Below are 43,224 nucleotides of genomic sequence, written 5' to 3' on the forward strand. Positions count from 1 at the left end.
ATGTTTCAATTTTTTAGCATATTCTTCAAGTCATCCATAGTGATACCTTTATTTCTAAGTACCTCTACAAGTTCTTGAGTATCAGCTGAATGAAGACTACTAGAATGCTTACTGTTTAATGACTTCTCAATCTGCTGACGAGCTGTCTGAAAGTCTACGACTTCGCCTTTATCTCTGAGCAAGTCTAGAAAATCTGCCCAGACTTGCATGATTTTACGGCGCTCTTCTAAATGCTGCGCGTGGTTATAAACTGCGCGAATGCTGCTTTTCTTATCATGTGCCATCTGCTTTTCGATGGCATCTCCCATATAGCCAAGCTCGTTTAGGTTAGTTGAGGCAATATGTCGGAATCCATGACCAGTTTGCTTTCCAGCGTAGCCAAGGATGTCTAAAGCATTATTAATGAACTCTTCGCTATAAGGCTGGTGCATACCAGTATGGTAGAACACGTATTCGTATTGTCCTGTAATGGATTTCATTTCTTTCAAAACTGCTAGCATTTGATCTGATAGAGGAACAACATGCTTACGCGCTATCTTAAGGTTATCGATATCGACACGCCATAGACGGTTAGGGAAGTCGATATGTTCCCACTTCATCATTCTAAGCTCAATAGTACGACAAAAAGAATATGCTAAAAACTTCATACCCAAGCGAGTTTGGTCATGACCATGATAGCCCTCAATGTCTTGCAAGAGCTTAGGTAGCTCACTAAGCTCAACATGTTTCATGTGCTTAGTTTTTGCTTTTGGATATAGCTCTTTTAACCCTTCTGTATGATTTATCTCAATTAGGCGCTCTCTCTTGGCTCTTCTAAGAATATTGCCAACGAGGTCAATAGTGCGTCTGGTTACTTCTCGTGGTGATGATCCTTCATTGTTAGTTCTGCTTTCAATCTGATCAGCCATAAATTTACAATCTTCAAATTTCACATCTTTCAAAGTAATACCTTCAAATCTTGGTAGCACGTCTTTATGCATACGGTTGTAGTCTTGTTGGTAGGTGCGAGGCTTTACGTTGCGCTCACGCTCATCTAGCCATTCAAGCGCATAATCATTGAACATTTTAGCCTGTTCATTTGCAAGCTTATCTTGACGTTTTTTATTCTTTGGATTGATCCCACTAGTTACTAAAGCTTTGATATCAGAGTTCGCTATTCTTGCTTCTGCTAAGCTTATCTGTGGGTATGCACCTAAAGTAGTTTTCTGCTGCTTACCATCAAAGCGATATGCACTTATCCAAGTCTTCGTTCCTGAGCTACGTACTAATAGCTGTAGCCCATGCTGATCACTATATTTATCTGGACGGGCAGGGGTACAATTATCAGTTGGTTTGAGCTTACGAATTTTGGCATCACTTAACATGTTGGTCTATTCCTATACCTACGAGCTATATGTTTAAAGCTTTAAGACGATTATGTTGGTCTAAGGCATATAAACCTAGATAGAATGTTGGTCTAATTGAGGTGTATATGAATAATAGACCAACGAATAGACCAACACAAGCCATGGGATAGGTGGGTAGTATTGGGTAGAGTTGGGAAACCAGCAGGCATAAAAAAAACGCTAGACGCGTTATTTATAAAGGGATGCAAAGGTATATAGGAGTGTTTGGGATAAGATAGGAAAACTAGGATTATATAAGATTGGCGGTGAAGGAGGGATTCGAACCCTCGATACGCTATTAACGCATACACACTTTCCAGGCGTGCGGTTTCAGCCACTCACCCACTTCACCGTTTTTAGACGGCTCAGTATAGCGGATACTGTCTAGAATGTCACGACTTGCACCTTATCTTTCTTTATTTACAAACGCCTGCTAGGATAGCGTATACGTAATGACAAGCATAGATGGTTGAAAGTTGAATGATAAGTTTCGGTAGGCTCAATGCCCGTTTGAAAAACAGTATTACAATGACCGTGATGGCGGTAGTCGTAAGTATAACTTTAGCGCATGCTGATGACTTTACTCAGTGTAGCGAGTCCTTTTATGGCGGTGTCTATCCTGAGTTCATTAATACCAAGCTAAGCAACAAAACCCAAGCTTTATGCATGGATGGTTTTGCCGTTATGTATTCTGGCGTATCGCGTACACCGCTTTGGTCGGCAGAATATTTGGATCGCAAGCGTTTACAACAAGCCAAAGAAATCGATCGTGAAGACAGCTTTCATGAAGAAAGTAGGTTACCAAAATCCGCACGCGCCTCATTGTCCGACTATTCAGGCTCTGGCTATGATCGCGGGCATTTAGCGCCCAATGCCGATATGGCGAATCGCAGTCAACAATATGATAGCTTTAGCCTTGCCAATATCGCCCCGCAGTCACCGCGCAACAATCGCTATATCTGGCGTAATATTGAATCAGCCACTCGCTATTTGACCCAGCAATATGTAGAAGTTTATAGCATTACAGGAGTAGCCTTTACTGGCAAAACAACCAAGCAACTGGCAGATCGTGTACTGGTGCCCAGTCATTTTTTTAAAGCCGTCTATATACCAGCGATTAATCAAGCAGGGGTCTATTATGCACCCAATGATGAGTCGGAGCGCATAGAGGTTATTAGTGTTGATGAACTCTCGACTAGAATTGGTATCGATGTGCTGCCCGTCTTGGATGCCAAAACCAAAACACAGGCATTTGATCTGCCATTAAAGGCGGGTGAAAGCTCCGAGTTGCCCGATGAGCCAACAGAAGAGCCGGCTTGGATGCTGTTTGTTTGGGCGATTCTTGAGTGGGTAATCGCCCAATTGCAAGCATAATGCCTTTGTGACACGAGTCTATATATAATAAAAGGCACAAAAAATCCAAAAATTACGCAAGATATTGTTAATAAAAAGGAGAATCAAATGATTGATCCATTTGCCAATGACCACCAAAGTATGCAAATCGGTGAGCTTATCATCGAAAACCAAACAGATAAAATTATTATATATGGCGATATTGATTTGACTCTTGATGCTACTGGATATGAGCAAGCGCAACAGTTACATGAACTAACAAGCAAGATTCTTCAGGCGTTTGAAAATAATTCCATTTACAATAATAGTCAGCATAAGTCAAAAGAAAAAGATGACCGGTTGGATAAAAATATCGACAATCCTTTTTTATAACTATTTGATATAGTTCAATTTTTATAGAAATAATAAACTATAAAAAAATTACTAGGCAAAAGCTTAAAATTGCTTATAATGAGTCAAGACATCGCTTATGTCGTATAAAATTTTGATGAGCAGTTTTTTTAGATGCGATAACCACTCCCAAAGAGTAGAAAGTCGCATAGCTGTTAATAGGAATTTTAGCGAAGGATAAGCCTAGGAGATCAGAAACATAACGTTTCGAGTAATCATTGTATGAAGGGAATCAGTCTATGAAATTATTTACCAAAACCACTCTAGCTGTTGCAGGTATCAGTTTAGCAAGCATGGCATTCGCCGCTGATCCTTTGGCCAATACCACGTGGCAGACATTTGATGAAGGTAAGCCAAAAGGTACCGTAAAGATTACTGAGTCAAACGGTGTACTAACAGGTACGCTTATCGCTACCAACTCAGCCAAAGGCAAAAAGCACGTTGGTACGACCATTATTAAAGGTTTAAAGTCTGATGGTGGTGGCAAATATAGTGGTGGTACGATTACTGATCCTGAAAAGGGCAAAGACTATCGTATGACCGCAAACTTGAGTGGCAACACCTTAAATCTAAAAGGTTATATCGGTCCATTCTCACGCAGTCAAACGTGGAAAAAGAAATAAACCTATCGTTTATTTTTAGTATTAGACCTAATATTGATAAATAAAAATCCCGCAATACCTTTTGGTAATGCGGGATTTTTAGTACATATATTTTAATATTGGCTTCAGAGCTTATCTCACAAACTCAGGATATGCTTCCATACCACACTCTGCTATATCCGCACCTTCATACTCATCTTCTTCAGATATACGCAGACCAATCACTAATTTGATAACCGCCCAAGTGATTAAGCTGGCGATGAATACCCAAGTAAAGATAGTGGCTGCACCAGCAATCTGACCTACGAACGATGCTGCTGGGTTGGTAATTGGTACGATAAGCAGACCGAACAGACCGACTACACCATGAACTGAGATAGCACCCACTGGATCATCTATTTTTATTTTATCCAATGCTAAGATAGATAGCACAACGATAACGCCAGCGATCAAACCAAACAGTGTTGCTTGTAATGCAGATGGGGTTGAGGGTTCTGCCGTGATAGCGACTAATCCTGCGAGTGCACCATTTAAGAGCATGGTTAAGTCAGCTTTGCCAAAGATGATGCGTGCTATTATTAAAGCACCAATTGCACCGCCGGCCGCTGCTGCATTGGTATTCAAAAAGACCATAGCAACCGAGTTGGCGCTGGCAATATCACCCAGTTTTAGCACCGAGCCGCCATTGAAACCGAACCAACCCATCCAGAGAATAAGTGTTCCAAGCGCTGCCAGTGGTAAGTTAGCACCTGGAATGGCGCGTATTTCACCATTAGGGCCATACTTGCCTTTACGTGCACCTAATAATAATACCCCTGCTAATGCAGCCGCAGCACCCGCCATATGGACGATACCAGAACCTGCAAAATCAGAAAAACCCATGTCGCCTAAATTGAACATACCAAATACATCATTGCCACCCCACGTCCAGCTACCCTCTAATGGATAAATGACACCAGTCATCACCACAGCAAATAATAAGAACGACCACAGCTTCATGCGCTCAGCCACCGCTCCTGAAACGATCGACATACAGGTTGCAACAAACACCACTTGGAAGAAAAAATCAGACGCAGCGGAGTAAACAGAATCACCATCAAAGCCGTTTTCAGCGGAGGCTGCTAGGGCATCTGCTACCAGCGTTTCATTACCCGCGATACCGCTCAAGAATAGGTTGCCACCATACATAATGGCATAGCCGCATATCATGTACATGGTACAAGCGGTGGCAAAAAGTGCGATATTTTTGGTTAAAATCTCAACGGTGTTTTTTGAGCGGACAAGTCCAGCTTCTAACATAGTGAAGCCTGCTGCCATCCACATGACGAGCGCCCCGCACATTAAAAAGTAAAACGTGTCAAGTGCGTACTGGAGCTCGAAGATTTGATTTTGCATGTTAATTCCCCCTTGAATTGATGCAATACAGCTATCGGTATGATCTATAAATCTGTGTCTATATGGCCTTGAGCGTTAGATAGCGTCAGGGCCTGTCTCGCCCGTACGAATACGAATGACTTGCTCGAGTGCAGTGACGAAGATTTTTCCATCACCAATCTTGCCCGTGCTAGCGATGCGAGTGATGGCTTCGATAGCAGGTTCGACCATCTCATCAATAACAGCCACTTCGACTTTTACTTTAGGTAAGAAGTCCACCACGTATTCTGCGCCGCGATAGAGTTCTGTGTGACCTTTTTGGCGACCGAAACCTTTGACTTCAGTAACAGTGACACCTTTAACACCGATGTCAGAAAGCGCTTCACGTACATCATCGAGCTTAAACGGTTTTAAGATCGCAGTGATTAGCTTCATAAAATATTCCTTATTTGTGTGATGCCGCAGGTTGATAGAAGCATTGTGGTGCATTGTATCGCTGCCATGCTTACTATTAGTCATTCAAGAACTGTGCCAATTTACTCAAGGGGGATAGGTAAGATTGGATTTGTTTGTTCAAAAACAGCCATAGTTATGGCAAAAAATACTGGTTATGCTGCAATGGTATAAACCACCGTTATGAGCATAGAGAATGCGAATTAACCTTTAGCGTTGAACTGACGAAAACTTTATTATAACCAACTTTTTAGGTGCTTGGGGAGACCATCCATCTATTTCCTGTGATGATTTGCTAACCTAGTTTGGTATATGAAACGAATCACTTGAGGAGAAAGTAGGGAAAATTGTGTGATACGGTAAGCGGCAGAGCTTAACATGGATGTATAGGCTCTGCGCTCAAAGAGAGAGGAGTGGCTGTGTAGATCGGCTAAAGCCTATACCTTTGGGAAGAGTAGGTAGGGGGTTTTGGTGCTACCGAGCAGCTTTTTTGTGTCGCTACCTTTTAGAAGTTCACGCAGACGAGATTGGCCAAAGGCACCGGTCATTAGCATACCGATATTATTTTCATTTTGATAATAATTCAAAGCCGAAGTGACATCGCGGCAGTCCAGCAAGGCTTTTTTAGACTTGATGCCTGCTTGTTTGAGCCGCGCATAAGCTTCGCGTAGCGCATCGCAATTTTCAGAATTTTCTTTACCGACCATCACGATATGAACGGTTAATGCGCGCACCAGTGAGGTTTTGCAGAGCCAATTGAGCAATTTATGTGAAGTAGGACTGTTGTCAAAAGCAAATAAAGCGGTCGTAGGGTGCAAAAATGGTGCATGAGTCACCAAAATGGGGCAGTGACTGACTCTAATTAACTGGCTCAATGTCGATTTGCAGGTGACATTGTGACCTATAACGATCAATTGTGCTTTGTCATCGACGTAATCGATACTTTCATTGAGGTGTTCATGGCGATGCAGGGTATATGTTTTTAGTTTTTGTCGCTGCTGTTCGCAATAGGTGGTAGCTTGATGAAGCAAAAGCTTGCCTTGGGCTTTTAGCTCACAATTACTCAAGTGCTCCTTGGTGGTGAATTGCTCAAGCAGCATGTTTTCATCATCGATATTTAGGCAGCCTGAATAATTCACAGCCGCTTTTTGTTGTAAGCTCGGTACAGAATGCAACAGTCCAACAGGTGCTTGTAGACGAGTCGCGGCCCACATGCTGGCTTCTAACACTGCTTGCACGTGGTCTGGGCAGTCCAAGCAGGCAATCACACTATCTGGTTTCAAATTACTCATAAGACCACCACATTATTCCAATATTAAAAAGACAGAATAAAAAGACAGCTGCTTAGCTCAAGGGTGGGGCGATAATGCTTATGCCCAACCCTTTGCACCAATGCAGCTGTTTATTCAACTGTTTATTTATGAGCGGTTAATCAATATTAGCTCAATAAATAGACGTGGCTTTGTTTAATCCAATAAGCCAATATCTCGGCGATCGTGGATAGAGAAGCGATCAATCAGTGTTCGGCTCGCATTATTGAGTCCCACCACTTTGACATCAATGCCCTCACGTTGCAAGCGCATGACCAGTTTGTCCAAGGTGTCTACGGCACTGACATCCCAAAAATGCGCTTGGCTGACATCAATTTGAATACTGTCCAAAGCTTCTTTGGTATCGAAGCTGTTTAAGAACTGAGTCGTAGAAGCAAAGAATACTTGTCCTTGCACATAATAATAACGGGTATTAGTACTCTCATCATACTCACTAAATACCGTTAAGAATTGACCAATTTTATTGGCAAACGCCAGCGCCGATAGCAGCACGCCCACGCCCACGCCATAAGCTAGGTTGTGCGTAAATACTGTGGTCAAAACAGTCGCTAGCATGACAATGTTAAATGACATCGGATGCGTTTTAAATTCGCGAATAGACTGCCAGTTAAAAGTACCAATAGAGACCATAATCATCACAGCGACCAGTGCCGCCATTGGAATTTGACTGACCCATTCACTTAAGAACACTACCATAATGAGCAGTACGATACCTGCCATCAAAGTGGACAGACGCGTACGTCCGCCAGATTTGACGTTGATCATAGATTGACCAATCATGGCACAGCCTGCCATACCACCGAAGAAACCTGATACGACGTTGGCAATCCCTTGACCACGACACTCGCGGTTTTTATCGCTTGGCGTATCTGTCAAATCATCGACGATAGTCGCTGTCATCATCGATTCTAATAAACCAACGATGGCAAGTGCGATAGAGTAAGGCGCGATGATCAGTAAAGTATTTAGGTTCAAGGGAATGTCAGGTAATAAGAACATCGGTAATGAGTCAGGCAAATCGCCCATACTGCCGACATTACGAATATCAAGATTCATATACATGGCAACAGCAGTCAAACCAACGATACAGATCAGCGGTGACGGAATCACGCGACCGATTTTAGGAATCAGCGGAAACAAGTAGATAATCGCTAAGCCCGCCGCTGTCATGATATAAACCGTCATGCCAACGCGTTCAGTCATTGGGTTAAGCTCAGGCAGCTGGGCGGCAAAGATCAATATCGCGAGCGCATTGACGAAGCCAATGACTACCGAGCGCGACACAAAGCGCATCAAATTGCCAAGCTTTAGGATACCCATTACAATCTGAATCCCACCGCACAATAAGGTGGCAGCTAGCAAATACTGCAAACCATGCTCGGCGACTAAGTCAACCATCACCAGTGCCATCGCCCCAGTTGCTGCCGAAATCATGCCTGGACGACCACCGACGAAACTGATCACGACCGCGATACAAAATGAGGCATACAAGCCGACTTTTGGATCAACACCCGCGATAATAGAAAAGGCAATGGCTTCAGGAATCAGCGCTAAGGCAACAACCAAACCGGATAAAACGTCGCCGCGAACATTGGAAAACCACTCGTCACGTAAGTTATCAATAAAAGATGTCATAAGTAAACTGCATAGGGTTAGAGGCAAAAAAAGTAATCATTACTCATTCATAAAATGATCGCATCGCTATAAAAGTAGCTATTCATCTTTCTTTTACGGCAACATGTGCTGTGTCATATTGCGGTATTGAGTTATTAAAGGTCAGTAATAAGTAGGTCTACTGATTTACTTACTGGTATCGCTAATACGCTCACCAATAATTGATATGATGATAAATTCAGTGAGATCACCTAAAAAATAGTTAAAATAAGGTGCTTAAAGTAGGGCGTTTATAAGAGCACCTACAATAACGAATAGCGTCAGCAATGATATGCTGCGGTAGAGGGTAATAAATAATCTATCAAATAAAAATAGCCGCTCGACATGATCAGTCTATAGTAGTAACTTTGCCAAACAGAAGTGACAATAGCGTGCTAACTGTGACAACATGCTAAACTAAAATGCTTGGGTAAATACCCAGTCACTTACAGATTAAGGCAACTATTATAGCATTAGCCACTTAATATAAAAACAGGCGCATAATAGCACATCGTCATAAAAAACCAGTACCGAAATCTGAACGATACCGTTATGATGCGTCTCATCTTGACGGCATCATTTTGCTTCTTTATAGACTAGGTTTGTTTGATGCCATTTTGCTCGTCCAACAGAAGGAATAAATATGACCACCAACGCTGCAACAGACGCCTTACTTCACAAAGGCAGTGGTCTACAAGTCGTGGTCGGTTTGGGACAATCTGGGTTATCAGTTGCGCGCTATTTGGCCAATCAAGGCTATCAGGTTGCTGTTACTGATGCTCAGGTGACACCTAGCTTAGCAGATCAACTACCCGCGGAGATTAGTATTCGCCAATTTGGTGCGATTGACGCCGAGCTCTTGCAGCAAGCGGCACGTATTGTTATAAGCCCCGGTATCTCTCTTGCTACCGAAGCTGTCGCCGCTGCCCGCCAAGCGAATATTCCCGTGGTTAGTGACATTCAGCTATTTTGTGAGGCTTGTACCGTACCGATAGTGGCGATTACTGGCTCTAATGCTAAGAGCACCGTGACCACCTTGGTCGGGCAAATGGCCGCGGATGCTGGTGTCAATGTTGGTGTCGGCGGTAATATTGGCGTGCCAGCGCTGACCTTGCTTGATAATACTGATATGGAACTGGCGGTACTTGAGCTGTCGAGCTTTCAGTTAGAGACAGTGACCAATTTGGGCGCGCAAGTGGCGACGGTTCTAAATATGTCGCCTGACCATTTAGATCGCCACGGCGATATGCTGGGCTACCATCAAGCCAAACATCGTATCTTTCAGGGTGCTAAGTCCGTGGTTATCAATCGCGAAGACGCATTGACGCGTCCGCTAGTGGCTGATAATTTGCCCAGAGTGAGTACCGGTATACATGCTCCTGATAAAGGTCAATATGGTCTTATTACTACTCCTGAAGGCCAGATTTATCTTGCCCACGGTACAGAAAAACTACTGTCGGCAGATAAACTGTTGATTAAAGGTCGTCATAATCTGCTTAATGCACAGGCAGCCTTAGCGTTAGGCGAACTTGCTGGTTTGCCATTGGGCAGTATGTTGAATACCTTACAGCAGTTTACTGGACTTGAGCATCGTTGCCAGTATGTGGCAAATGCTGCAGACATTGATTATTTTAATGATTCAAAAGGCACCAACATCGGCTCAACGATGGCAGCTATCGAAGGACTGGGCGCAGTCTATGCGCCAAAAGATGGCAAGCTACTATTGATTTTGGGTGGACAAGGTAAAGGTCAACAGTTTGGTGAATTGACGCCGTTTATCAATCAGTATGTTAGCCAAGTACTGTTTATTGGTGAAGATGCGCCGCTGATTGAACAGCATCTGCGCGCAGCTAAGATAAGCGCCGATGTGGCGTTACATCAATGCCAAACTTTAGAAAATGCCTTTACAACCATTCAACAAGTCACGACAAGCAGCCTATCGCAAGTGCAAGCGGTGCTATTGTCACCTGCTTGTGCCAGCTTTGATCAATATAGTGGCTACGCAGCTCGCGGTGAGCATTTCAGTCAGTTGGTTGGTCAATTAGCAACTGAGTCGTCAGATATGATGGCGGCCGATTAAAAGGTTTGATGATTTAAGCATTTGCATGATAAGTGCTTAGCGAATATCAGCATTTAATAAAGAACTCAGTATTTAATAAAGAATAAGGGCAATGCAATAGGATTGCCCTGAATTGACTTTTACGACGCGCGCGCATTTTCTGTATAAATGATTGTTTTGCTTATAGATTGCTGCTACTGTCAATCATAGCCAGTCAGCAACATGAATGGTCAGCTTATTTGCTTAGTAATCTGTCTGGTACTGTCTATTTTCTATTTTTTAAACGGTGGCGTTTAATAGACGCCGTGTTTTTTCGTTTGTTAGTGTATATAAAATTATGGCGCTCTCTTCTCTTTTTCGTTCCTCGTCCCAACCGAAGCAAGTATCTGGCTCAGATGGTATTCTTTCTATGCCGTCAGCACGCGCCATTCTCCTATCGAGTGTTGGCTGTATGTTGGTGCTCAGCTTATTGATGGTGGCTTCTGCTTCTATTCCTTTTGCGCTCAGTCGCGGCATGACAGAGCTGCACTTTTTCAAAAACCAGCTGCTGTATATGATGATCGGTTTGACGGTCGCTACGGTTTCTTATTACAGCGTGTCTTTGCGAACACTATATAAGACTGAAACCCAATTTATCCTATTGGGTATCACTGGCATGCTGCTAGTGGCAACCTTGTTTAGTACGCCTATTAACGGCTCCAAGCGTTGGCTGAACCTAGGGGTATTTAATTTTCAGGTGGCAGAGTTGGCCAAGTTGGTGATGATTGTCTTTGTCTCTGATTTTGTGGTGCGTCGCTCTTTTGAAGTTCGTAACGGCTTAGACGGTTTTTTGCGGATTATGTTAGTGGTGGCACTCATCACCATGCTGCTATTGTCACAGCCAGATTTTGGTTCTTTTGTCGTTATTTTAGGTACCATCTTTGCGATTTTTTATATTGCTGGTGCGCCTTACAAGCACTTTTTAGCACTGGGCGCGGCTGCCATTGGTGGTGCGGTCTTGATGGTGACGACAGCGCAGTACCGATTGGTACGTGTGATGTCATTTATGGATCCGTTTGATGATGTGCAAGACACGGATTATCAGTTGGCACGCAGTTTGATTGCCTTTGGTCGTGGACAATTTACAGGCGTTGGTTATGGTGAGAGCGTACAGAAACTGTCGCATTTGCCTGAGGCACATACTGATTTTCTACTAGCCATTACAGGGGAAGAGTTAGGCTTTGTTGGGGTTACTATGGTACTGGTGCTCGAAGCGCTGATTATCGGTAGCGCGATGCGTATCAGTTATAACGCGCTCAAGCGTCGGCAGATGCGTATGAGTTATACCGCCTTTGGTATCGGTGTGGTGTTCATAGCGCAGACAATTATCAATGCGGCGATGAATATGGGCGCGATTCCAACCAAAGGATTGACCATGCCATTCTTCAGTTATGGCGGCTCTTCGATGTTGATTAGTTTGGTGATGGTTGCGTTATTGCTAAAAATTTATAAAGAAAGCCCTGAAATCGAAAAAAGCCAATGCCGTTATTATTGATAGGTTGAGCATTAGTGATAGGCTCGATGCATCATGACTGGCATTATCCAAAGAAGCGTCGCTAAATAGTGGCGCTTTTTGCTAGCTGGCTTTTATCCACTGTGCATATTTAACTGTTGCTTGCCTTGTAGCGGCGTACTGTCCCATTGAGCAATGGCTTGCTTTAACATACGAGTAGGTGTGTCTCTATCAACGGCTGGTTGCTGTAATAGTTGTAAAGCATCGGCGATAAGTTTACTTGGATCTCGTGTATCAATTGGTTGTGCTAGGTTTTGCTTGGAGAGTTTTTGTCCATCAGCATGACATATCAGTGGCAAGTGATACCAGTGATTGATGGCAGGCAAGCGTGCGGCATCCATGATGCTGATTTGCGCTGTCGTCATGGTTAGGATATCTAGACCGCGCATAATATGTGTCACCTGTTGCAGTCCATCATCAAGGCTGGCAGCCAAAATATAATTGATCATACCATCTTGGCGACGCACCACCATATCACCCAATGTCTGCTGAGGATTATCCCACTGCAATCCTTGAATACCGTCGTTAAAACCAATCTTATAATTCGGTAGCTGTATGCGTAGCTTATGTTGCTCTCTATCAAGGTCAGCGCTGACGCAGCAGCGTGGATAGCGCTTCCTGTTTGGTTGCAATGGCTTAGCATCATAAGCTGGGCTCAGCTCTTCTTGCGCCCAGTATTGCTCTAAATCTTTACGCGAGCACTGACAACCATAAGTGAGCGGATGCAGGGCTGAGTGTAGATAATCATTATAAATATCAATACGCTCAGATTGATAAATGATATCACCGTCCCAGTACAATCCAAGCGCTTCCAAATCAATCAAGATTTGCTCAGTAAATTGCTGATCACAGCGTTCGGTATCAGTGTCTTCAATACGCAGTAGCCATTTACCACCAATGGATTTTATATGGCAAAAGCTGGCAAGCGCGGTCGTCAATGAGCCAAGATGCAGTTCACCAGTCGGTGAGGGAGCAAAACGACCAATTGGCTGTACTGGTATGATTGGAGTGGGCATAGGAATAAGGTTAGTTTTCAAAGTAGGAAATTATCGGTAAAAAAGGTAGAAGATAGAATAATAAATATATCCGTAAAAAGATATTTGTGAAATGAGTCTGTTTTGTTAGCAAATCAATATAAGCAAGCTTAAAGCTCTGTATCAGCCATGATTCATTGACTAAAAACCAGCCAGCTAAAACGCAATAAGCGACCATATTTTGGTCGCTTATGCTTGCATTCTACTATTGAGATGAGTTGTAACTCGTTTAAGCGCCTTGATTTTGGCGTTCTTTAATCTCAGACAGTGTTTTACAATCGATACATTGGGTAGCTGTTGGGCGTGCTTCGAGACGACGCAAACCAATCTCTACGCCACAAGTTTCACAAAATCCATAATCATCATTTTCAATTTCTGACATAGATTTATCAATTTTGCGAATGAGCTTACGTTCACGGTCACGCGTACGCAATGCGAGGGCAAACTCTTCTTCTTGGGTGGCGCGATCATTAATATCTGGCATAGCACTGGACTCGTCTTGGATATAAGTCTTGGTGCGATCCGCTTCGCCAATCAGTTGGCTCTTCCAATCCAATAATATAGCCTTAAAGTGCTCTAACTGCGCATCAGACATGTACTCTTCGTCTTTGGCAGGCACATAAGGAGTAAACTTAGCTTCACTTGGATTCGTGGTCAGGGTGCTCATATGGGTATCCTACTTTTTTCAAATTAATTCAATAAAACGACGTATCAAAAGACAAGACGCTATCAATGTCATAAACGCTATAATTTGTCCCTTTATAAAACGTTTTACCACTTGGTAACACAAGTAACACAGCGGATCTAATAGTACAGTTATCTGATATGCTCAAAGCAATCTATCAATGGTCAGGTATATGGTTATGCATATTTTTATTTAAATAGCGTTGTCTTAATAATGCGACAAATCACTGACTGTGAAGACTTAGCTGTGATCGATTTAGCCATCCTAGCTATTATAATTCTACCTAATACCAGATACTAGGCAGTCCTCATTTCGTTTTATACGTTGTATCATTGTTTCTGACAATAATGAAGTAATTTTTCATCATCATGTCGTTTTTACCGTGCCAGTCATTGTATTCTGAACTCAGAAATATCAGTCAATAGCTTGCGATATAAGGGCTCACATCAGTATGGCTGCCAATAAATCTGGGCGTCAAGTATCCAGTCTTTCTACCCAGCTTGCAACCTTTCCATTGTTGGCTAATTGCAACCAACGGTAACCGGGCGGGACGCTTTTATCATAGGAGAAATCATTCTCATAAGGCTTGAACTGGTAGCAAGTAGATGGCGTGCTATAGACCGTGACTCCTTGACGATGGCGAACCTGCTCTTGGTGCGTATGACCACTGATAATGACCTTGAGATGGTCAAATCCTAACAGGCGCTGCCAAAAGGCCTCACTATTCTCTGCCATATGCGTGTCAATCCAGTCAGAGTCTACGGGAATGACATGATGATGTAGAGCAATCAGCGCAGGCTTATCACAGGCTCCGAGTCTTTCGTATAACCAGTCAATATCGGTAGGCGTTATCTCGCCCGCGACTTTACCCGTGATGGATGAGTCTAATAACAACAGCTGCCAACGATCAGTCTCAATGACATGCCGGCTTAGCAAGCGCGGGTCGGCAGGTTGAGCAATCAGTTCGCGCTCAAAGAAGGGCAAGTCACTGCCTATCTCATCCGTCACATCATGATTGCCTGCGATGCAAGCAAAAGGAATATGGGTCGCTTGCAATACCTCAAAAATATGATCGTAAATAGCGGGTTTGACTTCATTGACTAAGTCGCCAGTCACGATAATCAAATCGCAGCGAATGTCGCTACTCAATGCTTGCTGTAGTACTGTTTCAAAGCACTGCTGACAGACAGTGGCTTCGCTATTGTTAGTATCGCCATCAACACTAGAAGAAACGGGCGTTGATAAATGCAAATCTGTGATTTGTAGTATGTTTACCTGTTCATCTGGTGTGCTAATTTTATTAACAGGGTAGCTTAGCATTGGGTCAGTCCCTCATCGAATCGAAACAAGTGATGCTGTTAAAACGAATGATAGATAAATAGATGTCATGCATCGAGTAGACTAATGAATTTTGGTCTGACCAATATGTTTTTTGGCTTGACGCCGCTAGTATGTCGATGGTATTAGGGCAAGTTTATAACATAAAGTCAATGAAAGCTCTATCATATTGATGAAATAAAGTTGGATAAGAGGATAAAAAACCAGCGGCTTTATGTGAACCATAATGTGTCTAACGGCGCGCTGACCAAATTTTTGCAGTGCTGAGCTTTGAGAAAATCAGCGCGATAAAAAATAAAATGGCTAATATTAATACGATAGCAAGTCCTGTCTGAATATCTAGCCAGATGCTTCCCCAAACGCCTAGTGTCACGCCAAGCTGTGCGATCAGTAGCGATATAACAACCATTTGTTTTGGCGATGATGACCACAAACGTGCCGTTAATGCTGGTAATACCAATAAACCGCTGATTAGTAAACTACCAACCGCTTGCAGGGCAATCGCACAAAATCCCGCCAATACGCCCATGAAGAACAGCCGCTGGCGTGTCGGATTAACACCTTGAATACGCGCCAGTGCTTCATGAGTGGCAAGCTTAATTTGTGCAGGCCATATATACATGAGTACACCGAGCCCTACCAGCACGCTACCAGCAAGTAAGGGCAAATCTGCCCAATCAAGCTCTAGCAAATTACCAAACAAAAACCCCAGTACGTTTGCTTGTTGGTCAGTCAACTGGGTCAAAGCCAATAAGCCTAAGCATAACAATGACACCGCCACGACGGCCAAAACCGCATCGACAGGCAGGCGCTCATCATCGATTAACACCAGCCCTAGCACCACCATGACGCTGACCAAGGCAATGCCAATGCCCATAGGTAATTGCCACCATACTGCTAAAGCCACGCCAAGCAAGGTACCATGTGCTAAAGCATCAGCAAAAAAGGCCATGCGTCGCCACAAGACTAAGCAACCTAAAGGCGCTGATAGTAGCGCTAAAATACTGCCAGCGATCCAAGCGGGGGCAATGATGGCTAACCAAGCAGTCATAATAAATATCCGTAAAAGTTTTTATAAAGCTCAACGCTCGATATGTGTTTGATGTATTAAGCTTCGATATATTTTATATTTGTGAATGTGCAACGCGCCTTAATGATTATAGTTCGCTTGGGGCGTGATGCTCACAGGCATGCGGTTGATGTACATAAGGCTGCTCGTAATGATGCCCAAATAGCTTTTGAAACTCACTACTAATGGCAAGCTCGCTTGGTTGTCCCTCACAGCAAATATGCTTATTAAGACAAATCACGCGTCGACTGCCTTTCATGACCCAATGCAGATCATGCGATACCACCAGCATGGCACAACGCAAAAACTCCGGCAGCTCATCAATAAACTGATAGAGCCAAACCTCAGTATCAGGGTCCAGTCCTTGCATCGGCTCATCTAAAATCAATAAGTTGGGTTTGTCTAACAGTGCTCGCGCGAGCAAGACCCTTTGTGTCTCACCACCCGACAGGTGCAGCATTTGTCGCGATAGTAAGTGTGTCAATGACAAGTTATCAAAGATAAATTGACGCTGCTCAGACGTTAAGCGCCTTTTATCCGCTTGTGCCAATAAATCGCAGACTCGTAATGGCAATATCGGCGGTACAGCAAAGCGCTGCGGCACATAGCCAAGCTGTAACTTTTGATGAGAGTTAATGTGCCCTTTAGTTGGCTCAATCAATCCCAAAATAAGTTTGACCAACGTTGACTTACCAGCGCCATTGGGTCCAATAAGACTGACTGTTTCATTAACCGCAATGTCAATATCAATATGTGAGAGTAAGCGTTGATGCCCAATGTCGTAGCTGATATTGCTTAGGCTCAGCAGTTTATTCGCAGTATTAATGGTGTTGCCATCAACAGCGGAAAAGTTCGGTTGATTAGACGGTGAGGTAGACAGGCTCATAGTATGACAACCAATAAGTGAATGAGTAATACAAATAAAAAACGGATGACAAAGACTTACGCTTCAGTGGTTAGGGTGTGTTACTGGCACGCTTGGCAACGACCACTCAGCTCAATCACACTGCGTTCCACAATAAAGCCAACATCTTGCTCAGCAAAACTCATCATTTCCTGTACGGGCACACTGCTACATTCTTGTACACGCTGACATTGACCGCAGATTAAAAATGCTGCGGTATGCTGGGCGCGTGGGTGACAGCAGGGCACATAAGCATTGATAGAGGTCAATTGATGTATCAAGCCTTCACTCAATAGAAACTCCAGACTGCGATAGACAGTGGGTGGCGCGACATTTTTTGGCGCTTGTTTTTTAGAGCTAATTTCTTTAGATGCCGCTTTCGTTGGGGGCTGTTGCGAGCTAAGCGCTTCGATGCTGTCATCATTGTTATTGGGCTCTGATAAGCGCATTTGCTGCAATTGCGTGATCAAATCATATGCACCGATGGGTTTATTGGCTGCCAATACCAATTGATATATTTGCTGGCGCAATGGCGTAAAGCGTGCACCGTTCAGGCGGCATTGTTCTTTTGCTGCCATTAAGCGCTCGGTCACGTCATGCGGCGTAAAGTCCTGCACATCATGTAAATGTTCGCAGACTGATAAACTGGTGGACATGGTGCAAGCTCCTACGAAAAAAATGGCACTGTTATTATAGTAATTTATAATGTTATAGTATAACATACTAAAAATAAGAGCAGATAAGTGATCTTGGCTTATTTATTGATACCTTGGTGATCACTCAGATACAACAATGATAACGTCTAAATGTTTCCACTTATCTTTTATCTTTTATCTTTTATCTTTCATACATTAAAGAATCTATTATGAACTCAGTTTTCAAATATTTTTTAAGCTCAACCATTATACTACAGCGATGGCTCATTACGGGCATAGTTGCATTAGGCGTCTTTACTGTGAGTGCACAAGCGGCAACAGTCAGCGTGAGTAACTACCCACTGTTTTTATTGAGTCAAGCAGTGACTGAAGGTTCACCGCCCGCCAAGCAGTTATTGCAGGCCGGGGAGGTAGGTCATCATGGCAGTATCAGCCCAGGCGATATTAAAGCCATTCAGGACAGTAAATTTGTCGTGTGGTTTGGTGAGCCATTAGAAAATAACTTGGCGGCAAGCCTTAATACCGCCCCCAATGCGATTGCCTTATTTGAATTTGATGCCTTTAATCGTCATCCGCTACGTGACGTTCAAGGCAAGCCTGTTGCTGGCACCTTGGATCCACATATATGGCTTGATCCCGATAATGCCAAAGCCATGACTCGTGCCCTTGCCGTGATTCATAGCCATGCCAATCCGCAATATAAAGCACTTTATCAGGCCAATGCGCAAAAATTTGCTCAGCGAATGGATAGGGGAGTGGCATCTTTCGTAAAACAAGCTAAAGGCAAGCAGCAAACCCAGCCTTATTGGGCCTATCATGATGCTTATCAATACATCGAATCCAGCACAAACCTAAAGCTTGTTGGCAGTTTAAGCACTGACCACCATTTGGCACCACGAGCCAGCCAAATACGCTGGCTAAATGAGAAGCGTCCAGCCAAGCAAATGTGTCTGGTTAGCCCAAGTCAACCAGCCAAAGGTCTACTCGCTAAGTTACAGCCTGTAAAAACCACTGTGCAACCTGAAGATATGAGCAATAGTAAAGACTTTGTGAGTGGTTGGCAGACGATGGCACAGCAAATCTATCAATGTATATCGTAGAATAACTGATTAACCATAGTGGCTTGCAACGCTTTGGCAGCCATTATGTAGTCATACTTGGGTGTTATCCATTGGTCAGTAACTATGATGTCTATGAGTGATTCAGCTAGGTCACTGATAAAAGGTATATTTTTCTTGCTTAACGGTGGTATGCCCCTTATAATAAGTGGCGTTTTATTTTGGTTAAAAGGTAACACCTGTAGAGTGAGCCGTTCACGGATAAAAGTGTCGCGACGATGTTATATTGCCACCTTATCCCAATGCTGTAAGGCTATAGGATTGCATTACCGATGACCAAGCCTGCCAAACGCACACAAAAAGATAAAATTGGCATCTATATCAAACGCCAAGCGTGGATATTATTTATCCTTATTATTATTGCTTGGGCTTTAGATATCAGTTGGCTACATAGTGAGCTTACTGTCGCAAAAAGCGCCGCTATTGGTGCGCTACTCAGTTTCGCTACCCAAGCTGTATTTGCTTTTTTTATCTTTTGGTACACTGGATATCGCGCGCGCCAACATATCGTTAGCCAGCTATATCGAGGTCAAATGGCCAAATGGCTATTGACTGTGTTTGGTTTTGCACTAATTTTTATTACCGTACAACCCCTATCTGCGCCTGCGCTGTTTATTGGTTTTATGGTAATGCAAATTAGTCACAGTTGGATGTTGTGGCATATACGCTAGCATTAATAGACGATGACTATATCAATAGTTGAGTGCTTAATAGTGCTAGGCAAGTCACCCTGCCGTCCAGCTTCTCTATGACTGATTTCATAAGAAAGTCAAAACATACAAAACTGTCTAAAGACAGCGCCAATGATTATAAAGACTGTGATATGAGCGTTTAAATGAGTATAGCGTGTGATAATGGAGTCGATAGCCAATTATTAGCTATCAGTATTGCCTCTAATTAAATTCTTACAATTTAATTAATCACGCAAAGCTATGTTAGTAAACGTTAATAGTAGCTAACTTATTCATACAGTGCATAAAAAAGTCATAATTGACTTTACACGAATACAACGCTGCATTAATATAGGCAGCTAAATATTTTGCTTATGAACGCTGTATTAAGCGTCTATCGTGGAAACGCGGCAGTAAGTAAACACAGATATAATAATTTCGCGTACATATACAAGGGCTATTACTGAATCATCATAAGCCCTTTTTTGATAGCTAAAATTTATCTTAAGTTATCAAATTGCGCACTAGTAATAGAACTATGGGTTGGATGTTATTGATTACATGAGCGCTTTAGCATGGTTCCATCGGCTTGCTAGCAGGTCAAATAGGATCGTTAATACCTCATCAGATGACAACCATATTTTTGGTAGTTGATTAAATCGTTGATTAATAAGAAGCTGACATTATGGCAGGCGAGCAAACAACAACAGACTATATCTCTCACCACTTAACGAACTGGACGTACGGCTATCTGCCGGGCGAAGGCTGGAAAGTTGCCTATACTGCTGAAGAAGCTAGTGCAATGGGCTTTAAAGCCATCCACCTTGATTCTATGCTTTGGTCAATTGGTCTAGGCATTGTTTTCTGCGCCATCTTCTGGATGGTCGCTAGAAAAGTCACTTCAGGCGTGCCGGGTAAAACTCAGGCTGCGGTTGAGATGATCGTTGAGTTCGTTGATAACAACGTTCGTGATTCGTATAGTGGTACCTCAAAGCTGATTGCGCCTTTGGCGCTGACTATCTTTGTATGGATATTCTTAATGAACTTGATGGATTTACTACCCGTCGATTTTATTCCTATGATTGCTGGCCAAATCGGCGCAATGATGGGACATGATCCACATCATGTGTTCTTTAAGATCGTTCCAACGACGGATCCTAATATTACGCTTGGCATGTCTTTTTCTGTCTTTATACTTATTCTGTTCTATAGTATCAAAGAAAAAGGTTTGGGCGGCTTTGTTGGCGAGCTAACACTGCATCCATTTAGTGCCAAAAACCCTATCGTACAAATTATTTTAATACCCATCAACTTTATCTTAGAGTTTGTTACTTTGATAGCGAAACCTATCTCTTTAGGTCTGCGTCTATTCGGTAACATGTATGCTGGTGAGTTGATTTTCATACTGATTGCTCTAATGCCGTTTTGGATTCAATGGGCGTTATCAGTACCGTGGGCTATTTTCCACATCTTAATTATTACACTTCAAGCGTTCGTATTTATGATGCTGACGATAGTTTATATGTCACTTGCATCATCAACTGAACATTAATTAGACATTCAATAGGTAAATGAGGATACATCCATGGATCCAGTATTAGGTGGTTACACAGTTATCGCAGTAGCACTACTTATCGGTTTAGGTGCACTAGGTACAGGTATTGGTTTTGCTATTCTAGGTGGTAAATTTCTAGAAGGCGTTGCGCGTCAGCCAGAACTTGGTTCACAGCTGCAAACTCGTATGTTCATCGTAGCAGGTCTTCTTGATGCTATTCCGATGATCGGTGTTGGTATTGCTATGCTATTGTTGTTCGCTAACCCTCTAGCAGGTTAATCAGAAAGCTCAGTTGTAAATGTTTGGTAGTCAAAGTTTGTATCTTAACCATAGCCAAAGTTTGGCTATCAAATATGATCAATGAAACTGATTTTTCATTAACAAAGAGGTGATCACGTGAATATCAATTCTACCCTCATCGGTCAAGCCATTGCTTTTGCAATCTTTGTGATGTTCTGCATGAAATTCGTGTGGCCACCACTTATTGGTGCCATCAATGAGCGTCAGCGTAAAATTGCTGAAGGCCTGAATGCCGCAGAAAAAGCAAAAGCAGATCTGGCGACCGCTGAGCAAGACGTCCAGCAGGAGCTTGATCTTGCAAAGACCAAAGCTGCTGCTTTAATCGAGCAAGCGAACAAGAGTGCCAACCAGCTTGTCGAAGATGCAAAAATGCAGGCCCAAGTGGAAGGCGAGCGCATTCGTCAACAAGCGCAAGCGTCTATCGACCAAGAAATCAATCAAGCGCGTGAATCATTACGTGCCCAAGTTGCTGAACTGGCTGTACTTGGTGCAGAAAAGATTTTGCAAGACAAAGTCGATGTGCAAAAACATGCCAGTATGTTAGACCAACTGGCGGCAAAGCTGTAACTGTGAGGATATAATGGCTGACTTATCAACCTTAGCACGACCCTACGCTAAAGCCGCGTTTGACTATGCCAACGAAAACGGGGCCGTAAACGAGTGGGAAAATTTCTTGTTTGTCGCCAGTGCAATTGTCAATGACAAAGCGTTCCGTACATGGCTAGAAAATCCAGCCGTTACGGCTGAGCATAAGTCAGCTGCTTTGGTTGATCTTTATGACTCACAAGTGGCTGGTGATAGCGACTCTGCTTTTAAACAGCTACTAGGCGAGAGCAAAGGCTCTCGTTATGGTAATAGTATTAGCTATCCTAAAGTGTCACCAGCGCTCAATAATTTTATTAAGCAGTTGGCGCAGCAAGAGCGTCTGGCGCTGCTTCCTGAAGTTTATGAGCATTATCGCCGCCACAAGGCAATAAGCTTAAAGCAGCTTGATGCTTACGTGACCTCTGCCTATCCATTGACTGACGCTCAGCGTGAAATGCTTCAAACGCGCCTTGCTGCATCGTTAAATGCTAGTGTGGTGATTCATGAGTCGGTCGATCCAAGTCTATTGGCAGGCGCTACCATCAAAGTCGGTGACAAAATCATTGATGATTCGATGCGCGGCAAGTTACAACAGTTAAAAACACAGCTAACTGCCTAATGCCATTTACCAGCGCAGTCATCTATAATCTGCGTGAAAGTAAGAGCATTTAAGTCAGTGGGCGGGTTATCATAAATTAAAGGAAACAAGGCAATGCAACAATTGAATCCAGCGGAAATCAGTAACCTGATTAAGCAGCGTATTCAAGACCTTGATGCGGGTGCAACTGCAAAGAATGAAGGCACGATTGTCAAAGTATCTGACGGTATCGTGCAGATTCATGGTCTTGAAGATGCCATGTACGGCGAAATGATTGAGTTTGAAGGCGAAATCTATGGAATGGCGCTTAACTTAGAGCGTGATTCTGTCGGCGCGGTAGTACTTGGTGATTACCTAAAGCTGCAAGAAGGTCAAAAAGCCTATTGTACTGGTCGTATTCTTGAAGTACCAGTAGGTCCTGAGCTGCTAGGCCGTGTTGTTGACGCCTTGGGAAATCCTATTGATGGCAAAGGTCCTATCGATGCCAAAATGACTGATAAAGTCGAAAAAATCGCCCCAGGCGTTATTGATCGTCAGTCAGTAGATCAACCAGTAATGACGGGTTATAAAGCCGTTGATACTATGATTCCAATTGGTCGTGGTCAGCGTGAGCTTATCATTGGTGACCGTCAGACGGGTAAAACCGCGATGGCTATCGATGCGATCATCGCGCAGAAATCATCTGGTATCAAGTGTGTATACGTCGCAATCGGTCAGAAACGTTCTACCATTGCAAACGTCGTACGCAAGCTTGAGCAAACTGGTGCCCTTGAATATACGACTGTCGTCGTCGCTTCAGCGTCAGAACCAGCAGCACTACAGTATATCGCACCGTATTCAGGTTGTACGATGGGCGAATACTTCCGTGACCGCGGTGAAGACGCACTGATTGTATTTGATGACTTATCAAAACAAGCCGTTGCTTATCGTCAAATTTCACTATTGCTACGTCGTCCGCCAGGTCGTGAAGCGTATCCTGGTGATGTATTCTATTTACATTCACGTTTACTTGAGCGTGCATCACGCGTAAACGCGGCGTACGTAGAAAAGTTCACTAACGGTGAAGTGGTTGGTAAAACTGGTTCTTTAACCGCACTGCCAATTATTGAAACCCAAGCTGGTGACGTATCTGCATTCGTACCGACTAACGTGATTTCAATCACCGATGGTCAGATTTTCTTAGAATCAAGCCTATTCAACTCAGGTATCCGTCCAGCAGTTAACGCTGGTATCTCGGTATCTCGTGTTGGTGGTGCAGCTCAGACTAAGATCATCAAGAAGCTATCTGGTGGTATCCGTACTGCACTGGCTCAGTATCGTGAACTGGCTGCCTTTGCTCAGTTTGCATCAGATCTTGATGATGCGACTCGCGAACAGCTTGATCATGGTGAGCGTGTAACTGAATTGATGAAGCAGAAGCAGTATCAGCCGATGTCTATCTCTGAGCAAGCCGCAGTTATCTATGCATCGAATGAAGGCTTTTTAGCGGACGTTCCTGTCGAAAAAATCGGTTCTTTTGAAGAAGCTTACTTACGCTATATGCATGATGAGCAAAGTGAATTGATGCGTGAGATTGATGATACTGCGAATTATAATGATGATATCGCAGGTCGTTTGAAGTCATCTTTAGAGACCTTTAAACAAAATCACAGTTATTAATTTAACGGGTTAAGCCGAATTGGTTATGGCTGTCTTTGATGGCTAATAAAGTGGCGCATTGTCTTGTATTTTTTTATTAAGACAGTAGCGCCACTGTTCTAACCATTGACGGTATTAGATCGCGTCATGCACAAAATATATAACATTAATCTGTTAGATTGATGTTATATACTAAATAATTGTCGCATGCGCCAATGCTTTTTAACCCTCTTATATTGGAATCATTATGGCAAGCTTAAAAGAGATACGTGCCAAAGTCACCAGTATTAAAAGCACCCAAAAAATTACTCGTGCTATGCAAATGGTTGCGGCAAGTAAAATGCGCCGTGCCCAAGAGCGCATGGAAGTGGGTCGCCCGTATGCTGATAGTATGCGCCGGGTTATTTCACATTTGGTGCATGCCTCATCAGACTATAAACATCCGTATATGGTCTCGCGTCCAGTCAATAAGGTTGGCTATATTGTCATTACCTCTGATCGCGGTCTGGCGGGTGGTTTGAATATTAACTTATTCAAAGCTTTATCTAAGAGTATCCAGCAGTATCAAGATCAATCTGTACAAACTGAGTTTGCAGTCATTGGCGCTAAAGGTGTGAGTTTTTTCAAAAACTTTGGTGGTAAAGTGACCTCGGCAGTAACCGATTATGGTGATAAGCCAACGTTTGAGCAGATAAACGCACCGGTTCAAGCGATGCTTGACGATTATACTAACGGTAAAATAGACCGCATCTATGTGGTTCATAATAAGTTTGTTAATGCGATGACCCAAAAGCCGACTGTCAATCAGTTGGTACCTTTACCAGACAGCGCGTTTGGTGAAGAAGAGAGCGGCATTCAAACAGAACTGAGCTGGGATTATATCTACGAGCCTGATATCAAAACATTGATTGATGAGCTGCTTGGCCGCTATATTGAGTCGATTGTGTATCAAGCGGTAATGGAAAACATTGCCTCTGAGCAGTCCTCACGTATGGTTGCGATGAAAGCGGCGACAGATAATGCTGGTGACCTAATTAACGATTTACAGTTGGTTTATAACAAGCTGCGTCAAGCGGCGATTACCCGAGAAATCTCGGAAATCGTTGGCGGTGCTGCTGCTGTTTCATAATTGAAACCCCTTATGAAACCCACTATATACAGAAGTTCAAGGAGAACGCAATGAGTAGCGGTCGTATTGTACAGATTATTGGCGCGGTTCTTGACGTTGAGTTCAACCGTAGTGAAGTTCCTCAGATTTATGATGCCTTGCAAGTAGATGGTACCGAAACCACCCTAGAAGTACAGCAACAACTAGGTGATGGCATCGTTCGTACTATCGCAATGGGTTCAACTGAAGGCCTAAAGCGTAACTTAACAGTCACTAACACTGGTGCGCCTATTGCTGTGCCTGTTGGTATTGGTACGCTTGGCCGTATCATGGATGTTCTTGGTCGTCCTATCGATGAAGAAGGTCCTGTAGAAGCTGATGAAAAATGGTCTATCCACCGTGAAGCGCCAAGCTACGCGGATCAGTCAAACAGCACTGAGCTGTTAGAAACTGGTATTAAAGTTATCGATCTACTTTGCCCGTTTGCTAAAGGTGGTAAAGTTGGTCTGTTTGGTGGTGCTGGTGTTGGTAAAACCGTTAACATGATGGAGCTGATCAATAACATCGCTCTAAAACATGAAGGTTTGTCAGTATTTGCTGGTGTTGGTGAGCGTACTCGTGAAGGTAACGATTTCTATCACGAAATGCAAGAAGCCGGCGTTGTAAACACTGAAGACTTTAGCAAATCTAAAGTTGCGATGGTATACGGCCAGATGAATGAGCCACCGGGTAACCGCTTGCGTGTTGCGTTGTCTGGTTTGACCATGGCTGAATACTTCCGTGATACCAAAGATCCTGCCACTGGCAAAGGTCGTGACGTATTGCTGTTCGTTGATAACATCTACCGTTATACACTAGCCGGTACTGAAGTATCAGCACTACTTGGTCGTATGCCATCTGCGGTTGGTTATCAGCCAACACTTGCTGAAGAGATGGGTATGCTGCAAGAGCGTATTACCTCAACTCAGTCTGGCTCTATCACCTCAGTTCAAGCAGTATATGTTCCTGCGGATGATTTGACGGATCCATCACCAGCAACGACGTTTGCGCATTTGGATGCAACGGTTGTATTGAGTCGTGATATTGCTTCACAAGGTATCTATCCTGCGGTTGATCCGCTAGATTCAACCTCACGTCAGCTAGATCCATTAGTCATTGGCGAAGAGCATTATAACGTTGCTCGTGGCGTGCAAGAGATTTTGCAGCGCTATCGTGAGCTAAAAGACATCATCGCTATCTTGGGTATGGATGAGTTATCAGAAGAAGATAAACTAGTCGTTTATCGTTCGCGTAAGATTCAGCGCTTCTTATCACAGCCATTCCACGTTGCTGAAGTTTTCACTGGCGCACCTGGTAAATATGTACCACTACGCGATACCATTGCTAGCTTTAAAGCAATCATCGCTGGTGAATACGATGACCTACCAGAGCAAGCGTTCTATATGGCTGGTGGCATCGACGAAGTTGTTGCTAAAGCAGAAAAAATGAAATCTACTGCAGCGTAAGTTGTGTTAGCATTTGCTAAAGGGCAGATAGGCCATAAAAAGTCTATTTGCCAGTTAGTAACGCCTCGCAGTTTTGATTGTGTTTTGATCGTAAGGAGTTAAGTATGGCAACGTTACAATGTCGCGTCGTAAGTGCTCGTGAAGAGTTGTATTCAGGCGAAATTAGCATGTTAATAGCTACTGGTACCGAAGGCGAGATTGGTGTATTGCCAGGTCACACACCGCTTATTACTTTGTTAAAACCGGGTGCGATGCGAGTGCAAACACCAAACGGTGAAGAAGAAGTGATTTATGTATCAGGCGGTGTTTTAGAAGTACAGCCGAAGATGGTTACCGTATTGGCTGATACAGCGATGCGTGCACATAACCTTGATGAAAGCAAAATTGTCGAAGCACGTAAAAAGGCTGAGCAGATGCTGGTTAATCAATCGGATACTGTACAAACTAATGCAGCTTTAGCATCATTAGCAGAGTCTGTGGCACAGCTACAGACTATCCGTAAGTACAAAAACCGCGCTTAATTTTTTGTGGAAAATTTTAGAGTTTCTTTTTGACTCTTACCACAGATATAAAAAAACAGTCCATCATGGGCTGTTTTTTTATGTTTATTGTTTAATATTCTATGCTTGTTGATCGAGGATAAATACACGATTTATGATGCAATTTCGATCTCGACAGTCAGTTTTTTAAATATGAGTGTTAACTAACTATGCACACATGAACTATGCATTTCCTAATTATGTATCGAATATTAATAGGTAGTACGGGAATAGTAGATGAAAAAGTCACTGGCAGCAAAGGCGATATGTCGCTATATTAGACGTAACAGGAATACAAGTATCGGTATCAATCAAGTATCCTATCACTGTGCGCTGCATTAAGATTGACTACTTATAGAAATTCAGGTGAGGAAAGGGTCGTAAAAAAACATTTCACTTGCTATTATTTGTATAAAGCTCATAATTTTTGGACGTAAACTAAAGTTTTAATGGGTGTAGTTTATAGGTTTTGTTAACGACTATAAGCTATAGTATAGGAAGCTGTATGTTTAATAGTATACTGTGCTACCAAGTTTGTAACAGCTATACCAACATCAATTGTGCCACTTAATGGTGCTATTAATTTTACCGCTCTTACTTTTACTGCTTTTAAATGAGATGTATTAGAGGATATAACAATGACAACGAATGAAGAAGACAACACCCCCCGAATTTTGATTGTTGAGGATGATGAGCGTCTGGCCATGTTGACTCAAGATTACTTGGTCAAAAATGGTTTAGAAGTCGCTATCGAAACCGATGGTAATCGTGCTATTCGTCGCATCGTCAGTGAACAACCAGATTTGGTCGTACTTGATGTCATGCTTCCTGGTAGCGATGGACTGACGGTATGTCGTGAAGTACGCCCGCACTATCAGAATCCTATTTTGATGCTGACTGCGCGTACTGAAGATATGGATCAGGTACTGGGTCTTGAGATGGGTGCGGATGATTATGTCGCTAAACCTGCTCAGCCACGTGTCTTGCTAGCACGTATTCGTGCGTTATTACGTCGCTCAGAAAATGCCCCATCAGAAGATGTACCACAGCGTCTAGAATTTGGTGAACTGGTTATCGACAATGGCGGTCGTTCAGTAAATTTAGGTGATGAGTTGGTTGATTTCACCAGCGCTGAATATGACTTATTATGGTTGCTTGCTTCTAATGCGGGTCGAATTCTTTCGCGTGAAGATATCTTTGAGCGTCTACGTGGTATCGAATATGACGGTCAAGATCGTTCAATTGACGTTCGTATCTCACGCATTCGTCCAAAAATCGGTGATGATCCAGAAAATCCAAAACGTATCAAAACCGTTCGTAGTAAAGGGTATTTGTTCGTTAAAGAAGGCAACTAAGTCAATTTTGCTCCGGCAACGGCTTATTGCTCATTAGCGTGACCAAAGAAACCAGCAACTAGGCTGGTTTTTTTGTGGCTAAATTTTAATTTTTGAACTTAAATACAGCGTTATGTGGTTTAATTAAGCAATTATTATGGGTGCTGCCTAAATGTACATGAGGTAAATAGATTTTAGGTGATGCTCAGTTATAAATTAAAATACAGCAGCCAGAATGGTTTTTTATTCAACAGTGTCTGATATCATTTATCACGCAGCGCTTGTTTGCTGAATGATGTCGGCAGTTTTTATTCATTAAGTTGGTTACGGCACGTATGTCATTAGTCTCTTCTTTAAAACACAGTATCTTTGTTCGTATTTATGCTGGGCTACTCATAGTCTGTTTGTGTGTGGCATTGTTTGCTCAACTGTTGATGGATACCATCAACAAAGAGCGCGTCCAATCCTACCGTGAAAACATGGCAACAGGGGCTTTTCATCTGGTGAGTGAAGGTATCGCTCATCAAGAAAGTGAAGAGCAGCGTGAATATTGGTTGTCTGATGCCAGTAGTTTATTTGGCTCAGAATTCAAAGTTTTGCCTATTGATGAAGTGGACTTTAATGCCAGTGAACTGCGGCGTTTTGAAAATGGCAATACGGTCGTTCGTTATACCGAGCAACCTGTCTATGCCGATGTGTATTATCGTCTACCAGACAATCAAAGTGTTTTGACCGCCAGAATATCGCAAGTGACTGAGCAGCAAGTACGGGCAATCGCTGTGTTTTTATTGGATGATTTGTCTTACTATGTGACGTTATCTGACAAGCGTGCCCGTTTGGCTGAACTGGAAAAAAAGTTTTCCTTTCCTTTAGAGTTTAAAGCCGTCAATACACTGGATTTAGATACCGATCAGCTTGCACGATTACGCCGAGATGAAGTGGTTATTTCCTTACAAGATACCAATAGCAGTAAAAGTAATTCGGCTATTAGAGTAGTGGTACCTTCTGAAATCAATGACATGGCGATATTGATTGGTCCGGTGCCATTATTCAACTGGTTCCCACTTAATCTGATTATTAGTATGATTCTTATCAGCATGTTTTTGATCAGCTTAGGCGTGTATGCGTTGATTTTTCCACTTGAGCGTAAGTTGCAGTTGATTCAGGTTGGCGTCAATGAAGTGAGTAAAGGTAATCTTGAAAGTCAAGTTCAAGTCATTGGGCAGGATGAAATTGCCCGTTTAGCCGCGACTTTTAATGCCATGACCTCGCATATCAAGCGCCTTATTGAGTCGCAGCGAGAATTAACGCGAGCGGTATCACATGAGCTTCGTACACCGGTGGCTCGTATCCGTTTTGCCGTTGATATGCTGGCTGATACGGATGACGAAGACTCGCGTTTTATGCAGCGTGATTTTATTGATGAAGATATCGAAGCGCTTAATGGCTTGATTGATGAGATTTTGACTTACGCCAAGCTCGAAGAAGGCTCACCAAAGCTGGATTTAGAACCAGTCAATCTTAGAGAGTTATTGGAGCAGATTGAGCGTGAAACCAATGCCTTGGGTAAGCCTATCAAAATAGTGACCAAGCTGCCGAATGCTAAAGTAACCGCTGTCGCAGATAGGCGTTATTTACACCGTGTGATTCAAAATTTGGCGGGCAATGCCTTACGTTATGCAGAGACCACGATTATCATTAGTGCTGGCGTCAGAAAGGGCAATGCTTTTGTTAGTGTTGAGGACGATGGTCATGGTATTCCAGAAGCAGATCGCGAAAAGGTCTTTATTCCATTTTCACGCTTAGATGACAGTCGCACACGCGCTTCAGGCGGCTATGGCTTAGGCTTGTCTATCGTATCGCGCATTGCCTTTTGGTTTAATGGTAGTATGAAAGTCGATGAGAGCCGAGAGCTTGGCGGTGCACGATTTGTCATGACGTGGCCTATCAAACCACTGACACAAATTTTGGCTGCTGATGAACTGACGCAAGAAAAAAGCGAGCGTGGTTTTGAAGATAAATAATGCCACTGCAAAGAATTGTCGTTATTTTCTAGTATGAAAATAGCGGCATCAATTAAGCAGTGTGTGACAAATAAACTTGCTCAATTTCTAAGGAGTGTTCTCAATTTCATGTTTAGAATGGATATACACCTTAGATAGAATTGTCGGTTAATTTTTATTATTAACGGTTTGAAGATAGCTTTAAATCAGAGGAGGGCAAAGGATGCCATATTTATTTGGTGGTTTGGTGGTACTAAATGCAATAACGTTGGGCTACTACTTATTCTTGCAGCAGCCATCGACGACGCAAACGTTGACAGCAGCGCAAGAAAATATTACTCAGCCATTAGCGTTTACCAATAGCGCCAAATATATTCCACCTATCATTGGAAACAAAGACTAGGTGTTATAAAACTAAATAGTCGCAGCGAATTGTTTTGAGCATTTATTAGCTTTAGTGATGAACAGTTCAGCAGCTATCAGTCTTCTTTGTTCCATGTCTTGTGATTAGAGACAGGCGTTTTTTCTGTATCGGCTGCCATGGTCGTATCTCCAGCAACCTTGGAAAGTAGGGGAATACGCACACACACTTGTAAACCTCCGTCGGGATGGTTAATGGCTTCTACCGTCCCATGATGCAATCTGGCGATACGATCGACAATCGCTAGACCTAAACCACTGCCTTGTGTGGTACGTGCTGTCTCTCCGCGTTCAAAAGGCTGCATAATACGTTCTAATTGATCTTCTGCAACGCCATCACCACAGTCACGCACACATATCAGCAATTGTTCTTGCGCTTCTCTATTGACGACATTTTCACTGACGACATCGCTATCTTCTTCTTCAATGGTTTCTATAAAAGTTGGCACAACAGTCGCTGATAGGTAAATGGGCGGTTTGCCATAACGCTTGGCATTATTGACCAGATTGATCACAAGGCGTTTGATAGACATGGGGCGCACAGGAACCACTTTGTGACACTCTGATTGATAGATGAACTCCATTGGTGCAAATTGCACCATGATCTCATTAAAGATGGTATCCAAATTGGTTAGGCTGACTGGCTCATCGGAGCCATCTTTCATAAACGAGATAAACTGCTCTAAAATGGCATCCATGTCTTCAATATCATAAATTAATCCCTCTCGGAAAAAGTCATCAGGTAGCATCTCAGCAGTCAAACGCATACGAGTTAAAGGTGTTCGCAGATCATGCGAGATACCAGCAAGCATAATTGTACGCTCTTTTTGTGCTTGATTTAACGTCGTGAATAGACGATTGAATGCCATGTTGACCTGACGTATCTCCGTAGGTCCTTTTTGTGTTGGCAACGTAGTGGCATGACCGAGCCGAATATAGTTGGTCGCAGCACGCTGTAAATATCGTAGCGGACGATTTAATTGCCGCGCCAGTAGAATAATGGTCAGCAGCGATAAAATAGGCAATCCAATGAGGAATAGCACCAATAATGCTGGACTATATTGCGAATAATAAACCACGGGTTCACGAATCCAAAAGCTGTCATCACGGCTGTCTTGCACCCAAAGCTGCGGTGTCGGTTTGAATTTAAAATAAACCTCGACAGGTCGACCCAATTGCGCACCGATTTCGCGTTGTAAGACATCAGTGAAGACGCCGACAAAGGCCTTATCAGACACTGCTGGGAAATCATTAGGATTATTCACTACCACGACATGCGAGTGTTGATAAATCCATTGGCGTACTTCAGGACGATTTTTCCAGTCTTTGTTGACACTATTCATCAACTGCAGCTCGCTCGTTAAGTAACGTGCATGGTTTTTAAGCTCGGGTAAATATAGACTGCGCCAAAAAAACAGAATCGACAAGCTGACACTGATAAGAACAATGAAAGAGACCATCAAGGTTGTCAGCCAAGTGTTGGAGTAAGAGCGAGTAAACCGCCCTTTGCGACGTGGTTGCGATTTTGGTGTGGTCATATGGATCCAACATATTAAAAGATGCTTTATTGAGTTTAGTGTAAAAATGGTGCTTTTTTATGTCGTTCAAAACAACGTGCCATACTTATGAGTAGCGTAATAGCTAATACTCTTGAACGATGACACAATTCAGTAGGCGATAGCATCATTCACTCGCTGACTATGTTATAGAGTAGCATAATCAATGAATGACACGGATGGCTTTAAAACAGTAGGCAACAATTGAATACTCAAATTTGTACTAATATAGTACTGAGTAATATAGCGCTGAATAATACAGCAACGAGCCACTTGGACATGATGTAGAGGCAGTATCTTCAGTTAAAAATTAGTGGTGATGATCAATTGTATTTTACATCGACGGGCATTTAAGCTATTGTTAATAAATAATTAAATAAGCGCAGTTTATGTTTTCAATAAATCAAGACTGTGATATAATTATGCCCTTTTTGGTATACCTGCGAAAGAGAGAATTCACATGGTTGTTATTCGTTTAGCACGGGGCGGTGCCAAGAAACGCCCATTTTATCAAGTAGTTGTTGCTGATCAACGCCGCGCGCGTGACGGTCGCTATATTGAAAACATCGGCTTTTTTAACCCACTCGCTAAAGAGTCTGAAGAAGCAGTACGCCTAAATATGGAAGCGTACAATGCGTGGATCGCAAAAGGTGCACAACCTTCAGATCGCGTTGCTTCATTAGCAAAAGCTTTCAACAAGTCTGTCGCGCAAACTGAAGCAACTGCTTAAGTTTTGTGGTCACTGAGACGCTGATAGCTCGTCTATAAGCAGTCTCGATAGACTTTAGTAAAAAACATAGCGTAACTGGTCTAACTAGGTACGCCATTAATTGTTTATCGCTTTTAACTGCGTTTATCGTTTTTAATTGCTTTTTATTTATCTTCGCTGTGTTCATCATTGTTAGGTTAGCCGTTATGTCTTCTGCTCCAAACGCTAGTGCCCTTATGAAAATTGGTCAGCTCAAAAAGCCTTATGGCATCAAAGGTTGGCTTTGGGTATTTAGTGAGACAGATGATCGTACGGCGATATTTGACATTAAACCTTGGTGGATGAAAACCGCTACCGGCATGAAGCCTTTAACCGTTAAGGCTTGGCGTGAGCAAGGCACAGGAATTGTGGCTCAGTTTGAGCAGATTCCTGATCGCAATGTTGCTGAGACTATGAACGGGGTAACTCTTTGGGTCGAGCAAGACATCTTGCCAGAACCCGCTGAAGATGAATATTACTGGTCGGATTTGGTCAGCCTGCGCGTTGTAAATGAGCAGGATGAGTATCTAGGCGACATTACTGAGATGTTTGAGACTGGCGCTCACGCTATTATGCGGGTTGCGGCAAACTCAGACAGCTTAGATGCCGATGAGCGCCTGATTCCATGGCACAAGCAAACTGTAGTACAGGTCAGTCTGACTGAAAAAACAGTGCTAGTGGCATGGCCGAGTGATTATTGATAATAGTTTTAACTTTGCGGTTAAGCTTTATCAGTAATAACACCGATTTATTTAGCCAATATTAGCCACTGCGCAAGTAGACACCTAATGTATTTTGCCGTTATTAGTATTTTTCCTGAGATGTTTGCCACGATTCGTGAGTTTGGAATCACGGGTCGAGCAGTCACTCAGAAACAAGTGACGATTGAATGCATTAATCCGCGTGATTTTACCAGTGATAATTATCGCCGTATTGATGAACGTCCGTATGGTGGCGGTCCTGGCATGGTGATGATGGCTGAGCCATTATCTCAAGCGATTGAGGATGCGCGCCTGCGAGCAAGTCAGCATGGCTGCCGTGTCGACAAAGCGCACTGTCCGGTGATTTATATGTCGCCACAAGGACAGACGCTGAGTGAGAGTAGTGTGGTCGATATGACTGAGTATGACGGCATGATTATATTATGTGGTCGTTACGAAGGTATTGATGAGCGCCTACTATCGCAATATGTTGACATGGAAATATCGCTTGGTGATTACGTACTTACCGGTGGTGAGCTGCCAGCAATGGTGCTAATGGATAGTGTGATACGTCGTCTGCCTGATATTATGGGTGATGATAAGTCAGCTGAGCAAGACTCGTTCGTCGATGGCTTGCTTGATTGTCCACATTATACTAAGCCGCATGAGTTTGCGGGTATGGCAGTGCCTGAAGTGTTACTTTCAGGTCACCATGCCAATATTGCGAAGTGGCGCTTTAGTCAGCAAGTCGAACGTACGCAAGCGCGTCGTCCAGACTTATGGCAAGCGTTTACGCCAACGGTAGAGCAAGCAAAGTGGCTAAAAGCATTGGCGAAAGCAGATAAAAAACAGCGTTGATAGCGGCTAAAAAGATAAACAGTTAAGCAACAGAATTTTGAGCAACAACAAAACGAGTCATAGCATAATGGCCGTTTGTCATAACCCACTTACGTTGTGTCTCATTAAAAAGATACGATCCATTATTACAAACAGGTGATATGCGTCAAGCCTCTATTATCTAATGTGAGGAGATAACTCTCATGAGCAACAAGCATCCATTGGTTCAGGTCATCGAAAATGCTCAATTGATTGAGCGCCCAAGCTTTGCACCCGGCGATACCGTTGTGGTTCAAGTAAAAGTACGTGAAGGTGAGCGTGAGCGTTTACAGGCTTTTGAAGGCGTTGTAATTGCTAAACGTAACCGCGGTTTAAACTCAGCGTTTACCGTACGTAAAATCTCAAGCGGTGTTGGCGTTGAGCGTGCATTCCAATTGCATTCACCAATCATCGATAGCATCGAAGTGAAACGCCGTGGTGCTGTTCGCCGTGCGAAACTATACTACTTACGTGAGCGCTCTGGTAAATCAGCACGTATCCGCGAGAAGCTTGCTCCGCGTGCACCTAAAGCTGTTAAGCCAAAAGCTAACGCTTAGATTATATCCAGTATCTGCTTTTAAGCATTGTGCTTAATATCGCTTTATTGCTGAACCGTCTATTATGCGATTCGGCAATAGTGAAAAGCCAGATACAAGCCCTTATTCATAGGTTTATCATATAAATAAGCGGGTAGTACCAAAAAAGACAAAACCCCAATCTGTGCGTATGCCAGATTGGGGTTTTTGTTTCTGTCGTTTTAATTAATGCGCTTTAAATCACAAATCTAGAGAACTGTTTTAAAAATTGCCCTTAAGCCTCTAACCATCGAGATTTTCGATACGGCTATTTTGGTCTTTAGATTTGCTGTACTTACGCAAGCGTATATAGAGCGTTTTAGTGACGGTAGCGATAACTTTTTGTTGATCATCGACGATATCTGCTTGGTATTCCCGAAATACCGGCTCGCCTTCTTTTGCTAATTCCTGAATCGTGGTGATTTCATTGCTAGGAATTTTTAGGCGTGCAGTGACTTTGCTATTACCAGGCGCAATAAACTCAATATATGAGCTTTTGTCCCAAACGACATAGCTGCTGCCCAATTGGTGCATCAGCATTATCATATAGAATGGGTCCACCATCGAATACAGGCTGCCGCCAAACTGAGTGCCTACGATGTTTTTGTTCAGCGTATTTAGCCCCATACTTACCACACACAAACCTTGATCTAGATTGAGGTGATCGATTCTGATACCAGCGCCTACGTATGGTGCATAAGTGTTGATACGCAACTTCAGTAGGTGGGGTGTCAATAACGGCATGATACTTTGTTTGGCTCTGCGTTTTAGCGTCTCAAAATTGGTGGGTAGCAAACTCATAAATTCGTCCTATTGCTTCTTTTATATTTTTTAGTGATACCGTTTGAATCAAATTTTTTAGTGTACTTCTATCAAAGAGCAGTCACGAAAGGGCATTTATCATAAGTAAAAAATATCAAAACCGCTAGGCTTAAAGCGTAACTGACATGGATTTTCTATAGTTACTTAAAAGTTATAATAAACTATTTATTATAGCTATCTTTAATATTTAGTTATGTGATAACAAATATCTAGATACAGATAATTATTAAGAAAAAGGTCATTTATTCTAATTTAAAGCCTATATTAAGTGTGTTTTTTCCTCATGGTTTTCTATTAAGTTCAATTTTGTATTAAATGGAAACTTTAATTTATATATTATAATAGTGTATGGACTTTTTTAGTGATTCTAAGTTCGCATTTCGAGTTCTCATGTCATACAATGGCTTGCAATTTTTAATGGACGCTTTAGTCACATTAAATTTCACTATCAAATTATCAGTTAAATAAAGCCTCAGTCGACATAAGGAAATGTGATGAGTAACACTCAGATCCCTTCTTCAGGGTCTAATCAGCAGTCATCAAATCCATCTAATTACGACAGCGAGCCATCAGGTAGCTACCTTGATTTACACAAACCAAGCGCAAGCTTTGACAGTCGTGACGCTTATCTAAATCATGAATTACAAATCATGCAGCCAAAACGCTGGCGTCCCAATTTGCCGTTTCGTGATTATCGCTTTGAGTATGAAGATACTATTCCTGCAATGGCGGCAACGATTGGTAAAGTGGTTATGGTGGGTGCGATTGCTGCAACATTTGCAGGTCCACTTGGTTTGGGCGATGCGTTTGTTTTAGAAAACGTTCGTTATGAGCTATTAATCGTTTCATTCTTTATCATCTTATTTTCAGGATTTCTACTCCCGACAGCCAACCTTGCAGGTACTCACGGCCCCCTTATTCCGCTTATTCCTATCGTTGTTGCTGCTGGTGGTCACCCGATGGCCTTTGGTCTGCTCATCGGTGCCTTCGGCTTGCTATTGGCAATCAGTAAAGGGGGCAGTCTGCTGGCAAACTTGACCAGTAAAGGGGTGTGCGGTGGCCTCTTGATTTACTTAGGGTTTATCGGTACCACCTCACAGGTCAAAAACCTCTTTGCATGGGCAGAAGGTATTGGCATGTCGCATATTGCCTTTTTCATTATTTTGGCCACTATCCTGCTATATGCATTACTTGAGCATTGGCAAAAACGCTGGCTTGCGGTTCCGCTAAGCTGTGTACTAGGTGGCGGACTTGCATTTGCATTGGGTGCACCCTTTGAGTTCAAAACTGCACCAGGCTTACCAAACATGAACCCGATGTATTGGTGGGGTGAAAATACTGGTTGGATGCTAGGATTACCGACGGTTGAAAGCTTCATTGTCGTACTGCCGTTTGCTATTTTGGCCGTTGCTATGTGGTCACCAGATTTTTTAGGCCATCAGGTCTTTCAAAAAATCAGCTATCCTAAACGTACTGAAAAGGTACTCATGGATATCGATGACACAATGACCAGCGCTTCGTTTCGTCAGGTCGTCGGCTCTGTATTGGGCGGTGCTAACTTTGCGTCATCGTGGGGCACCTATATTGTCCCAGCAGCGATTGCCAAACGTCCGATTCCTGCTGGTGCCTTATTGACGGCATTGTTTTGTATTATCGCAGGGGTTTGGGGCTATCCAATGGATTTGGCTATTTGGCAGCCAGTGATGTGTGTGGCCTTAATCGTTGGTGTGTTTATTCCACTGCTTGAAGCTGGTATGGAAATGACTCGTGAAGGTAAAACCACGCAGTCTGCTGCGATTGTGGTGTTTGCTTCAGCGCTTGTAAATCCTGCCTTTGGTTGGTCACTCACGTTGTTGCTTGATAACTTAGGCTTGATTGGCTCGAAAGAACGCAGTGCTAATTTAACTAAAATGAGCCGCTGGATCATACCGGGTATTATGTTTGTGGTATTGACTGGCGTGATGGCTATCGTTGGTATGCTACCGGGTATTCCGGCATTGATGGCTAACTTCCGCCATTAATGGCATCTTGCTTACCTATAAAAAGTCAGCATCGGTGCTGGCTTTTTTATGGGTGATGCTATGATAATAATTGGCTTGTAAAACAATGACTCCCGCCCCATAACTAGCAGTATTACAAGACTTTTAAGAGCAAAAAATTCTATGGTCAATGTCTCAGAATCGAGTCCTGTCGATGACAAGAAAGCCCGTCTTAAGCATTTAATCCAGCGCCTACCAAATTTGCCAGGCGTGTATAAGATGCTGGGAAAAAACGGTGATATCTTATATGTCGGTAAAGCCAAGTCACTCAAGAGCCGTGTGAACAGCTACTTTGCTAAAACCATTGACCATCCAAAAACACGGGCGCTAGTGGCACGGATACATAATATTGAAACCATTATTACCCGTAGTGAGACTGAAGCGTTATTGCTCGAGCAAAACTTGATTAAAGAGTATCGTCCGCCTTATAACGTGCTATTGCGTGATGACAAATCTTATCTTTATGTATTTATTTCAGCGGATAAGCCTTACCCGCGATTGGCTTATGGTCGCGGTAAAGGCAATCACCAGAAAGGGCGCTTTTTCGGTCCTTTCCCCTCTGCTCATGCCGCCAAAGAGACACTGGTGCTGATGCAGAAAATGTTTCAAATGCGCCAATGTACCAATACCTTTTTTAAGCAACGTAAGCGTCCGTGCCTTGAATATCAGATTAAACGCTGCCGTGCACCCTGCGTGGGCTTGGTATCGCCTGAAGAATATATGGAAGATGTCAATAATACTATTCGTTTCCTAAAAGGCGACTCTAGCGATATTCATAGCGCTTTGATTGAAAAAATGGAAGCTTCTGCTGAAGAATTAGATTTTGAAAAGGCAGTGTTTTATCGCGATCAGCTGTCTATGCTGCGTGAAGTACAAGCTAAGCAAGCTGTTTATACTGTACAAGGTGAGGCGGATGTAATTGCTATCGCTAGTCAGGCAGGCATGACATGCGTCAACGTACTGACCGTACGTGGTGGTCGTGTACTGGGTGGTAAAAACTACTTCCCTGATGTCGATAGCAGCGAGCCACTTGCTGATAATTTATCTGCCTTTATTACTTCATTTTATTTTCAAGTAACGGATGACTTACCATCCGAAATCATGTTGAGTCATGAATTACCGGATCAGGTGGCGGTCAGTGAAGCACTGGCGAGCCATTTTGGCAGTAAAGTCGTGATCAAAACTAATGTACGTGAACACCGTGCCGAATGGTTAGATTTAGCCAAACTCAATACCAATAACGCCCTAAAAACCAAGCTGGGCGACTATTTGGAGTTGCATGCGCGCTTTGGTGCCTTAAAAGATGTCTTAGCGGACGTCACTGATAGAACCATTGATCGCATAGAGTGTTTTGATATCTCCCATACCATGGGCGAGGCGACCATTGGTAGCTGCGTAGTCTTTGACCAAGGTGGCTCGCGTCGCCGTGATTATCGTCAATATGCCATTCATGACATTGTCGGTGGTGATGATTATGCCGCAATGAAACAAGTGCTGACACGGCGCTATAAAAAGCAACCATTGCCTGATTTGTTGCTGATTGATGGGGGTAAAGGTCAGCTTGGCATCGCTAAAGAAGTGCTAACCGAGCTGGGTATTCTTGGTGATACTTTGCTGATTAGCGTGGCAAAAGGCGAAGGACGTAAGGCTGGGCTTGAAGTGCTACATTTTATCGATCATGAGCCACTTGATTTGCCGATGGATAGCAAGGCGCTGCATTTATTGATGCATATTCGCGATGAGGCGCATCGTTTTGCGATTACGGCGCATCGTAAGAAGCGTGATAAGCGCCGTTCATCGTCAGTGTTAGAAGTCATACCGGGGCTGGGTGAAAAGCGCCGCCGTGACCTGCTTAATCACTTTGGCGGACTGCAGCAATTGCTCGGTGCATCGCAGCAGGAATTGGCAGGCGTGCAAGGGATTGGGCCAGTACTTGCAAAAACAGTTTATAAAGTATTGCACGAGTAGGCGTTTACATTCTACCTACCTATCTATCTATCTATCTATCTATCTATCTAAATTTTTAGTAGTAGGGTAAACAGTTTCTAAGGTATTACATAGGTAATGGGTACAGTAACTTTTGTTGTAATAAACTCATTATCCTTAGTACCGGCTTTGAATATCATTTTTCTAGCATCACGTAGAGCACTTCGGTCTAATGACACGACGCCTGATGACTCAGTAACAGAAATGGAACTAATTTGACCAGATTTATCAATCAACATACTCAGGACAACTTCATATTCCTCACCAGCTTTCAAACGTCTAGCTGCTCTGTGTGGAACTGTGAACTGAGGTTGACGCAATATTTCAGCAGGCTTAATAACAGTCTCTCTTATCGCTAGACTCTGACAGCCCGATAGTAATATGCCAGTAAAGATAAAGGGTAGTAGTTTCATAACCAGCTGACCTAGTCTGCTTTTATTTTATAAGTCACAAATTTAAAATCTAGCGTACTTTTTTCATCATGCATTTGCTCAGACTCTTCTGCCACTTCAAATTCACTTGGCAACTCAGGATAAAAAGCGTCGCCATCCGTAATCTCAGTATCGACGTGGGTCAGCTCAATGCGATCGGTATACATCAACGCATCGCTAAACACGCGCTCGCCGCCAATCACCCAAATGGTATCCAGATGCGCACCATGTGCCAGACTTGCTGCTTGCGTTAATGCATCATCTAAATTATGCACCACGTAAGCATTGCTTTTATCGACCAAACCTTTTTGTTCGGCATAATCTAGCTGGGTGCTGATGATGAAGCTCACGCGTTTTGGCAAAGGCTTGCTGCCCATTGATTCAAACGTCTTACGACCCATAATGACGATACCTTGAATCGCACCGTCATTTTGTTTGGTCGTCATGCTTTTAAAATGCTGTAAATCTGCTGAGATATGCCACGGTAGCTCATTATCTTTGCCGATACAGCGGTTGCTACTGATAGCTGCGATTTGGGCAACTTCGGTGTGGGCATAACTCATAACGTATCCTTTTTATTGTCTTTAACATGCTACTTGCATTTGCTGCATTTATTTAAAACTTTCAATCAGACAAAGGCTAGACTGCAACCTTTGCCTTAATCGCAGGATGCGACTCGTAACCATCAACGCTAATGTCTTCGTATTTGAAAGCAAAAATATCTTTCACATCAGGATTAAGCGTCAGCGTTGGTAGCTTATAAAGCTCACGCGTCAACTGTAATTCAACTTGCTCGCGGTGGTTTTGATAAATATGACAATCGCCACCCGTCCAGATAAATTCGCCCACTTCTAATCCGCATACTTGCGCGACCATATGGGTCAGCAAGGCATAACTGGCAATATTAAATGGCACACCTAGGAATATTATAACCCCTAATTTATGCACAAGACGCCTAATAACATAGCCTTAACAGCTGTAATAGCATTGTGCACTTTTAATTCTGCACAATATGGATTATACATACAAGGTTATTATACCTGATTTTAAAATATCACTGCTAATAGAAGGTCTTGTTTATTTCTTTTGGTTGTACTAGAGCATATAAAACGTGATTGTTCCAATACTAAAACTCACCCTAAGGCCTTATCAACTAACGCATCAGTAAGCTGAACTTGCGTTTCTTGAGACTGTTGTAATTTAGCTTTTAGCTGATCGCAAATAGCCATTAGCTCGTCAACTTTAGCAACGATGCGATGTTGTTCAGCTAGAGGAGGTAAAGCTATCTTTAAAGCTCTGACCTGACTTCTAGATACATTTTTCATAGAGCTGCTAGTACCTCCTGCTACCTCTGCATAATATTCGCGAGAATAACTACTATTATTCACTAAATTTATATAATAGCTAAATACATCTTTAGTAAAACTAAAACGAATGATTTTGTCACTCATCATTAGTTTCTCGGGTGTGTTCTTTGGAACAACAACAGAACGTGCTACTAAATCGGCCGTATTAGCTCTGGAAATAAGGAAGTCATTAGCTTTTACTTCATACTGAGGTTTTGGCTCTAAATAGTTTGGCAAGGCTTTATTCTCATCAGGCTGATATTTACCCCAAGTTACAGCACTTACTTTAAGTACACCCCAATTATCTCCTTCTTTTGGCGTAGGATCACATTTGGGACTCCAACCAGCCTCCGAGCTTAAAGATAAACTATCTATTTGACACCATTCCCATCCTTTTGGTAGCTCAAAGAATTTTTCTCCGTCACTAATCGGTGGTAATGGTTTTTCTTTCTTAATCTTCTTTTCTTCAATCAACCGCTCTTTTTCTTTAGCTATCTTTTCTAATAACACTGAAGCAGGCTCATCGTCTGGATTTTGTGGCATCAACTTACCCATTACCGCCAATTGCAGTACAGTTTGCTTTAGGGCTTCGATGCTTTGCTCAGTGGTGAAAAAGCTGTCAAAATGCTCAGCAATTCTTGCCCAGTTTTGTGCCAGTTCATCCGCGTCAGCACTATCTGTCAACGTGGATAATAGTACCTTTACAAGTGTCGCATGAGCTTCGATACTGACTTCGGTTTGCTGCTCTAGTTGATCACATAGAAGCATCAATTCATCGACTTTGGCGACGATACGGTGTTGCTCTGCGAGTGGAGGTAAAGGTACAGGAAATTTAGCTAAATCTGCACCTGATAGATTAGGTTGAGCTGTTCCATTATTATATTTAAATATAGTTCTCTTTGTTAGAGTGCTATTTAGTACTAGCATAATAA

Annotated in this window: 40 protein-coding genes, 1 tRNA gene and 1 pseudogene; 24 read left to right on the forward strand and 18 right to left on the reverse strand. The window is 42.9% G+C overall.

Annotated elements, in window-relative coordinates; genetic code table 11:
* Positions 1 to 5: 5 nt before the first annotated feature.
* Both ACT3S4_RS12570 and ACT3S4_RS12575 read right to left on the reverse strand, forming a co-directional pair.
* Positions 6 to 1,364 carry a tyrosine-type recombinase/integrase gene (locus tag ACT3S4_RS12570; protein WP_444761172.1) on the reverse strand — a complete coding sequence of 453 codons (1,359 nt, stop codon included), beginning with the start codon at positions 1,362 to 1,364 and terminating at the stop codon, positions 6 to 8.
* A gap of 282 nt (positions 1,365 to 1,646) precedes the next feature.
* Positions 1,647 to 1,737 (reverse strand) — tRNA-Ser (locus ACT3S4_RS12575).
* Between the two features lie 128 nt (positions 1,738 to 1,865).
* On the opposite strand from ACT3S4_RS12575, the gene ACT3S4_RS12580 reads away from it, so the two are divergent.
* The 3 genes from ACT3S4_RS12580 (at position 1,866) to ACT3S4_RS12590 (ending at position 3,751) form a co-directional block, all read left to right on the forward strand.
* Positions 1,866 to 2,759, forward strand: coding sequence for a DNA/RNA non-specific endonuclease (locus ACT3S4_RS12580; protein ID WP_444761173.1), 894 nt, complete (start codon positions 1,866 to 1,868; stop codon positions 2,757 to 2,759).
* An 87-nt stretch (positions 2,760 to 2,846) separates the two neighbouring features.
* Positions 2,847 to 3,110 carry a hypothetical protein gene (locus ACT3S4_RS12585; RefSeq protein ID WP_201502855.1) on the forward strand — a complete coding sequence of 88 codons (264 nt, stop codon included), beginning with the start codon at positions 2,847 to 2,849 and terminating at the stop codon, positions 3,108 to 3,110.
* 257 nt (positions 3,111 to 3,367) lie between these two features.
* Positions 3,368 to 3,751, forward strand: coding sequence for a DUF2147 domain-containing protein (locus ACT3S4_RS12590; RefSeq protein WP_045445845.1), 384 nt, complete (start codon positions 3,368 to 3,370; stop codon positions 3,749 to 3,751).
* 111 nt (positions 3,752 to 3,862) lie between these two features.
* On the opposite strand, the gene ACT3S4_RS12595 is transcribed toward ACT3S4_RS12590, so the two are convergent.
* The 4 genes from ACT3S4_RS12595 to ACT3S4_RS12610 form a co-directional block, all read right to left on the reverse strand.
* A complete protein-coding gene (locus ACT3S4_RS12595; protein WP_045452414.1) occupies positions 3,863 to 5,125 on the reverse strand; it encodes an ammonium transporter in 1,263 nt (420 codons plus the stop codon).
* A 75-nt stretch (positions 5,126 to 5,200) separates the two neighbouring features.
* Positions 5,201 to 5,539, reverse strand: coding sequence for a P-II family nitrogen regulator (locus ACT3S4_RS12600; protein WP_010197981.1), 339 nt, complete (start codon positions 5,537 to 5,539; stop codon positions 5,201 to 5,203).
* 455 nt (positions 5,540 to 5,994) lie between these two features.
* Complete coding sequence (locus tag ACT3S4_RS12605) at positions 5,995 to 6,849, reverse strand: universal stress protein (RefSeq protein WP_201560613.1); 855 nt, start codon at positions 6,847 to 6,849, stop codon at positions 5,995 to 5,997.
* 174 nt (positions 6,850 to 7,023) lie between these two features.
* Positions 7,024 to 8,523 carry a SulP family inorganic anion transporter gene (locus ACT3S4_RS12610; protein WP_087813692.1) on the reverse strand — a complete coding sequence of 500 codons (1,500 nt, stop codon included), beginning with the start codon at positions 8,521 to 8,523 and terminating at the stop codon, positions 7,024 to 7,026.
* Between the two features lie 661 nt (positions 8,524 to 9,184).
* On the opposite strand from ACT3S4_RS12610, the gene murD reads away from it, so the two are divergent.
* Together murD and ftsW are read left to right on the forward strand one after the other, a co-directional pair.
* The gene (murD, locus tag ACT3S4_RS12615; protein WP_444761174.1) at positions 9,185 to 10,621 is read left to right on the forward strand and encodes a UDP-N-acetylmuramoyl-L-alanine--D-glutamate ligase; all 1,437 of its coding nucleotides are present in this window, start codon (positions 9,185 to 9,187) and stop codon (positions 10,619 to 10,621) included.
* A 316-nt stretch (positions 10,622 to 10,937) separates the two neighbouring features.
* Positions 10,938 to 12,134 carry a putative lipid II flippase FtsW gene (ftsW, locus tag ACT3S4_RS12620; RefSeq protein WP_227697660.1) on the forward strand — a complete coding sequence of 399 codons (1,197 nt, stop codon included), beginning with the start codon at positions 10,938 to 10,940 and terminating at the stop codon, positions 12,132 to 12,134.
* 92 nt (positions 12,135 to 12,226) lie between these two features.
* On the opposite strand, the gene gluQRS is transcribed toward ftsW, so the two are convergent.
* The 6 genes from gluQRS to ACT3S4_RS12650 form a co-directional block, all read right to left on the reverse strand.
* A complete protein-coding gene (gene gluQRS / locus ACT3S4_RS12625) occupies positions 12,227 to 13,168 on the reverse strand; it encodes a tRNA glutamyl-Q(34) synthetase GluQRS (RefSeq protein ID WP_109591960.1) in 942 nt (313 codons plus the stop codon).
* Between the two features lie 247 nt (positions 13,169 to 13,415).
* A complete protein-coding gene (gene dksA / locus ACT3S4_RS12630; RefSeq protein ID WP_045445865.1) occupies positions 13,416 to 13,853 on the reverse strand; it encodes an RNA polymerase-binding protein DksA in 438 nt (145 codons plus the stop codon).
* 492 nt (positions 13,854 to 14,345) lie between these two features.
* A complete protein-coding gene (locus ACT3S4_RS12635) occupies positions 14,346 to 15,191 on the reverse strand; it encodes a metallophosphoesterase (protein WP_444761175.1) in 846 nt (281 codons plus the stop codon).
* A gap of 250 nt (positions 15,192 to 15,441) precedes the next feature.
* Complete coding sequence (locus ACT3S4_RS12640) at positions 15,442 to 16,260, reverse strand: metal ABC transporter permease (protein WP_444761176.1); 819 nt, start codon at positions 16,258 to 16,260, stop codon at positions 15,442 to 15,444.
* A 106-nt stretch (positions 16,261 to 16,366) separates the two neighbouring features.
* Positions 16,367 to 17,164, reverse strand: coding sequence for a metal ABC transporter ATP-binding protein (locus ACT3S4_RS12645; RefSeq protein ID WP_444761177.1), 798 nt, complete (start codon positions 17,162 to 17,164; stop codon positions 16,367 to 16,369).
* An 80-nt stretch (positions 17,165 to 17,244) separates the two neighbouring features.
* Positions 17,245 to 17,838, reverse strand: a complete 594-nt coding sequence (locus ACT3S4_RS12650; protein ID WP_444761178.1) for a Fur family transcriptional regulator — start codon at positions 17,836 to 17,838, stop codon at positions 17,245 to 17,247.
* Positions 17,839 to 18,047: 209 nt separating this feature from the next.
* On the opposite strand from ACT3S4_RS12650, the gene ACT3S4_RS12655 reads away from it, so the two are divergent.
* The 13 genes from ACT3S4_RS12655 to ACT3S4_RS12715 all read left to right on the forward strand — a co-directional run bounded on the left by ACT3S4_RS12655 (position 18,048) and on the right by ACT3S4_RS12715 (position 31,195).
* Complete coding sequence (locus tag ACT3S4_RS12655) at positions 18,048 to 18,938, forward strand: metal ABC transporter solute-binding protein, Zn/Mn family (RefSeq protein WP_444761179.1); 891 nt, start codon at positions 18,048 to 18,050, stop codon at positions 18,936 to 18,938.
* Between the two features lie 290 nt (positions 18,939 to 19,228).
* Positions 19,229 to 19,627 (forward strand): ATP synthase subunit I, encoded by a 399-nt coding sequence (locus ACT3S4_RS12660; protein ID WP_201560619.1) that lies wholly within the window; start codon positions 19,229 to 19,231, stop codon positions 19,625 to 19,627.
* A gap of 685 nt (positions 19,628 to 20,312) precedes the next feature.
* The gene (gene atpB / locus ACT3S4_RS12665) at positions 20,313 to 21,179 is read left to right on the forward strand and encodes a F0F1 ATP synthase subunit A (RefSeq protein ID WP_055125357.1); all 867 of its coding nucleotides are present in this window, start codon (positions 20,313 to 20,315) and stop codon (positions 21,177 to 21,179) included.
* A gap of 33 nt (positions 21,180 to 21,212) precedes the next feature.
* Positions 21,213 to 21,461 (forward strand): F0F1 ATP synthase subunit C, encoded by a 249-nt coding sequence (atpE, locus tag ACT3S4_RS12670; protein WP_010197960.1) that lies wholly within the window; start codon positions 21,213 to 21,215, stop codon positions 21,459 to 21,461.
* Positions 21,462 to 21,578: 117 nt separating this feature from the next.
* Positions 21,579 to 22,049 carry a F0F1 ATP synthase subunit B gene (locus tag ACT3S4_RS12675; protein ID WP_045452424.1) on the forward strand — a complete coding sequence of 157 codons (471 nt, stop codon included), beginning with the start codon at positions 21,579 to 21,581 and terminating at the stop codon, positions 22,047 to 22,049.
* A gap of 13 nt (positions 22,050 to 22,062) precedes the next feature.
* Positions 22,063 to 22,686 carry a F0F1 ATP synthase subunit delta gene (locus tag ACT3S4_RS12680; protein WP_045445877.1) on the forward strand — a complete coding sequence of 208 codons (624 nt, stop codon included), beginning with the start codon at positions 22,063 to 22,065 and terminating at the stop codon, positions 22,684 to 22,686.
* A gap of 93 nt (positions 22,687 to 22,779) precedes the next feature.
* Positions 22,780 to 24,324 (forward strand): F0F1 ATP synthase subunit alpha, encoded by a 1,545-nt coding sequence (gene atpA, locus ACT3S4_RS12685; RefSeq protein ID WP_045445880.1) that lies wholly within the window; start codon positions 22,780 to 22,782, stop codon positions 24,322 to 24,324.
* A gap of 226 nt (positions 24,325 to 24,550) precedes the next feature.
* Positions 24,551 to 25,432, forward strand: coding sequence for a F0F1 ATP synthase subunit gamma (gene atpG / locus ACT3S4_RS12690; RefSeq protein WP_444761180.1), 882 nt, complete (start codon positions 24,551 to 24,553; stop codon positions 25,430 to 25,432).
* A gap of 50 nt (positions 25,433 to 25,482) precedes the next feature.
* On the forward strand, positions 25,483 to 26,916 hold the full coding sequence (gene atpD / locus ACT3S4_RS12695; protein WP_045452427.1) for a F0F1 ATP synthase subunit beta: 1,434 nt from the start codon (positions 25,483 to 25,485) through the stop codon (positions 26,914 to 26,916).
* 104 nt (positions 26,917 to 27,020) lie between these two features.
* Positions 27,021 to 27,437 carry a F0F1 ATP synthase subunit epsilon gene (locus ACT3S4_RS12700; RefSeq protein WP_021812807.1) on the forward strand — a complete coding sequence of 139 codons (417 nt, stop codon included), beginning with the start codon at positions 27,021 to 27,023 and terminating at the stop codon, positions 27,435 to 27,437.
* A 656-nt stretch (positions 27,438 to 28,093) separates the two neighbouring features.
* Positions 28,094 to 28,810, forward strand: a complete 717-nt coding sequence (locus ACT3S4_RS12705; RefSeq protein ID WP_045445894.1) for a response regulator — start codon at positions 28,094 to 28,096, stop codon at positions 28,808 to 28,810.
* A gap of 314 nt (positions 28,811 to 29,124) precedes the next feature.
* Positions 29,125 to 30,813, forward strand: coding sequence for an ATP-binding protein (locus ACT3S4_RS12710; RefSeq protein ID WP_045445985.1), 1,689 nt, complete (start codon positions 29,125 to 29,127; stop codon positions 30,811 to 30,813).
* A 202-nt stretch (positions 30,814 to 31,015) separates the two neighbouring features.
* Positions 31,016 to 31,195: a hypothetical protein gene (locus ACT3S4_RS12715; protein WP_045445897.1), complete on the forward strand. Its 180-nt coding sequence runs from the start codon at positions 31,016 to 31,018 to the stop codon at positions 31,193 to 31,195.
* A gap of 76 nt (positions 31,196 to 31,271) precedes the next feature.
* On the opposite strand, the gene ACT3S4_RS12720 is transcribed toward ACT3S4_RS12715, so the two are convergent.
* Complete coding sequence (locus tag ACT3S4_RS12720) at positions 31,272 to 32,750, reverse strand: ATP-binding protein (protein WP_201540625.1); 1,479 nt, start codon at positions 32,748 to 32,750, stop codon at positions 31,272 to 31,274.
* A 478-nt stretch (positions 32,751 to 33,228) separates the two neighbouring features.
* Between ACT3S4_RS12720 and rpsP the strand changes: the two genes are divergently transcribed.
* From rpsP to rplS, 4 genes are all read left to right on the forward strand, one after another.
* Positions 33,229 to 33,498, forward strand: coding sequence for a 30S ribosomal protein S16 (rpsP, locus tag ACT3S4_RS12725; RefSeq protein ID WP_045445900.1), 270 nt, complete (start codon positions 33,229 to 33,231; stop codon positions 33,496 to 33,498).
* Between the two features lie 185 nt (positions 33,499 to 33,683).
* Positions 33,684 to 34,217 carry a ribosome maturation factor RimM gene (gene rimM / locus ACT3S4_RS12730; protein ID WP_045445903.1) on the forward strand — a complete coding sequence of 178 codons (534 nt, stop codon included), beginning with the start codon at positions 33,684 to 33,686 and terminating at the stop codon, positions 34,215 to 34,217.
* Positions 34,218 to 34,304: 87 nt separating this feature from the next.
* On the forward strand, positions 34,305 to 35,075 hold the full coding sequence (gene trmD / locus ACT3S4_RS12735) for a tRNA (guanosine(37)-N1)-methyltransferase TrmD (protein WP_087813637.1): 771 nt from the start codon (positions 34,305 to 34,307) through the stop codon (positions 35,073 to 35,075).
* A 182-nt stretch (positions 35,076 to 35,257) separates the two neighbouring features.
* On the forward strand, positions 35,258 to 35,650 hold the full coding sequence (gene rplS, locus ACT3S4_RS12740) for a 50S ribosomal protein L19 (protein ID WP_045445905.1): 393 nt from the start codon (positions 35,258 to 35,260) through the stop codon (positions 35,648 to 35,650).
* Between the two features lie 261 nt (positions 35,651 to 35,911).
* On the opposite strand, the gene ACT3S4_RS12745 is transcribed toward rplS, so the two are convergent.
* Complete coding sequence (locus tag ACT3S4_RS12745; protein WP_444761181.1) at positions 35,912 to 36,469, reverse strand: DUF4442 domain-containing protein; 558 nt, start codon at positions 36,467 to 36,469, stop codon at positions 35,912 to 35,914.
* 515 nt (positions 36,470 to 36,984) lie between these two features.
* Between ACT3S4_RS12745 and ACT3S4_RS12750 the strand changes: the two genes are divergently transcribed.
* Together ACT3S4_RS12750 and uvrC are read left to right on the forward strand one after the other, a co-directional pair.
* Complete coding sequence (locus ACT3S4_RS12750; protein WP_045452432.1) at positions 36,985 to 38,511, forward strand: DUF3360 family protein; 1,527 nt, start codon at positions 36,985 to 36,987, stop codon at positions 38,509 to 38,511.
* Between the two features lie 141 nt (positions 38,512 to 38,652).
* On the forward strand, positions 38,653 to 40,497 hold the full coding sequence (gene uvrC / locus ACT3S4_RS12755) for an excinuclease ABC subunit UvrC (RefSeq protein WP_444761182.1): 1,845 nt from the start codon (positions 38,653 to 38,655) through the stop codon (positions 40,495 to 40,497).
* Positions 40,498 to 40,574: 77 nt separating this feature from the next.
* Here uvrC and ACT3S4_RS12760 read toward each other — a convergent pair whose 3' ends face one another.
* From ACT3S4_RS12760 to ACT3S4_RS12775, 4 genes and pseudogenes are all read right to left on the reverse strand, one after another.
* Positions 40,575 to 40,928, reverse strand: a complete 354-nt coding sequence (locus ACT3S4_RS12760; RefSeq protein ID WP_444761183.1) for an energy transducer TonB — start codon at positions 40,926 to 40,928, stop codon at positions 40,575 to 40,577.
* Positions 40,929 to 40,939: 11 nt separating this feature from the next.
* A complete protein-coding gene (locus tag ACT3S4_RS12765) occupies positions 40,940 to 41,509 on the reverse strand; it encodes a dihydrofolate reductase (protein ID WP_444761184.1) in 570 nt (189 codons plus the stop codon).
* Positions 41,510 to 41,585: 76 nt separating this feature from the next.
* A pseudogene (thyA, locus tag ACT3S4_RS12770) lies at positions 41,586 to 41,873 on the reverse strand (thymidylate synthase); the annotation flags it as partial.
* Between the two features lie 206 nt (positions 41,874 to 42,079).
* Positions 42,080 to 43,224: restriction endonuclease subunit S (locus tag ACT3S4_RS12775; RefSeq protein ID WP_444761185.1), on the reverse strand; the 1,145-nt coding region annotated here is incomplete at its 5' end.

The sequence above is a fragment of the Psychrobacter sp. AOP30-A2-5 genome (assembly GCF_052378115.1).
In the GTDB taxonomy this organism is placed as follows: domain Bacteria; phylum Pseudomonadota; class Gammaproteobacteria; order Pseudomonadales; family Moraxellaceae; genus Psychrobacter.

Excerpts from the sequence above, each read along its gene's own strand:
- ACT3S4_RS12570 (WP_444761172.1), bottom strand. The coding sequence starts at position 1,364 with ATGTTAAGTGATGCCAAAATTCGTAAGCTCAAACCAACTGATAATTGT.
- ACT3S4_RS12580 (WP_444761173.1), top strand. The coding sequence starts at position 1,866 with ATGATAAGTTTCGGTAGGCTCAATGCCCGTTTGAAAAACAGTATTACA.
- ACT3S4_RS12585 (WP_201502855.1), top strand. The coding sequence starts at position 2,847 with ATGATTGATCCATTTGCCAATGACCACCAAAGTATGCAAATCGGTGAG.
- ACT3S4_RS12590 (WP_045445845.1), top strand. The coding sequence starts at position 3,368 with ATGAAATTATTTACCAAAACCACTCTAGCTGTTGCAGGTATCAGTTTA.
- ACT3S4_RS12595 (WP_045452414.1), bottom strand. The coding sequence starts at position 5,125 with ATGCAAAATCAAATCTTCGAGCTCCAGTACGCACTTGACACGTTTTAC.
- ACT3S4_RS12600 (WP_010197981.1), bottom strand. The coding sequence starts at position 5,539 with ATGAAGCTAATCACTGCGATCTTAAAACCGTTTAAGCTCGATGATGTA.
- ACT3S4_RS12605 (WP_201560613.1), bottom strand. The coding sequence starts at position 6,849 with ATGAGTAATTTGAAACCAGATAGTGTGATTGCCTGCTTGGACTGCCCA.
- ACT3S4_RS12610 (WP_087813692.1), bottom strand. The coding sequence starts at position 8,523 with ATGACATCTTTTATTGATAACTTACGTGACGAGTGGTTTTCCAATGTT.
- murD (WP_444761174.1), top strand. The coding sequence starts at position 9,185 with ATGACCACCAACGCTGCAACAGACGCCTTACTTCACAAAGGCAGTGGT.
- ftsW (WP_227697660.1), top strand. The coding sequence starts at position 10,938 with ATGGCGCTCTCTTCTCTTTTTCGTTCCTCGTCCCAACCGAAGCAAGTA.
- gluQRS (WP_109591960.1), bottom strand. The coding sequence starts at position 13,168 with ATGCCCACTCCAATCATACCAGTACAGCCAATTGGTCGTTTTGCTCCC.
- dksA (WP_045445865.1), bottom strand. The coding sequence starts at position 13,853 with ATGAGCACCCTGACCACGAATCCAAGTGAAGCTAAGTTTACTCCTTAT.
- ACT3S4_RS12635 (WP_444761175.1), bottom strand. The coding sequence starts at position 15,191 with ATGCTAAGCTACCCTGTTAATAAAATTAGCACACCAGATGAACAGGTA.
- ACT3S4_RS12640 (WP_444761176.1), bottom strand. The coding sequence starts at position 16,260 with ATGACTGCTTGGTTAGCCATCATTGCCCCCGCTTGGATCGCTGGCAGT.
- ACT3S4_RS12645 (WP_444761177.1), bottom strand. The coding sequence starts at position 17,164 with ATGAGCCTGTCTACCTCACCGTCTAATCAACCGAACTTTTCCGCTGTT.
- ACT3S4_RS12650 (WP_444761178.1), bottom strand. The coding sequence starts at position 17,838 with ATGTCCACCAGTTTATCAGTCTGCGAACATTTACATGATGTGCAGGAC.
- ACT3S4_RS12655 (WP_444761179.1), top strand. The coding sequence starts at position 18,048 with ATGAACTCAGTTTTCAAATATTTTTTAAGCTCAACCATTATACTACAG.
- ACT3S4_RS12660 (WP_201560619.1), top strand. The coding sequence starts at position 19,229 with ATGACCAAGCCTGCCAAACGCACACAAAAAGATAAAATTGGCATCTAT.
- atpB (WP_055125357.1), top strand. The coding sequence starts at position 20,313 with ATGGCAGGCGAGCAAACAACAACAGACTATATCTCTCACCACTTAACG.
- atpE (WP_010197960.1), top strand. The coding sequence starts at position 21,213 with ATGGATCCAGTATTAGGTGGTTACACAGTTATCGCAGTAGCACTACTT.
- ACT3S4_RS12680 (WP_045445877.1), top strand. The coding sequence starts at position 22,063 with ATGGCTGACTTATCAACCTTAGCACGACCCTACGCTAAAGCCGCGTTT.
- atpA (WP_045445880.1), top strand. The coding sequence starts at position 22,780 with ATGCAACAATTGAATCCAGCGGAAATCAGTAACCTGATTAAGCAGCGT.
- atpG (WP_444761180.1), top strand. The coding sequence starts at position 24,551 with ATGGCAAGCTTAAAAGAGATACGTGCCAAAGTCACCAGTATTAAAAGC.
- atpD (WP_045452427.1), top strand. The coding sequence starts at position 25,483 with ATGAGTAGCGGTCGTATTGTACAGATTATTGGCGCGGTTCTTGACGTT.
- ACT3S4_RS12700 (WP_021812807.1), top strand. The coding sequence starts at position 27,021 with ATGGCAACGTTACAATGTCGCGTCGTAAGTGCTCGTGAAGAGTTGTAT.
- ACT3S4_RS12705 (WP_045445894.1), top strand. The coding sequence starts at position 28,094 with ATGACAACGAATGAAGAAGACAACACCCCCCGAATTTTGATTGTTGAG.
- ACT3S4_RS12710 (WP_045445985.1), top strand. The coding sequence starts at position 29,125 with ATGTCATTAGTCTCTTCTTTAAAACACAGTATCTTTGTTCGTATTTAT.
- ACT3S4_RS12715 (WP_045445897.1), top strand. The coding sequence starts at position 31,016 with ATGCCATATTTATTTGGTGGTTTGGTGGTACTAAATGCAATAACGTTG.
- ACT3S4_RS12720 (WP_201540625.1), bottom strand. The coding sequence starts at position 32,750 with ATGACCACACCAAAATCGCAACCACGTCGCAAAGGGCGGTTTACTCGC.
- rpsP (WP_045445900.1), top strand. The coding sequence starts at position 33,229 with ATGGTTGTTATTCGTTTAGCACGGGGCGGTGCCAAGAAACGCCCATTT.
- rimM (WP_045445903.1), top strand. The coding sequence starts at position 33,684 with ATGTCTTCTGCTCCAAACGCTAGTGCCCTTATGAAAATTGGTCAGCTC.
- trmD (WP_087813637.1), top strand. The coding sequence starts at position 34,305 with ATGTATTTTGCCGTTATTAGTATTTTTCCTGAGATGTTTGCCACGATT.
- rplS (WP_045445905.1), top strand. The coding sequence starts at position 35,258 with ATGAGCAACAAGCATCCATTGGTTCAGGTCATCGAAAATGCTCAATTG.
- ACT3S4_RS12745 (WP_444761181.1), bottom strand. The coding sequence starts at position 36,469 with ATGAGTTTGCTACCCACCAATTTTGAGACGCTAAAACGCAGAGCCAAA.
- ACT3S4_RS12750 (WP_045452432.1), top strand. The coding sequence starts at position 36,985 with ATGAGTAACACTCAGATCCCTTCTTCAGGGTCTAATCAGCAGTCATCA.
- uvrC (WP_444761182.1), top strand. The coding sequence starts at position 38,653 with ATGGTCAATGTCTCAGAATCGAGTCCTGTCGATGACAAGAAAGCCCGT.
- ACT3S4_RS12760 (WP_444761183.1), bottom strand. The coding sequence starts at position 40,928 with ATGAAACTACTACCCTTTATCTTTACTGGCATATTACTATCGGGCTGT.
- ACT3S4_RS12765 (WP_444761184.1), bottom strand. The coding sequence starts at position 41,509 with ATGAGTTATGCCCACACCGAAGTTGCCCAAATCGCAGCTATCAGTAGC.